Source organism: Nocardia sp. NPDC051756, from assembly GCF_040681495.1.
Taxonomy (GTDB): domain Bacteria; phylum Actinomycetota; class Actinomycetes; order Mycobacteriales; family Mycobacteriaceae; genus Nocardia.
On the sequence record NZ_JBFAYV010000015.1, the window covers coordinates 1 to 54,717 of the forward strand.

A 54,717-nucleotide genomic window follows, 5' to 3' on the forward strand; every position below is an offset into this window, starting at 1 on the left:
CATTTCCGGCCGGAGTTCCTCAACCGTATCGATGATGTGATCGTGTTCCATCAGCTCACGACCGATCAGATCGTGCAGATGGTCGATTTGATGATCGGCCGGGTCGGTGTCCAGTTGAAGAACAAGGACATGTCGATGGAGCTCTCCGAGCAGGGCAAGGCGTTGCTGGCCAAGCGTGGCTTCGATCCGGTGCTGGGTGCGCGTCCGTTGCGGCGCACGATCCAGCGTGAGATCGAGGACCAGCTCTCGGAGAAGATCCTCTTCGGCGAGATCGGGCCCGGGCAGACCGTGTTCGTCGATGTCGAAGGCTGGGACGGCGAAGGCACCGGCGAAGACGCCAAGTTCACCTTCACCGGCAAGACGAAGCTCACCAAGGCCGACGACAAGGGCGACGAAAAGCCCGAGGTCGTGCTGACCGGCGCTGCCGAAGGCACCGCCGCCGAAGCCTCCGGCGAGTAAAAAGCACCACCCGAAAGGCCCGCTTCCCTTGGGAGGCGGGCTTTTTCGCGTCAGCGCTTCCGAGATCGTTGGTTTCGCATGTCCACGGGAGTACCGGCGCAAAGGTGGAGCCTAAATCGACTGGCCTAGCGCACATGAAATATCTATCAGACGCGAAAAATATCGTATTGAGTGATGTTATCGCAGAACGTGATGATATTATTAGTGTATGACTGACGAGCATCTGCTCGATCTCGCCGACTTGGCGGAGGGGCAGTGGGGGCTGCTCACCACCAGCCAAGCCGCCACGGTCGGAGTCAGTCCAATGCAGCTCAAGCGCTATACCGACCGCGGGCTGCTTGTCCGGTTGCGTCATGGTGTCTACCGGCTCTCGGGCGTCCCCGAATCCCCCCTGGAGGCACTTCGCGCGGAATGGCTTGCGCTGGAACCCAAACGGAGCGCGGCCGACCGGCTGGGTGACCCGGTCCCGGTCGGTGTGATCAGTCATCGCTCGGCTGCGGTGCTACAGGATCTAGGCGACCTCGACGCCGACGTCCACACATTCACTGTTCCTCGACGACGCAACAGCAGTCGCAGTCCTGAGCTCGCCTTCCGGGTCGGCACGCTCGAGCGCGCCGACTGGCACCGCGTCGAAGGTCTGCCCGTCACCCGACCTCTGCGCACCGTCGTGGACCTCGCTGCCGCCTACACGGACGGCGGACACCTCGCCGCCGTCGTGCGAGACGCCATTTTGACCGGCGACACCACCTCGCGGCAGGTCGCCGACGCTCTGCGACCGTACGCTCACCACTACGGCCTGCGCCCTGGCGATGGTGCGGGACTGGTCCGCGACTTCATCATCGAAGCCGGCATTCCCGCCTCCGCTATCGAGATGGCAGCCGTCCACAGCGCGGTGCCCACGACTCAATCGGCAGAACTCGGCGACATCAATGCGGCAGTGATCAGCGCCCTGACCTCCACCCCGGAGTGGGCCGATCTACTCGCGGAGATCCGCGAGATGGTCGCCCGCAACCTCGGTCTGGCACCGAATCTCATCGCTGAGCCCGAACCCGTATACGACGCGGCGGACCGCTCGGTCGACGGCGCTACCTCGAACGACGGCGAGGATCCATGCTGAACCAGCCACGTAGATCGGCGTCTGCGTTCCGGATGTCACTCAACGCCAAGGTCAAACAGGTCGTGCGCGCAACTGGGCGACCACCTGCTCAGATCCACCGTGAGTTCTACCTGCTCAGATTTCTCGGCCGCGTCTTCTCCGACGCCGACAGTCCATGGGTACTCAAAGGTGGCAGTGGTCTGCTGGTGCGTATCACCGACAGCGCTCGCTACAGTCGCGATATCGACATCCTGCGGATCGACGTCGACGCAGACCAAGCTGTGACCGAACTCCAGCAGCTCTGTGCGACTCCCAGCGACCTCGACCCGTTGACCTTCCAGGTGCGCCGCGGAAAGAACGACCCTGCCACCTCACTCAGCGCGCAACTGGTGACCACGGTCTATTACGGTGCCACCGAGCTCCACCATTTCCCCATTGATCTCTCGATCAGATCTACCCTGGCTTCCGTCGTCGACCGGGTTGAACCGGTAACGGTCCTCGACCTCGACGACTTCGCCGACTTGCCGCCGTTTCGCTGCCTTTCTCTAGCCGATCAGATCGCGGACAAGATTGCCGCGATGTATGAAGTCCACGGTTCCAACGCCGCGCCGTCCACCCGCTGGCACGATCTGGTCGATCTGTTGCTCATCATCGATAGATTTCCCATCGATGCCGCCAAAACCCTGCGAGCACTTCGGATTCAGCAACAACGACGTGATCACCTGACCTTGCCCAGAGCTGTCATCCGGCCTGGATCCGGATGGGACACGGGATACCCGCGTGAAGCCGTCGGCACCTCACTGCCGCCTGACCTGCACGGCCTCGACGCCGCGCTGGTCGCGCTCGCCAGGTTTGCCGATCCTCTGCTGGATGGAACCATGCCGACCGGTACTTGGGACCCGCGCGCCAGCCGATGGGATACCCACGCGCCTGACTGAACGGACTGTCAGCGCATGGGGAGTTCGCGGGGGAGGGCGCCTAGTTCGAAGCGGAAGGCGGGCTTCAGGAGGGTGGCTACCCACTGGGCGGGGAGCCGGCCTAGGTAGCGGGGGCGGACCGCCAGGGTCCAGTTGAGGCGGGTGCGGCGGCCGGCGTCTAGGGACTCGATCGAATACTCCTCGCACCAGGAGCCGAAGAACGGGAGGGTGGCGTCGGTGGCGGTGTAGACGATGCGGCTGCCCTTGTCCCAGTGCAGGATCCGCTCGTGCTGGGCGTAGATCAGCCAGCGGTCCAGATACATCTGGAAGTCGCGCACGGTGCCGGGGCCGGGGGTTTCGCCGTCCGGGTAGCGGCAGCCCCAGACGGTCGGCAGCCAGGACCACATGCGCGGGCCGGAGATCACCGACCAGACGTCGTCGGGTGGTGCGTCGTAGTCGAATCGGAGGCGGCTGACGAACGGGGCGGTGGCGAAGAAGACCGGGTAGGTGTCGCCATCGATCGGGGATGCCTTGAAGCGCATGCTCTTTCGTCTCCTCAGACCGTGGCCGGTGCGGCGTGCTCGGATCGGGTCGCTGTCGCGGGCAGCGTCGCGTAGGTGTAGTCGTCGAGCGGGTAGGTGACGCCCTCGCGTCGGCTCTGCACCAGGCTGCTCGGCCGGACGTACGGCGAATCACCCTGGGAATTCACGAAATACGTGTTCGATCCGGCGCAGTGCACGGAGAAGTAGTACGCGAGATTGCGGCCACGGCGCATCAGCATGGCGTGATAGCGCTGCTGGGCTTCCCTGCGGACCTCGGTTCTGGTCGCGCCGCGGGTCCGGGCGGTATCGATGGCCCGGTTGATGTTGCGCATGGCGTTTTCCAGGATGTAGTGGAACGCGGTCCCGGTCCACGAATACGGTCCGACCATCATCCAGCGGTTCGGCAGGCCCGCCACCGCCGTGCTGTGATACGCCTGTAGCCCTTCGGCATTGAAGAAGGCGCCGAGGTCGAAGCCGTTCGCACCGACCACCGTTCCTTCGCGGTAGCTCTCCGGATCGGAGAACACCTCGTAGCCGGTCGCCAGCACCAGCGCGTCGATCGGGCGGCGCGTCCCGTCCGCCGACACGATCGCGTCCGAGCTGATCCGCGCGATCGGGTCGGTGATCAGATCGACGTTGGGGCGGTTGAAGATCGGCAGATAGTCGCCGCCGAGCGTGCCGCGGGTACAGCCCGGCCCATAGCCGGGCACCAGCTCGGCACGGACCCGCGGATCCCGGACCTTGTAGCGCAGCCAGCCCCGATACAACGCCCGCGCGCCCGCGTCCACTGGCCAGGACCCGGCGCGGAACAGCCGATTCGGCGCGTAGACCAGGCCGCGCAGGCCGACCTCCACCCCGGCCAGCGCGACGCCGTGTAGCAGCGCCGAGAGCCCCGGAATGCGCAGCGCCTGCTGCATCCACCGGGCCATCCGGAAGTCCGGCTTCGGGAAATACCACTGCGTGGTGCGCTGATACACGTCGAGGCTCGCCACCGCATCGGCGATGGCCGGGGCGATCTGCACGGTGCTGGAGCCGACGCCGACGATCGCGACCCGCTTACCGGTGAAGTCGTAGTCGTGATTCCACCGGGACGGAATCATCACCTCGCCGCGAAACTCGTCCAGGCCCGGTATGGCCGGCCGATCCTTGGGCCGCAGGTACGCCCCGACCGCGCTGATCACGAACCGGGCGGTGACCTGACCCCCGTCCGAGATGTGCAGGCGCCACAGATGATTCGCCTCGTCCCACTCCTCTTTGACGATGTCGGTGCCGAAGAGTGTCTTGCCCGCCAGCCCCGCCCGGTGCGCCAGCCCGACGTGGTAATCCTGAATCTCCTTGCCGCTGGCGAAGAATCGCTGCCAGTCGTGCTTGCGCGCGAAGGAGAACTGATAGGCCAGCGTCGGCAGATCCGCCCCGACCCCCGGATAGGTGTTGAACAGCCAGGTGCCGCCGAAGTCGGCGGCCCGGTCGACCAGCACGATATCGGTGACGCCGATCTCGGCGAGTTTGATCGCCGCGCAGATCCCGCCCGCTCCCGCGCCGATGATCGCCACCTCGAACTGTGGTTTTTCCTGCCCTGGCGCGGATGGTCCCGGCATAGCGGCTCCTGAAGTGTCTGAGACAGTACGTCTAGATTGAAGCCGTTGCCGAGGCGATACGTCAACTGTCCGGGCCTCCGGTGCCGAGGTGATCGGCACCGGAGCGCCGGTCAGCGGCCGCCGGTCGGCCCCGCGTATCGCGCGAGCACCGGGGCGAAGGCCTCGGACAACTCGCCGGGGATGATCACCTCGTCGATCCCGTACTTCGCCCTTCGATGCTCGAGCACCTCCGCGGCCGCGGCCGGGTCGGCGTCGAGCACCCCTGCCGCGCCTGCCGCCCGCAACTCATCGATGGTGCGACCGAGCCGGGTGCTGGTCCAATACGGCAGCCGGTCGCCGATGCCGATCAACTGATGACTGAACGGGATCTCCCGATCAGTGTTGTCCCGGACCACGCGAACCATGTCGGCCAGCTCCGCCTCGGTCGCCTGCGGACCGGCGGCGAGCAGGATGCGGTCGGCGAATCCCGCTGCGGCGGCGAGCATTCGCGGTCCGCTGGCGGCCACGACGACCGGCGGGGCCGGATCGACGCCCGCGCGCACCGCCGCGATCGTGTCGGCCAGCTGCGCGCGACGTTCGGCCGCGGAACCCCAAGGCATGCCCAGTCGTTCGGCCTCCGAACTGGCATCCGGGCGGCCGGAGCCGATACCGAGTTCGAACCGTCCATCCGAAAGCAGTTGCAGCGCAGCGGTTTCCCGGACGGTCGCGGCAGCGGTGCGCAGCGGTGCGGCGAGCACGTTGGGCCGCAACCGAACCGTGCTGGTGACCGCGGCCGCCGCGGCCAGCGCCGGGAACGGCGACGGGGTGTTCAACGTGTCCGGCAGCAGGATCGTCCGATAACCCCGCTGCTCGGCATCCCTTGCCGCGCTTGCCCATTCGGCCCCGGAACGCGGGGTGATGACAATGCCGAAGCGCATGCTCATTCGACCGGCCGCCTCGGTTCGCGCAGCACGGCGAGGCGGCTGCGGTACTGGTCCTCGGTGATCTCGCCGCGGGCGAAGGCGGTGCGCAGCGCGCCGACGCCGCTGTCCCGGCCGATGAACCGGCGCCGCGCGAAGAACGCCAGGGTGAGGAAGGTGATCCAGAACAGCAGCGGGAAGATCCAGAAGAACGGCCAGGGGTGCCAGCCGCCGTCGTAATGGTCGGCGAGGAAGGCGATCGCCTCGGGTTGCGTGGAAATGTTCATGCCGAAAGCCTGCGCCGTAGACCCACCCCGGGGCATCGGTCGCGCGGCGCTGCTCGACGTACGCCGCGGCGCGTATACCGGGGTACGTTGGATGGGGTTCATCGAACCGACCGGGGGTGCTCATGACCAATCCAGATCTGACCCTGATAGCCGTACTGCTCGACCGTTCCGGGTCGATGCAGTCGATCAAATCCGATACCGAGGGCGGATTCAGCGCCTTCATCGACGAGCAGCGCAAGGTGCCGAAGACGATCGAGGTGACGCTGGCGCGCTTCGACACCGAATACGAATGCGTCTACGCGAACCGTCCGCTCGCCCAGGTGCCGCCGCTCGACCTGCAACCGCGCGGCATGACCGCGCTCTACGACGCGGTGGGCCGGCTGGTCACCGACGTCGGTGCGGAACTCACGAAGCGACCGGAGGCCGAACGACCGGGCACGGTCATCGTCGTCGTGCTCACCGACGGACACGAGAATTCCAGCCGGGAGTGGTCGCACACCGCGGTGAAATCGCTGATCACCCAGCAGCAGGACGTCTACAACTGGAACTTCCTGTTCCTCGGCGCGAACATGGACGCGGTCGCGATCGGCGCCCAGATGGGCTTCGACCCGAACAACTCGATCACCTATGCCGCTGCGCCGCAGGGTGTTTCGGGAGTGTTCCGGGCGGCGTCGGCCAGCTCGGCGCGACTCCAGACCGCGCGACCAGGCGCGCCGCGCCGCGGATTCACCGACGCCGAGCGCGAACAGGCGAATCCGGGCAGCGCGTAGCTACTGCCAGCCCGGGCGCACCACGCCGGATTCGTAGGCCATGACGACCAATTGGGTGCGGTCGCGGGCGCCGAGCTTCATCAGGATCCGGCTGACGTGCGTGCGGGCGGTGGCCGGGCTCATGAACAGCCGCTCGCCGATCTCGGCGTTGGTGAGTCCCTCGGCGACCAGCACCAGCACCTCGCGCTCGCGGTCGGTGAGCTCGGAAAGCGTTGCGGGCGGCGGTGTCTTGGCGTGCGCGGAGAATTCGGCGATCAGGCGGCGGGTGACGCCGGGGGAGAGCAGCGCGTCGCCGGCCGCGACCACCCGCACGGCGCGCACCAGGTCGGCCGGTTCGGTGTGCTTGACCAGGAACCCGGTCGCGCCGGAGCGCATCGCCTCGAAGACGTACTCGTCGAGCTCGAAGGTGGTCAGCACGACCACCTTCACCTCGGCCAGCTCGGCGTCCTCGGCGATCATCCTGGTCGCGGCGAGGCCGTCGAGGATCGGCATCCGGATGTCCATCAGCACCACGTCCGGCGTGAGGCTGCGGGTCATCCGCACGGCCTGTTCGCCGTTGTCCGCCTCGCCGACCACCTCGATGCCGTCCTGGGCCTCCAGCAGCGCCACGAAGCCGCCGCGCACCAGCGCCTGATCGTCGGCCACCAGGACCCGGATATCCGTCACGATGCCTCCTACCTACTGCGCCCCCGGCGCGCTGGACTGCTGCGCCTTGTCGCCGGGCCGGATCTGCCGCACATTGTCGGGGCGGGCGGTGTCCTCGGCGCGGCTCGGCGCGGGCCTGCGCTCGCTCGGTTCCATCGGCCGCAACGGCAGTCGCGCGGCGACCCGGAAGCCGCCGCTCGGGCGCGGTCCCGCGGTGAGTGCGCCGCCGAGGGCGTGAGTGCGCTCGCGCATGCCGATGATGCCGTTGCCGCCGCTGGTGCCGGTCCGGGTGACCGGTGCGGTCGGGCGGGCGTTGTCGACGGTGATGTCGACCGATTGCGCCGCGTAACGCACGCTCACCGTGGCTTCCGCGCCCGGCGCGTGCCGGACCACGTTGGTCAGCGACTCCTGGATGATCCGCGCGGCCGCCACGTCGATCACGCTCGGCAACTGCTGCGGTTCACCGATGATCTTGGTGCTCACCGCCAATCCGGCCGCGCGGGCGCGCTGGAGCAGGGTGTCCAGGTCGCCGATGCTCGGTGCGGGGTTGCGCGGCGCCGCCGGTCGCGCCTCGGGTTCGGCGGATTCGCCGCCGGCCCTGCTCGATTCGTCGTCGGCCGAAACCCGTTCGGCGCCGGTGGAATTGCGTCCGCTCCAGCCGCGCGGGCGACGCCGGCTCGGCGCGGTCTGCTCGACATCGGTGAATTCGTCTTCGGCACTGGCGGATTCGCCCGCGACGTTGCCGCCGGTGCGGATCGAGTGCAGCAACGTGTGTACCTCGGCGAGCGCGTCCCGGCTGGCGGTCTTGATCGCGTCCAGCGCGCTGGCGGCCTGCTCCGGCTTCTTGTCGAACAGCTCCAGCGCCACCGAGGACTGCACGTTGATCAGCGAAAGGCTGTGCGCCAGTACGTCGTGCAGCTCGCGCGCGATGGCCAGGCGCTCCTCGCTGGCCCGCCGTTCCCGCTGCGCCTCCTCGTCGCGGCGCGCGGCCTCGGCGCGTTGCCTGCGCGCCTGCAACACGGCCTTGCGCTGCCGAATGCCCTCCACCACGCACAGCAGCACGGTGAGCCAGGCCATCAGCGCGAAGATCTGCCACACGTTGGCGCCGCGGCCGAACAGCTCGGGCACCGGCCAGACCAGCACGAGATAGCCGATCGGCACGAGCGGGTAAGTCCACCAGCGGGATCCGGAGCTCGCGGCGGTCAGGAAGGCGATCACCAAGGAGAAGAAGATCGGCCCGTATCCGTAGCCGAGCGCCAGGTAGGCGACGCACGCGGTGAGCGCGACCAGCAGCACCGGCACCGGCCGGGCTCGTCGCCAGATCAACGCCACCGGACCGGCGAGTAGTAGCAGGTAGCCGAGGACGTCGAGCGAATTGTCGCCCATCCTCTGATTCGCGAATGTGCCGCCGACGATCTGCAATGCGGCGACCACCAGCGCCACACCCCAGTCCCATCCGAGCGAGCCTCGACTCGATATCCCTGCACTCACCCACAGCAGCCTATTCGGCTTCGCCGCGGATCGGCGTCCGCCTCGCTACGTATTGCTCAGGTAAGGCCGGAGCGTAGTGCGCCTGACGTATGCCGAACGTCGCCGCGCGACGGATGTGGCGGACCGGGCAGGCAGCGGATTCTCGGTGCATGACAGATTCGATCGTGGTCACCCGAGGGTTGACCAAACGCTACGGCGCGCACACCGCCGTCGACGCCGTGAGCATGAGCGTCGCGGCCGGTGAGATCTACGGGTTCCTCGGTCCGAACGGCGCGGGCAAGACGACCACGCTGCGCATGCTGGTCGGGCTCATCCGCCCCAGCGACGGCAGCGCGACGGTGGCCGGGCACGCGCCGGGCGATCCGGCGGTGGTCCGCCGGATCGGCGTGCTCATCGAGGGACCTGGCTTCTATCCGTACCTGTCCGGCCGCGACAACCTGCGCGTGCTCGCGAAGTACCGCGGCATCGGCAACGCCGAGGTCGAGCAGGCACTGGACCGGGTCGGCCTGGCGAACCGGGCCGACGACAAATTCCGCACCTACTCGCTCGGCATGAAGCAGCGGCTCGGCGTCGGCGCCGCCCTGCTCGGCCGGCCGGACCTGCTCATCCTGGACGAGCCGACCAATGGCCTCGACCCGCAGGGCATGGCCGAAATGCGGGAACTGATCACCGCTCTCGCCGCCGACGGGCACACCGTGCTGCTGTCCAGCCACATGCTCAGCGAGGTGCAGGAGATCTGCGATCGGGTCGGCGTGATCTCGCAGGGCAAGCTGCTGGTCGAGTCGACCGTGGCCGAATTGCGCGGCGCCTCCTCGCTTTTGCTGCGGGCCGAACCCTTGGAGGTCGCGTTCCCCGCGGTGCGCGAGGTGGTCGGCGAGCGGGCCGCGATGCTGACCTCGAGCGGCATCCGGATCGAGGCGGGCAACGGCACCGCGCCCGCGGTGGCCCGGGCGGTCGTCGCGGCCGGCGCCGATCTGCTGGAACTGCGGATCGACGAAAAGTCCCTGGAAGAAGTGTTTTTCGAAATGACTCAGCTGGAAGTGGCGAAATGACCATCAAAGACCTGTTGGCGAGCACGAAGGCGGAGGCGCTGCGGCTGCGCAAGTGGCCGGCGTTCTGGATCATCCTCGGCACCTGGATCCTGCTGAACCTCACCTTCTCCTATCTGTTCAACTATCTCGCCTACACCTCGGGCGAGTCCGGCCGGATGTCGAACGGCCTGCCGAAAGACGCGCTGCTGCACCAGATGCTGCCCGCGGCGGTGCCGGAGGTGTTCACCCAGGGCATGGCGATGTTCGGCGGCGCGCTGATGCTGGTGCTCGGCGCGCTGACCACGGGCAGCGGATATGGCTGGGGCACTTGGAAAACCGTGTTCACCCAGGGGCCGTCGCGGATCAGCGCGGTGGGCGGCGTGCTGGTGAGCCTGGTGGTCGTGGTGGTCGGGCTGGTGCTCACCGCGTTCGTCGTCGACATCGGGGTGGCCTCGCTGATCGGCGCGACCCAGTCGCAGACGCTGGCGCTGCCGTCACTTCAGCAGTCGGCGCTCGGAATCCTCACGGGGATCGCGATTCTCGGCATGTGGACGTTGGCGGGCGCGTTGATCGGCACCATCGCGCGCGGTCCGGCGCTGGCCGTCGGGCTCGGCCTGGTGTGGGTGCTGGTGGTGGAGAACCTGCTGCGCGGGGTGGCGTCGATCTTCGCGCCGATCGCGGTGATCACCGACCACCTGCCCGGCACCGCCGCCGGTTCCATGGCGGGGGCGATGCGGACGGTCGGCGCAGGGACGCCCGGCGTGCTCGACATCCTGTCCCGCACCGAGTCGCTGATCATGCTCGGGAGCTATATCGCGCTCTTCGTGGCGGGCACCGTGTGGCTGATGCGCCGGCGCGATCTGGCGTGAGCGATCGGTGCTGAAAGCCGTTGGTGGACAACCACCGACGGCTTTCAGTGCGTCGTGCCCAGGACCGAATGGGCCAGGTCGCGTAGCGCCTCGGCGATCTGTGCCGAGGTCAGCCCGCGACCGCGCTGCTGCTGATAGACCTCGGCCCCCAGCGGCGCGAGCAACGGATCGACGAGGGCGTCCGGTTCCCGAATGCCGCCCGCCAGCAACAACGCTCGCACGTGAGCGAACCAGAACCCGTACGAACCCGTCGCGAACCGGGCCCCGCCGATCTCCGCGCCGAGCACCAAATCGGCGTGCGCGTCCAGCAATTCGACCATCGCGGCGTAGAACGCGGCCAGCCGTTGCGCGGGCGGCGCACCGGGGCCGAGCGGCGGGTCGCCGCCGATCAGCTGCGCCTGCAAGGCCCGTTCGTGTTCGTCGAGCAGGGCGACGGCGATCGAATTCGTGTCCGGGTAGCGGCGATAGAGCGTGCCGCGGCCGACGCCTGCCGCCTTGGCGATGTCGTCCATCGTCACGGTGCGCGGGTCGCGGCTCGCGAACAGTTCGGCGGCCGCGGCGAGCACCTTGGCCCGGTTGCGCGCCGCGTCCGCGCGCTCCGGCGGGGCGGCCGCTTGCCCGCTGAGCAGATCCGTGTGCCTGTTCATGCCGCTGACTGTACCCGAGTTCGGAGATAAGTGGACAACGTGTCCAGTTGTCGATACAGTCGATCCCGTCAGTAAGTGGACGCAATGTCCAGTTCATTCGAGAGGTTCGTCATGACAACGTTGCTGCACCTGGACGCGAGCGCCCGTACCCGTTCGATCAGCCGCGAGGTGAGCGCCGTCTTCGCCGACGCATGGCGCGCGGAGAACCCGGACGGCCGCTACCGCTACCGCGACCTGGCGGCCGAGCCGGTGCCGTTCATCGACGAGGCGTGGACCGAGCTGTGCGACGCGGTGCTCGCGCAGGCCACCACGGATCTGGACCGCCTCGGTGAGCTGGTGCGCACGCCGGAGCAGGCCGCGGCCTGGGCGATCGTCGAACCGCTGCTGGCCGAGGTGCTGGCCGCGGACGTCATCCTGATCGGCACCCCGATGTACAACTACTCGATTCCGGCCGCGCTCAAGGCCTGGCTGGATCAGGTGACGTTCCCGCGAATGTCGCTGGGGCACCGTCGTTTCGTCGTCGTGACCGCGCGCGGCGGCGCGTACGGACCGGGTGCGCCGAAGGCGGCGTTCGACTATCAGGAGCGGTTCCTGCGCGACTTCTTCGCGGGCCATTTCGCCGTCCACGACACGGTTTTCATCAATGCCGAGCTGGCCAACGCCCGGCAGGATCCCGCGCTGGCGCACCTGCGCGACAAGCACGACGAGTCCTACGCGCTCGCCCTCGAAACCGCGCGCGGTCTCGCGAAGGAGTACTGAGATGAACTGGGTCGTCCTCGGCATCGCCGGCTTGGTCGAGATCGTCTGGTCGCAGAGCATCAAACCGACGGAGAACTTCACCCGCCTGTGGCCGACCGTGCTCTGCTTCGTGCTCGGCGTCACCGCGGTGTATCTGCTGTCCAGGGCCATGCAGACGCTGCCGGTCGGTACCGCGTACGCGATCTTCACCGGCATCGGCGCGGTCGGCGCCATCGGCCTCGGCATCGTGTTCAACAAGGATCCGCTCAGCGCGGGGCGGGTGTTCGCGCTGTCGTTGATCATTGGTGGCATCGTGCTGGCCCGGCTCACCAATCCCGAGTGACCCGATGCGGCAACGCTTTTCGTGTGTGGCGGCGGGGTGTCGACCTCGCCCGCCATGCCGCCGACGTTGCTAATACAGCGCTCTAGTCTGACCCCGAGACGTGCGGAGGTCGGCTGGCTAAGCTCGGGCTGCATCCAATACTCAGCGAAAGGACCGTGATGCCTACACGTACCGCGCGTACTGCTTGGACCGGCACTCTGCAGGAGGGGTCGGGACAGGTCGAGCTGGCCAGCTCCGGCGTCGGCAAGTACGACGTGTCGTTCCCGAAGCGTTCGGCCGACGACGCCGACGGCACCACCAGCCCGGAGGAGCTCATCGCGGCGGCGCACTCGTCCTGCTACGCGATGGCGCTCTCCGCGCAGATCGGCAATGCCGGCGGCACCCCGGAGAGCCTGGATGTCAGCGCCGACGTGACCCTCGGCCCGGACCCGGCCGGCGGCTTCCGGATCAGCGGCATCAAGCTGACCGTGCGCGGCAAGGTCTCCGGCATCGACGCCGACGCGTTCGCCGCCGCGGCCGAGGCCGCCAAGGCCGGCTGCCCGGTCAGCAAGGCCCTGGCCGGCGTCGACCACATCCTGCTGGACGCGGCCCTCGCGTAGTTGCTTGGTTCCCCGCACATCCGCTCGGGTGTGCGGGGAGCCATGTGCTTGCGCGAAATGCTCAGGCCCGGCGGAAGAATCGGCGGGCGGCCGGGTGATACATCGCGGGGACGGCGATCAGCACCGCCACCACGTGGATGGTGCGGAACAGGCCGATCACCACGGACTCGACGGTGAGGTGGGCGAACAGGTCGCCGAACTTGTCCGCGGACAGCAGCGCCGCCAGCGGTTCGACGATCAGCGACAGCAGGCCGATCACGCCGATGCCGAAGGTCAGCAGGAGCCGAGCCCAGCGGGCGCCGTGCGTCATCCGGATCGCGACGACGAGTACGACCAGGTAGATCCCCAGTCGCACAGCGAGTCCGGTGACCAGCCCGGCCACGTCGACCTCGTCGCGTTCCAGCAGCAGCGCGGCCTGCTCGATGGCCTCGGCGACGCCGGCGAGCAGCGCGACGACCAGGCCGACGAAGGCGACGAGGACGGCGCGCGGTGGTTGCGTGGGAGCGCCCGTACGCAGCGGTGCGGGCCAAAGAGAAAGGGCAGTGCCGGTCATGACACCGACACTGCCCTTCGTCTCCTGGATGCGGATCAGCCCGCGGTAGCGATCGACTCTCGTACCGGAGTATCACTGCGCGTGGCGAATTCGCTGAGCGCGGCGAAGCCGAGGGCCAGGCAGGCCCACAGCGTCGCGGTCTCACCGAGCGAGGCCGCCCGGAACTGCCACAGCAACGCGGCCGGGAAGTCCGCCTTCACCTCGTTGACGCCGGGCAGCAGGACGTAGCCGACGATGGTGACCAGAACGAACGCGGCCACCCCGCCGATCAGCCGCAGGGTGCTCAGCTGACCGCGCAGCACCTTGTAGACGTACACGCCGATGCCGACGGCCGCCAGGCCGAGCAGCACCGCCGCCAGCCAGAGCAGGGTGCGCTGATTGATCGTCTCCGGATCACCGACCGCGGGTGGATTGGCCGGGTACTTGAAGAACGGCACCGCCACGATCGCGGCCCAGCCACCCAGCCCGAGGGCCAGCGCCAGCTTCGGCCCGGACAGCGTGCTGTAGCGGCGGGCGAAGTTCGCGACCGCGGCGAAGATCGCGCCGAGCGCGAGACCGGCCAGGCCGAGGGCGAGGAACTGTCCCGCCTGCTGCCCGGTGCGGCTCACCAATGGTTCTTCCTCGTCGCCGTGCGAATGTCCGCCGCTCGCCTCCGCTTCCGCGCCGGGCGCATGCGCCGCGGCGGCGGAATTGGCTTCCTCGATGGCGATGGCGGCATTGATCTTCGGTTCCCCGACGAAGAAGCCGACCGACGCGGCCAGCAGACCCGCGATGAGACCGGCCAGCAGACCCCGCAGCAGCAGAGTCTTCAGCGAACCGGTCAGAGGGACAGCAGGGGATGGATTCAATGGCACGGAAGCCCCAGCAGGTGGCGTCCGTCATGCATCAACTCGTGCAGGTACATCCCGCTGCGCGAGATGACGCCCTGATCGAAGCCGACCAGGTACAGCGTGAGCAGTGCGAGTAGAACGACACCGACTGTGACGAGCACAGTGGCCAGAGTTTCGTTTGCCCGGCTCGGCGAATGCGCGATAGCCATGTGTCCTCCTAGGGATGCGCGAGGTCGGACCTTCGTCCCTCCACAGCGCTTTCAGCGTCCCGTCGAATGAGTGCGAAGATGCCGGTGTCTGGCTTTCCGGCACCCAGGGACTCGGTGCATGGAACACAGTGGCGCGACCGCTCCGGAATGTCACCGGATTACCGCATCACCCTCGCGTTATGTCATTCGAACTGTGACACCCGGAGGCACCCGACGTCAACACGACCAGCACGGTCGCGCCCCGGCGTCGGGCGAGTCGCCGGGCAGGTCGGCCCGCCCGGCGATGGTCGAAAGGTCAGCCCGCGGGCTTGGCGGTCACGTCCAGCACGACCTCGAATTCCAGCAGCGACGCACCGGTGGACACCGGCTTCTGCCGCTCGCCCGCGTGCGCCTCGCGCGCCGGGCCGTCCCGCCACGCGGTGAACGACTCTTCCGAATCCCACTGGGTGACAACGAAGTACCGGTTGTCCCCGGCGACCGGCCGGAGCAGCTGGAAACCGAGGAAACCCGGCGAGCCCTCCACCGCGTGCGCCCGGTGGGCGAACCGCTTCTCCAGCTCGGGGCCCGCGCCCTCGGGAACCTCGATCGCGTTGATCTTCACAACAGCCATGCGCTCGACAATACGACCCGCGAGCGACTGCCCGGTATGGGCCGTATCGGGGGTTGTGCGCAGCTGTCGGCCCGGCCCGGCAGAATCAGCGGGGTGTTGCATGACGAAGGCGGAGCGGGCGTACCGATCCTGCTGTTGCACGGACTGATGGGCAGCGCCCGGACCTGGCACGACCAGCTGGACTGGCTGCGCGACTACGGCCACGTCTACACCTTCGACGCGGCCGGGCACGGCAGGCCGGCCCCGGACGAGCTGACCACCGAGGCGTTCGTCGCCGATCTGGCCGCCGCGACCGCGGGCATCACCGAACCGATGGTGGTGATCGGGCATTCGATGGGCGCACTGCACGGCTGGGTGTTCGCCGCGGCGCACCCCGATCGGGTGCGGGCGCTGGTGATCGAGGACATCGCCCCGGATTTCACCGGCCGGACGGCGACGGACTGGGCGGCGATGATCGAGGCGTGGCCGCAGCCGTTTCCGGACGCGAACGCGGTGCTGAAGTTCTTCGGGCCGGTCGCCGGGCGGTACTTCCTGAACTCGTTCGCGCACGGGCCGGACGGATACCGGCTGCACGGGTCGGTCGCGACGTTCCGCGACATCTCCGAGGAGTGGGGGAGTCGCGACTTCTGGCCGCAGTGGCACGCCATCCGGGTGCCCGCGCTGCTGCTCGAGGGCGAGCACACGATCACCCCGCCCGGCCAGATGCGGCAGATGGCCGAGACCCATCCCGATGCCGAGCACGTACTCGTCACGGGCGCAGCGCATCTCGTGCACGACGACCAACCGGACCAATACCGCGCCGCCGTCGAGCACTTCCTCCGTCGTGTCCTCGCCGAGCCGCACGCCTCTTGATTTCAGAAAGCGTGCGGTGTGGTCAGGGCGCGTTGCCGCCCTCGCCGGCCAGGGCGAAGAGGCCGTCCACGGTCTGCTCGATCAGGCCGTCGACCAGTAGCGAGTCCAGCGCGCGGGCTCGCTGGCCGGGGTCGCGGGGCCAGGCGAGGTCGAGACGCACTTGCTCGACCGGGCCCGTCGCGCCACGGAGCACGTCGAGCAGCCTGCCGCGCGCTTGCCGGTCGGTGCCCTCGTACTTCTGTGTGCGACGGACGATTTCGGAGACCGGGCGGCCCGCGGCGACCCATGCGCAGCTCGGCAGCGGGCAGCGCGAGCAGTCCGGCGTGCGCGCCGTGCACACCGTCGCGCCCAGTTCCATCAGCGCGGCCGAGAACACCGCCGCGCGGTCGATCTGTTGCGGCAGCAGCGCTTCGGTCTCCGGCAGATCCCGGGACGACGGATTCCCGGCCTCCGCCCGCCCGTGCACGGCCCGGGCGACCACCCGCCGAACATTGGTGTCCACCACCGGAACTCGTTGCCCGTAGGCGAAGCACGCGACCGCCCGCGCCGTGTACGCCCCGATTCCCGGCAGGCCGAGCAGCACGTCCACGTCGGCAGGCACCTCGTCGCCGTGTTCCGCGGCCAGCACCCGCGCGCATTCGTGCAGCCGCAGCGCCCGCCGCGGATAACCGAGCTTGCCCCACGCGCGCAGCACCTCGGCCTGTGAGGAGGCGGCCATCGCCGAGGGCACCGGCCAGCGCGCCACCCACTCCCGCCAGATCGGCTCGACCCGGACCACCGGGGTCTGCTGCAACATGATCTCGCTCATCAGGATCTGCCACGCGGTGACCTCGCGGCGACGCCACGGCAGGTCGCGCGCGGTCTCCGCGTACCAGTCGAGCAACACGTCGGCATCGATGCTGTTCGGTGCTTTCCTCACGGTTCCTGTCCTACTGCCGCCAGCTGGTATTTGCCGACCCGTAACCAAACGAACTCGCTGGTAACCCAAGCCTTGTGCACAATGGTCGGTATGCCTGATTCAAATCCGGTCAGTGCCTGGAAGTCTTTGCGCGAAGGCAACGACCGTTTCGTCTCCGGTGCGCTGCAGCATCCTAGCCAGGGCGCCTCCGACCGAGCCAAGCTCGTCAGCGGCCAGCATCCGTCCGCCATCCTCTTCGGCTGCGGTGACTCCCGGGTCGCCGCCGAGTTGATCTTCGACCAAGGCCTCGGCGACATGTTCGTGGTGCGCACCGCGGGCCACGTCGTGGACAGCTCGGTACTCGGCTCGATCGAGTACGGCGTGCAGGTGCTGAACGTGCCGCTGATCGTGGTGCTCGGGCACGACAGCTGCGGCGCGGTGAAGGCCACCATCGACGCGCTCGACGGCGGCGAGGTACCGGGAGGCTTCATCCGCAGCGTGGTCGAGCGGGTCACGCCGTCCATTCTGATCGGCCGCCGCGAGGGCCTGTCCACCGTCGACGAGATGGAGGCCAGGCACGTGGTCGAGACGAGCAGGCTGCTCATGCAGCGATCGATGATCATCTCGCAGCGCGTCGCCACCGGCGAATGCGCAATCGCCTGTGTCACATACAAGCTCGCCGAGGGACAGGTGAAGTTGCAGCGTGTCGTCGGCAACATCGGCGAGCTCGCCTGAGTTGTCCTAGTCGGTGTCAGCCCAGCGTGCGGGCCGGAATTGGATCGCCACGATCGCGTAATCCGGACCGACACGCCGGGCGTATGAGTCGTCGCGCCCGGTCGTGCCCTTACCGTTGAGGCGTGCTGGAACCGAATGGACCGCTGCCACCGGAGATCTATTGGCGTCGACGCGCATTGGCGATCGGCGCCCTGGTCGTCGCGCTGGCGTTGGTCATCTGGCTCGTGCTGACGGTGGCGCGCGGTGGCGACAAGCCCGATGACTCGAAGCCGGTCGCGGCCGGCTCGTCGTCCACGACGCCGAGCAAGCCCGCCGACGCCTCGACGACAAAGGCAGCGGGCCCGGCCGAATCCAGCGCCGCGGCCACGCCGAGCGTCGCCTCGACCGCCTCGAACGAACCCGCGGCGGGACCGGGGCAGTGTGCGGATCAGTCGCTGGCGATCAAGATCAGCGTGGACCAGCCGACCTACAAGGTCGGTGAGCAGCCGAACTTCCGCTTCGTCATCACCAACATCTCCAGCTCGGTCTGCCAGCGGGACATGAACCTGGCGCAGATCCAGGCGTCGGTGCTGTCGCTGGACGGGCAGCGCCGGTTCTGGACCAGTTCGGACTGCTCGCCGGTCGACGAGTCGAACCAGCGGAACCTGAAACCCGGTGAGCAGGCGCTGTTCACGGTGCGCTGGTCGGGCACCACCTCGCAGCAGGGCTGCGTCGGCGAGCGGGTGCCGGTGCCCGCGGGCGCCTATCAGGTGATCGCGCAGTTCGGTTCGCTGCACAGCTCGCCGGAGCCGTTCAACCTGACGCCTGCCTGAGCCGTTCCGGATTCGGTGGGGCCGGTCAGAAATCGGGTGCCACTTCCTTGTCCTCCTTCGGCGCGCGTCGTTTGCGCGTGCCGGTGATGCGGATGGCCGAGCGCACGTCGGCCACCTCGTGGATCTTCATGCCGCCGCGTTTGAGCGGGGTGTAGCCGGGCGGCACCAGCGCGGTGGTGAAGCCGAGCCGTTCGGCCTCGGCCAGCCTGCGTTCCAGCCCGGTCACCTTGCGCACCTCGCCGGCCAGGCCGACCTCGCCGAGGATCACCCAGCCCGCCGGAATCGCCACCTCGGAATTGGCGCTGGCGATGGCGAGCGTGATGGCCAGGTCGGCCGCGGGCTCCAGCAGCCGCATGCCGCCGACCGTCGCCGCGTAGACGTCGGACTTGCCGAGGAACACCTTGCCGCGGCTCTGTAGTACGGCCAGCACCATCGCGACCCGGTTGTAGTCCAGGCCGCTGACCGCGCGGCGCGGGTTCGGGATTTCGGTCTCCACGGTCAGCCCCTGCACCTCGGCCACCAGCGGCCGCTTGCCGTCCATCGCGACGGTGACCGCGGTGCCGGACACCGAATCGGTGCGGTGATGCAGGAACAGCCCGGACGGGTCGTCGACGCAGGCGATGCCGTCCTCGTGCAGCTCGAAGCAGCCGACCTCGTCCGCGCTGCCGAAACGGTTCTTCAGGCCGCGCACCATGCGCAGCGACGAGTTCTTGTCGCCCTCGAATTGCAGCACCACGTCGACGAGGTGTTCCAGGGTGCGCGGGCCGGCGACATTGCCGTCCTTGGTCACGTGCCCGACCAGCAGCACCGCGATGCCGCTCGCCTTGGCCAGCGAGGTCAGCGCGGAGGTCACCGCGCGCACCTGGGTGACGCCGCCGATCACGCCGTCCACCTCGGGCGCCAGCATGGTCTGCACCGAGTCGACCACCAGCAGCGTCGGCTGCACCTGCTCGACATGCCCGAGCAGGATCGAGAGATCGGATTCCGCGGCGAGATAGACCCGTTCGTGCACCGCGCCGGTCCGGTCGGCGCGCAGCCGCACCTGCCCGGCCGATTCCTCCGCGGTGACGTAGAGCGCCTTCGCGTCGTTCTGCCTGGCCCAGCGGTGCGCGACCTCGAGCAGCAGGGTCGACTTGCCGACGCCCGGCTCGCCGGAGAGCAGCACCACCGAACCGGGCACCACGCCGCCGCCGAGCACCCGGTCGAGCTCGCTGACCCCGGTCGGCTTGGCCCTGGTGATCTGCGAGTCGATGGTGGAGATCGGGGCGGCGGCGGTGCTCGGCAGCATCGCGCGCCGGGCCGGTGCGCCCGCACCCGTCGCCGCGACGGCTACCTCGTCGACCGTGCCCCACGCGCCGCAGTCCGGGCACTTACCCACCCACTTGGCGACCTCGTGCGTGCAGGCGGAGCACCGGAAGATCGACTTGGTCTTGGCCACACGCGCACCTTACGTACCGCGTCCGACAAAACCCGCCCGTTCCGGCCCGCTGACGGCCCGGTGGCCGGATAAACGAACGGCTGCCACACCGAACAGGTGTGGCAGCCGTCTCCGTAAGGGGGCTAGACGCTCAGTGTCCGCCCTTGTGCTCGGCCTCGGTCGCGCCGGACTTGTCCGACTCCTGCCGGGCGGTGGAAGCGCCCGCGTCGACCGGCACCTGGAGCTGCACGGTGCCGTTCTGCTTGAAGTTGAACGCCACGTTGTAGGTCAGGCCGGGGGTGATGTCCTTGGTCAGGCCGGTGATCTCGATCAGGATCGGGCGGGCCTCGGGGTCGACGGTGGCCTCGGCGACGTCGGCGTGCTCGGTGCCGTGCGCGTCCGGCTTGGCCGAGGTCGGCGCGGCCGGGGTGGTGGGCGTGGCGCCGTGCGCGTCGGCCGCGGGCGCCGCGGTCTTGACCGGCTTGGTGGCCGCGACCACGGTTTGCTGGGGGGCCAGCTCGACCGTCGACTTGCCGGCCGCCGGGGTGATCTTCACGGTGCCGAGGTCGGTGGTCAGGCTGGTCAGCTCGTCGGGCACGGACGGGCTGTTGTTGACGATGGACAGCGCGATGATCGCCTTGCCGCCCTTGGTGTTGTTGTATTCGGTGCCCTGGGCGGGGAAGACGATGTGCACGTTGCGCAGCGCGACCTTGCCGACGTCGGCGTGATTGCCGTTGATCGCGGCCACCTGGTCCGCGGTCTGCGAGATCTGGCCCGAGCTACAGCCGGTCAGCGCGATAGCCGCGCCGGCGGCGAGTGCGGCAACCGGCACCATGCGACGTCGCGCCTTCTTCAGGGCGGTCACAGCTTTCAGGGCAGTCACGGGTTGTCCCTCCATGTCGACCGGGCTCATCTCCGTAGGGGAGAGTAGTAACTAGGCAGCGTAGTAGTTCCCGCTCCGGACCGGGAGCCGGGGCTCGCGACGCGCGGGTCGGTTGGTAACAGATCGGTCGAGCATCGGCGGATCGCGGACGCACTGCCAGCTCAGGTCGGGGGGCCGGGACGGGGGCAGTGCGGGGAGGTAACCCGTTCTGGCACAACGTAATGCACACCGACCCCGTTCTGTCAAGCCCCACCGCTACCTCGTTGTGGCCCTGACCTGCACAGTTGATCGCGCCGTTACCGAGTCGCATGTTAAACTGTGAACATCGAAAGGGGCACGGGACACATGATTTTTAAGGTCGGAGACACCGTCGTTTACCCCCACCACGGAGCGGCGCTGATCGAAGCTATCGAGACTCGCACCATCAAGGGTGAGCAAAAAGAGTATCTGGTCCTGAAGGTCGCCCAAGGCGATCTGACTGTTCGGGTTCCCGCTGAGAATGCTGAATACGTCGGCGTACGTGATGTCGTCGGCCAGGAAGGTCTCGATCGAGTCTTCCAGGTGCTGCGCGCGCCGCACACGGAGGAGCCGACCAACTGGTCCCGCCGTTACAAGGCCAACCTGGAGAAGCTCGCCTCCGGCGATGTGAACAAGGTGGCCGAGGTCGTCCGCGACCTGTGGCGTCGTGAGCAGGACCGCGGCCTGTCCGCCGGTGAGAAGCGGATGCTCGCCAAGGCCCGTCAGATCCTCGTCGGTGAGCTCGCGCTCGCCGAGGGGACCGATGACGGCAAGGCCGAGACGCTGCTGGACGAGGTCCTCGCCGCGGCTTCCTGACCGTGAACAAACTCGACAACGGTGCTCGTCTCACCGACGGAACCGTCGTTGCTCTGGTGCCTGCCGCCGGTCGCGGCGTCCGCCTGGGTGAAGCCACACCCAAGGCGTTCGTCCCGGTCGGCGGCAGCCCTATGGTCCGGCTCGCCGTCGAAGGTTTGATCGCCTCCGGCGCGGTCGACCGGATCATCGTTATGGTTCCCGCCGAATTCGTCGAGAGCGCCGTTGCCCTGCTGCCGCCCTCGGATTCGGTACACGTGGTCGTCGGCGGCGCCGAACGCATCGACTCGGTGCGGGCAGGTCTCGCCGCCGCACCCGATGCCGCCTACTACCTCGTGCACGATGCCGCGCGCGCCCTCACCCCGCCCGAGCTCATCGCCCGGGTCGCGGCCGAGTTGCGCGCCGGCCATCTCGCCGTGGTCCCCGCGCTTCCGGTGTCCGACACGATCAAGTCCGTCGACGCGGCCGGCGCGGTCACCGGCACGCCGGACCGCGCCCAGTTGCGTGCCATCCAGACCCCGCAGGGCTTCGCGGCCGGATTGCTGCGCTCGGCCTACCTGTCCGAGGGCGTCCAGGCCACCGACGACGCCGGACTCGTCGAGCTGCTCGGCACCCAGGTGCACACCATCCCCGGCGACCCCTTGGCTTTCAAGATCACCACTCCGCTCGACCTGTTGCTCGCCCACGCGGTGCTCGACGGCGCGGACCTGCGCCGGGCGGTGGCCGGGTGACCGAGCGCAGCGCGGTCTCGAACATGCGCGTCGGCATCGGCAGCGACGTGCACCCCATCGAACCCGGCCGCCCCTGCTGGATGGCCGGGCTGCTCTTCGACGGTGACGACGGCTGCGCCGGCCACTCCGACGGCGACGTTGCCGCGCACGCGCTCTGCGACGCGCTCCTCTCCGCCGCCGGACTCGGTGACCTCGGCTCGGTCTTCGGCACCGATCGCCCGGAATGGGCGGGCGTCTCCGGCTCGGCCATGCTGAAGGAAGTGCGCAGGCTGCTCGACGAGGCCGGCTTCGCGATCGTCAATGCGGCGGTCCAGGTGATCGGCAATCGGCCCAAGATCGGCCCGCGCCGTGCCGAGGCCCAGCAACTGCTCGGCGAGCTGCTCGGCGCCCCGGTCTCGGTTTCCGGCACCACCACCGACGGCCTCGGACTGACCGGCCGCGGCGAGGGCATTGCCGCCATGGCAACCGCTCTGCTGCAATCCTGTCGCTGACCCCGCTCCGACGGACCTGAGCCGGTCCGGGTACAGGTCTATCTACCAGCTAGGATCGAACGCCGTGACGCTGCGCCTTTTTGACACCGACACGCGGACCATGCGGGATTTCGCGCCCCTGGTCCCCGGCCGTGCCTCGGTGTACCTATGTGGCGCCACCGTGCAGGGCGCGCCGCACATCGGTCACGTGCGCAGCGGCGTCGCCTTCGACGTGCTGCGCCGCTGGCTGCTCGCGCACGACTACGACGTGTGGTTCATCCGCAACGTCACCGACATCGAGGACAAGATCCTCACCAAGGCCGCCGAGGCGGGCCGGCCGTGGTGGGAGTGGGCCGCTACCTACGAGCGCGCCTTCGACAACGCCTACGAGACCCTCGGCGTGCTGCCGCCGTCCGTCGAGCCCCGCGCCACCGGCCACATCACCCAGATGGTCGACATGATGCAGCGGCTGATCGAGCGCGGGCACGCCTACGCGTCCGCGGGCAACGTCTACTTCGACGTGGTCAGCTACCCCGACTACGGCAGCCTGTCCGGCCACCGCCTCGACGACGTGCACCAGGGCGAGAGCGCGGGCGCGGGCAAGCGCGACCCGCGCGACTTCACCCTGTGGAAGGCGGCCAAGCCCGGTGAGCCCACCTGGCCCTCGCCCTGGGGCCCCGGCCGGCCCGGCTGGCACCTGGAATGCTCCGCGATGGCCGAGTTCTACCTCGGCCCCGAATTCGACATCCATTGCGGCGGTATGGATCTGGTGTTCCCGCACCACGAGAACGAGATCGCCCAGTCGAAGGCGGCCGGCGACGGCTTCGCCCAGTACTGGCTGCACAACGGCTGGGTGACCATGGGCGGGGAGAAGATGTCCAAGTCGCTGGGCAACGTGCTCTCCGTGCCGAACGTGCTCACCCACGTGCGCGCCGTGGAGCTGCGGTTCTACCTCGGCAGCGCGCACTACCGCTCGATGCTGGAGTACTCGGACAAGGCGCTCAACGACGCGGCCCAGTCCTATCAGCGCATCGAGGCGTTCATCCACCGCACGGCCGATCGCGCGGGCGATATCCCGGTCGGCAAGTGGACCGACGCGTTCGCCGCGGCCATCGACGACGACCTCGCCGTGCCGAAGGCCCTGGCCGAGATCCACCGCGTCGTGCACGAGGGCAACAAGGCGCTGGAATCGGGCGCGATCGACAGCGCGCGGGACCTGGCCGGACAGGTCCGCGCCATGCTCGGTATTCTTGGTGTCGACCCGCTGGATCCGCACTGGTTCACCCCACGCGACTCATCGGCGGCACTGGGCGCGCTCGACGTGCTGGTGCGCGCCGAGCTCGACCGCCGTCAACAGGCGCGAGCAGACAAGGATTGGGCGAGCGCCGATGCCGCCCGCGATCGATTGCAGGCAGCCGGAATCGAGGTCACCGACACGCAAAACGGTCCCGAATGGGCCCTTGGCGCTGCGCCGCTTACGGCGCCGGACGCGCTACAACCTGGAAAGGCCAAGTAATGGCAGGCAATTCGCAGCGTCGTGGTGCGATCCGCAAGGGCGGGACCAAGAAGGGCGCCGTCGTCGGCTCCGGCGGTAAGCGCAGGCGCGGGCTCGAGGGTCGCGGCGCGACCCCGCCCGCCGTCGAGCGCACCAAGCATCCCGCGGCCAAGCGCGCCGCCGCCGCGGCGAAGGCCGCCGCCAAGGGTGGCGGTGGTCCGCGCGGCAGTGCGGGTCGCGCGGCCGGCCGCAAGGACGACGACAGCCCGGAGATGGTGCTCGGCCGCAACCCGGTGGTCGAATGCCTGCGCGCGGGCGTGCCCGCCACGGCGCTCTACGTCGCGCTCGGCGCCGAGAACGACGAGCGGCTGACCGAGAGCGTGAAGATGGCCGCCGACGCGGGCATCTCCATTCTCGAGGTGCCGCGCGGCGACCTGGACCGGTTGAGCGCCAACGGCATGCACCAGGGCGTCGCCCTGCAGGTGCCGCCGTACCGCTACGCGCACCCGGACGACCTGCTCGCCGAGTTGCGCAATACGGCAGAGCCCGCGCTGCTGGTCGCCCTGGACAACATCACCGATCCGCGCAACCTCGGCGCGGTCATCCGCTCGGTCGCCGCGTTCGGTGGCCAGGGCGTGCTGATCCCGCAGCGGCGCAGCGCCAGCGTCAGCGCGGTCGCCTGGCGCACCAGCGCCGGCGCCGCGGCCCGGCTGCCCGTCGCCCGCGCGACGAATCTGACTCGCACGCTGAAGGATTGGGCGTCGCAGGGCATCCAGGTGGTCGGTCTCGACGCGGGTGGCGACACCACCCTGGACGACTTCGACGGCCGCGAACCCACCGTCATCGTGGTCGGCTCGGAGGGCAAGGGCCTGTCCCGGCTGGTCCGGGAGAACTGCGACTCGATCCTCAGCATCCCGATGGCCGGCCCGGTCGAATCGCTCAACGCCTCGGTCGCCGCCGGCGTGGTGCTCGCCGAGATCGCCCGCCAGCGCCGGTACTGAACCCTTCGCGAAACGCCCCCCGGCACACGGCAATAGACGCGGCGGGCGGCGTCGGCACCGTAGAATTCGCGTCGTGGTGATACCCAACCAGCCCATCGGGAATCCGGTCGAGCATCCGAACGCGACGGCGGTGCTGTGGCTCGGGGTGGCGAGCGTGCTCTGCTGCGGTGTGCTCGGGCCGGTGGCGTGGGCGATGGGCAAGCGCGCCCTCGATCAGATCGAGGAGTCGCACGGCGCCTACGGCGGGCGGGTTCAGGTGGTGGTCGGGTACATCCTCGGCATCATCGGCACCATCCTGATGATCATCTTCGCGGTGCTCTATCTGCTGATCCTGTTGGGCGGCAACGCTTAATCGAGGCTGGGCCGTTCCTGGTCGCCCTTGTCGTCCCAGGCCGGCCATTCCTCGCTGACGCTGCCGGTCCAGTTGGGTTGCCTGCGTTCCTTGAACGCGGCCATCGCCTCGCCGCCGTCGATGCTCTTGCTGACGTGCTCGTTCAGGTCGGTCTCCAGCTGCCCGACCATGGCCGGGCTCATCCCGAGCCCCTCCCACAGCAGCCGCTTGGACATGGCCACCGGCAGCGGCGCCGACCCGTTGGCGATGTCGTGCGCGATGGCCAGGGCCATCGGCAGCACCTCGCCGCCGGGCATGCAGCCGTTGGCCAGGCCCATCGCCTTGGCCTCGTCGCCGTCGAAGGTGCGACCGGTCAGCATGATGTCGGCGGCATTGGCCATGCCGACCAGGCGGGGCAGCGTCCAGTGCGAGTAGCCGTCGGCCACCACACCGCGGCGGACCTGGTTGAGCCCGTAGACCGCGTCGCGCGCCATGTACCGCAGGTCGCACTGCAACGCGAGGGCCAGCCCGATGCCGACCGCGTGCCCGTTCACCGCGGCGATCACCGGCTTGCGCACCCGCCACGGGGCCGGCTCGATGGTCGCGCTGACGTCGCCGACCCGGCTGGACAGATCCGCGCCCGCGCAGAACGCGGGCGGCGTCCCGGTGATCACCACGACCCGGATGTTGTCCTCGTCATCGCAGCGCTGCAACGCGGCGCTCAATTCGGCGGCCATCGCCGGGGTGAAGGCGTTCTGCTGAGCGGGCCGATTGAGCGTGAGCACGGCGATGCCCGCGGAGACATCGACGTGCAGTTCCGAACTCATGCCAGCATGTTAGTCGAGGTGACCCCGCCCTGACTCGGGCCCGAAAAACCTCGCTCAACCACGCAGTACTTTGCGCCCGATCGCGTACTTGTGCACCTCGGTCGGACCGTCGTAGAGCCGGAACGCGCGGATGTCGCGGAAGATCATCTCGACCACCGTCTCGTCGCTGATGCCGATGCCGCCGAGCACCTGCACACACCGGTCGGCCACCTTGAACAGCTCCTCGGAGACATACGACTTCGCGATCGAGCTCTCGTGCCGCGCCTTCTCGCCCTGGTCCATCAGCCAGCAGGCGTGCCAGATGGTCAGCCGGCACTGGTGCAGCGCGATCTCGTTGTCCGCCAACATGAACGACACGCCCTCGTGCTCGCCGATCGGCTTGCCGAACGCGGTCCGGGTGCGCGCGTGCGCGACCGCGATGCTCTGCGCCCGCTCGGCCGCGCCCAGCCAGCGCATGCAGTGGGTGAGCCGGGCCGGGGCCAGCCGCAACTGGGCGTAGCGCAGCGCCTGCCCCGCGTCGCCGAGCAGGGCCGACTGCGGCAGCGTCAGGTTGTCGAACCGGACGACCCCGTGCCCGGCCACATAGTTGCGGTCCATCGTGTTCATCGTGCGCTCGATGACGATGCCCGGCTGATCGCCGTCGGTGAGGAACAGCGTGGGGCCGGCGGGCAGGTGCGGGTTCTCCGCGAGCCGGGCCATGATGATCCAGGTCTTGGCGCCGTTCGCGCCGGTGATCAGCCACTTGCGGCCGTTGACGGTGAAGTTCTCGCCGTCGAAGGTAGCGGTGGTGGCCAGCTGGGCCGGGTCCGAGCCCGCGCCGTCCGGCTCGGTCATGGCGAACACCGAGCGGTGCTGCCCGGCGACCATCGGCGCGAGGTGGCGTTCGACCTGTTCCGGGTTCGCCACCTTGGACAGCAGGAACATATTGCCCTCGTCCGGCGCCGCGCAGTTCATCGCGATCGGGCCGAGGGTGGACCAGCCGGCCGCCTCGTAGATCACCGCCTGCTCGATGTGCGACAGGCCGCGCCCGCCCAGCGACTCCGGCGCCTGCACGGTGAGCAGCTTCTCCGCCCTGGCCAGCTCGACCAGTTCCTGGCGCAGCTCGTCGGTCGGCCCGTGCGCGGTCAGCCGCGGATCCCGTTCGAACGGAACGATCTTGTCGATGACGAACTGGCGCACTCGATCGCGTTCGGCGGCGAGCTCGGCGGGCATCGAGAAGTCGATCATCGTTGGTCACCAATCGTTCGGAGGGTGCTTGGGTCGAGCATACGAAACCCTGGCCGAGCGACTGAAGGCGCCCGCCATCAACACCCGTCGGGCCGCCACCAGAACGCTATGCACCGCCCACCAAAGACGCGTAGAGATCTGCGGCCAACCTCCCCACACCCCTTCTGCCAGCGGCCAGAAGAAGGGTCCACAGAGCGTGCATACCATTCACAGGGGCTGAGGGGTCTGTGGATGGTGTGGGGGCTCTGTGAGATCAGCGGGCTTTTTGGCGGCGGCGGGTGCTGACGGCTCGGCTGATCAGGTAGATCAGGAACGAGATCGTGGTGACGAATGTCGATACCGGGACGCCGGGGGCCAGTGACAGGAGAATGCCGCCTACCGCGGCGATTTCGGCGAAGAGCACCGCAAGGACGGTGGCCCGCACCGGATTCGCGGTCAGCTGCGCGGCCGCGGCGGCGGGCGTGATCAGCAACGCGAGCACCAGCAACGCGCCGACGATCTGCACCCCGAACGCCGCGGTGATGCCGAGCAGCACCGCGAACACGATCGACAGCGCCCGCACCGGAACCCCGCGCGCCACCGCGACTTCCGGATCGGAGCTGGCGAACAGCAGCGGCCGGTAGACGATCGCCAGCACCGCGAGCACGCCGACGGTGCAGGCCGCGAGCAGCGTGATCCCGCTGTTGCCGACGCTGACCACCTGCCCGGTCAGCAGCGAGAACTTCGACCCAGCCCGATCCGGACCGAGCCAGAGGAACAGCACGGACAGCCCGAGCCCGAAGGACAACACCACCGCGATCACCGAATCACGTTCCCGGGCCCGCGTTCCCAGCAATCCGAACAGCACCGCGGCGACCACCGACCCGGCGATCGCGCCGACGCCGACGCCGATCCCGGCGAGCAGCGCCGCGGCCGCGCCGGTCAGCGACAGCTCGCTGGTCCCGTGCACCGCGAACGACATCTGCCTGCTGATGATCAGCGGCCCGATCACCCCGGACAGCAGCCCGAGCAGCGCGGCGGCCAGCACCGCCTGCTGCACGAAGTCGTAGGACAGCAGATTCGCGGTGGTGCCGAAGTCGAACATCTTGCCGAGCACCCCAGACAGCTTGTCGATCACGAGCGCACCACGCTCGCCTCCGGTTCGACCGCCGGGTTGTCACCGTGGCAGTGCGCGCCGGCCGTGCCGAGCGCGTCCATGGTGTCCCCGGTCCCGACCACCACCAGCCGCCCGCGCACCCGCAGCACGTCGACCTCGGTCTGATAGAGCTCCGACAGCACCGCGGAGGTCATCACCGCTTCCGGCGGGCCGATCCGGAACTTGCCGTCCACCAGGTACAGCACCCGATCCACCAGCGGCAGAATCGGATTGATCTCGTGCGTCACGAACAGCACCGCGGTGTCGTGGCTGCGCCTGCGCTTGTCGATCAGCTCGGCCACCAGGCGCTGGTTGGCCAGGTCCAGGCTCAGCAGCGGTTCGTCGCAGAGCAGCACCTTCGGGTCGCCGACCAGCGCCTGCGCCACCCGCAGCCGCTGCTGCTCGCCGCCGGACATGGTCTCCAGCGGCGCGTTCGCGAACTTCTCCGCGCCGACATCGGCGATCGCGGCCGCGACCTTGCGCTTGCGTTCGGCCCGCGCCCGCAGCCCGAGTCCCCAGCGGTGGCCGTCGTAGCCGAGGCCGACAAGGTCGACGCCGCGCAACTGCACCCCGGCGTCGATCGTCTTCTGTTGCGGCACATAGCCGATATCGGGGTTACCGGTCCGTGCGGGCGCACCGGCGATCTGCGCGGTGCCCGCGCTGAGTCCGAGCTGGCCGAGCAGCACCTTCATCAACGACGTCTTGCCGGAACCGTTGGGCCCGAGCACGGCGACGAATTCGCCCGGCGCGACCTCGAGATCCAATTCCTGCCAGAGCGTCCGGTCACCGAAGGACAACCGGGCCCCGTCCAGCCGGACCGCCGAATGTGCTTGCCGCCGCACCGTTTCGGTGTGCTCGTTCAACGCGACCCCCTGCGTCGTCACGGTCTCGCTCAACTCAACTCAACGCCGCGCTGAGCGCCTGCGCGTTCTTGGTCTGCCACTGTAGGTAATCCACTCCGGCGGGCAGGGTTTCGGTCACCTCGACGACCGCCAGCCCGTTCGACTGCGCCACCGAGCGCAAGTCCTTGGTGATCTTGTCCTGGGTCTGCACGTTGTAGACGAGCGCGCGAACCTGCTTGCCGGTCAACAGTTCCCGGGTCGCGGCCACGGCGGCGGGCGCGGGATCGGTCTCCTGCTCGATCGCCTCCTGGAACTCGTGCGGCGTCTTGTCCTCGACGCCCGCGGCGAGCAGCAGGTAGTGCGCCAGCGGTTCGGTCTGCAACACCGGCGTTTTCGGGTGCTCGGCGGCGAGTTTGCTTGCGATCGAGGTGATTCCGGCCAGTCCGCGCTTGAACGTGGCGGCCCGCTCGGTGAAACCGCTTGCCGCGCCGGGCGCCAACTCGCCCAGGCTGCTCGCGATCCGGTCCGCGACCGCCGCGACGGTCTTCACGTCGTAGAAGACGTGCTCGTTCTCGTCACCCTTGTCCGGCCGCGCGTCGAACGCGTCGACGGTGCGCTTGTTCCGCCCCGCCACCGCCTTCTCGGCGAACTCGTCGTAGCCGCCGCCGTTGTAGACGACCAGGTCCGCGTCGCGCAGCTTGGCCGACTCGACCGCCGAGGTCTCGTGCGAGTGCGGGTCGGCGGACGGGTCGCTGATGATCGATTCGACCGCGGCGTCCGGTCCGGCGATCGTCGCGGCGATATCGCCCCAGACGTTGGTGGACGCGATCACGGTCGGCTTACCCGAATCCTTCGTGTCGCTGCCGCAGGCGGTGAGCGAGAGTGCGGCGACAACCCCCACAGCGACACCGGCGAACCGTATGGCAATGCTTGTCTTCACGCGGGGGCACTCCTGTGACGCTCAACAGCTGGTGACGCACTCGAGCGGGTGACACTACGCAGCTTAATGGAAATGGTTTCTGTTTCACTTTAGCAACTGCGCGCCGCCGAGACGAGTCCGGGCCCGCCGACCGGGACGCGCGGTGGCGCGGCGGTCGACGGGCCCGGAAAGAACTCCGGTAGATCGGTTAGACGAGCACCTCCACCGACTGACCGAGCAGCTGCGCGCACCGCAGCAGGCCGAGATGGCTGTAGGCCTGCGGGTGATTGCCGAGCGAGCGTTCGGCCACCGGGTCGTACTCCTCGCTGAGCAATCCGGTCGGCCCGGCCACGTCGACCAGCTGGGCGAACAGCGCCTCGGCGTCGGAACGCTTGCCGATCAGCAGGTACGCCTCGACCAGCCAGGCCGCGCAGAGGTGGAAGCCACCCTCGCCGCCGGGCAGGCCGTCGTCGTGGTGGTACCGGTACACCGTCGATCCGCTGCGCAGTTCGGCCTCGGTCGCGACGACGGTCGCGGCGAAGCGCGGATCGGACGGATCGATGAGTCCGCTCAGCCCGATGTGCAGGGTGGCCGCGTCCAGGTCGGTGCCGTCGTAGGCCGCGGTGAACGACTGGACCTCGTCGTTCCAGCCCTTCGACTTCACCTCGTCGGCGATGGTGTCGCGCAACACCGTCCAGGCCGGGTCGACCTCCCGCGCGAACTTCTGCGCCAGGGTCAGCGCCCGGTCCACGGTCAGCCAGCCCATCACCTTCGAGTACACGTGATGGCGCGGGTTGCCGCGGATCTCCCAGATGCCGTGGTCGGGTTCCTGCCAGCGCCGCTGCACCGCGGAAACCATGGCGCGCACCAGTTCCCAGTCCGCGTCCGGCAGGGCCTCGGCCGGATCGGTGATGCCCTGGAGCTCCCGCGCGTGCGACAGGCTCGCGATCAGGTCGACGATCGGACCGAACACGTCCAGCTGCACCTGCATGTTGGCCGCGTTGCCGACCCGGACCGGGCGCGAACCGGCGTAACCGGGCAGCTGATCGATCACGGCCTCGGGCGGCAGCGTCTCGCCGTACAGCGTGTACAGCGGGTGCAGGCGCTCCGGCCCGGGCAGCGTCTCCAGCACCTTGTGTACCCAGCCGAGGAACTGCTCGGCCTCGCCGAGCGAACCGAGCGACACCAGGGCCTGCGCGGTCAGCGAAGCGTCGCGCAGCCAGCAGTAGCGGTAGTCCCAGTTGCGCACGCCGCCGATGTCTTCCGGCAGCGACGTGGTGGCCGCGGCCAGGATGGACCCGGACGGCGCGTGCACCAGCCCGCGCAGCGTGAGCGCGGAGCGCTTCATCAGGTCCGGCTTCAGCGGCGGCAGCTGCAACGTGCCCGCCCACTGCGACCAGTAGCCCTCCGCGATGCGGCGGCGTTCCACCTCGTCGGTCTTGGCCGGCTTGAGATCGGAGGTGCCGCAACGCATTTCCAGCACGATCGGGCCCTTGGACGGGTCGACCACGGCGCGCGCGGAGTCGTGCGTGCCGTCGCTGATGATCTCCCAGGTGAGTCCGGGGGAGCGCAGCACCATCGGGTCGTTGGTGCCGAGCACCCGCAGCCCGTTCTCGGAGGCCTCGATGCTCACCGGCACCTGGCCGAATTCCGGGCGCGGCGCGAAGGTCACGACGGCCTTGGCGTCACCGGTGATCACCCGGGTCAGGTCGGTCCGGGTGGCGGCCACGTCGTGCGGCAGGTAGTCCACCACTTGCAGTTTGGCCCAACGGGTTTCGACGGTCATGGTGCTGTCGATGTAGCGCTGCGACAGCGGCAGGCCGGGCCGTTCCGGCTCGATGGTGAAGTGTCCGGCCTGCGGTCCGCCGAGCAGGTGCGCGAACACCGCGGCCGAGTCCGGTTCCGGATGACAGAACCAGGTGACCGTCGCGTCGGGGGTCAGCAGCGCCACCGAGCGCGGGCTGGCCAGCATGGTCAGTCGCTCGATCCGGGGCGCGCTCGCGCCGGCCAGCCAGGTGCGCCGCTCCTCCAGCAGGAAGGCCAGTGCGCAGGACACCGCCTCGGTGCTGTCGACCCGGTACTTGGCCTGGCTGTCGCCCTCGCCGACCTTGATGCCGAGGTCGGGGCCGGACAGCACGCGGAAGGCCTTCTCGTCGGTCACGTCGTCACCGAAGAACACCGCGGCCGACGCGGCGGCCTGATGCCGGATGGTGTCGAGGGCGGTGCCCTTGTCGGTCTGCACCACGGCCAGTTCGATGACGGCCTTGCCCTCGGTCACCTGCACGCCGAACCACAGCGCCGGACCCTGCCGGACGCTGGTGAGGGCGCGGTGTCCGATCTCCGGGCTGGCGTTGCGCACGTGCAGCGCGACGCTGGCCGGTTTGATCTCGACGGTGACGCCCGGGTTTTCCGCGGCGACCTGGGTCAGCGCGGTCTGCACCTCTTGGAGCAGTTGTTTGGCGTCGTTGTCGATGGCGTGCACGAAGCCGACGTCGAATTCCGAGCCGTGGCTACCGATCAGTTGTACCTCGACCGGAAGTCGCGACAAAGCGGCGAGGTCTCGCAGTGCGCGGCCGGAAATGACCGCGGCGGTGGTGCCGGTGAGTCCGGCGAGCGCGCGTAACGCACTCACCGATTCCCGGTGTGGAAAGGCCTTCGCCGGGTCGGAAACGATGGGCGCAAGCGTCCCGTCATAGTCCGAGGCAACCAACAGTCTCGGCACTCGCGCGACTGTCGACAGTGCACGACGAAGTTCCAGTGGCAGATCCTGTGCGCTCACGCATCCAACCTAGTGATCGGAGGAGTTTTTTCATGGGCGGGCAGAACAATACTGGGTTAGATTTGCCGCACCGACGCCCGCCGCTATGCGTGCGCTGTGTCTAATTTTCCGCCCGTTCGCGCCGGAGTGCGCGGCGAGGGCCGGAACTCGGGTCCGAGCGGCCACAACTGGTCACTTCTTCGCGTGCGCTGCGATCATGCCGATGTGCCATGGGTAGTGCGGGTGCCCCGCAAAACTCGCGCTACCTGGTAACGCCGAGCAGCGGGCCGCGGGCGCGAATTCTGTGCGCCCGGCCCGCTTTCGGCTCGAATGTGATCTTCCGCACGAACCCGGCGTCCGCTCAGGATTTGCCGGGTATGCGCTGGCTGTCCGAATACTAGGTGCGGTCGCCGAGCAACAGATCGACGGTCAATTCCAGTCGCTCGGTCACGTCGGTCGCCGACGCGCGCCGGGTCAGCCACGCGACCAGGTTGGACAGCCACACATCGCTGATCACCCTGGCGATGGCCAGTTGACGCTCGTCCGGCTCGCCGTCGTTCATGGCGCGGGCGAACACCCGATCCATCACCTTGCCGACCCGATCGACCTCGGCGGCCGCGGACGCGTCGGCGAACATGAACGCGCGCGTCATGGCCTCGGTGAGCAGCGGGTCGCGCTGCATCATCCGGGTGATCTGTTGCAGCAGCAGGTGCATGCGCTCCTGTGGCGACTGCCCGGCAAGCGGCTTGCGCTTGCCTTCGATCTGCTCGAATTCGCGGGACAGCGCGGACACCAGCAGGTGCACCTTCGAGGGGAAATACCGGTACAACGTCCCGACTGCGACATCGGCGCGTTCGGCCACGGCCCGCATCTGCACCGCGTCGTAGCCGCCCTTGGAGGCCAGCGCCAGCGTCGCGTCGAGAATTCGCTTACGCCGTTCCCGCTGCGCGGCCGAACTCAGCTCGTCTTCGCTGAGCGTCGTGACCGTCGCGGTAGCCGGTGCCGCGTTGGAGTCGGCCGGCTGCGATCGGGAGGGACTGGCCATCGGTGAGAGTCCTTTCCGGAGACGTCGTTCGTGGATCTGGCCCGAGTATCGGCTCGGCGGTCGTCTCTTGACTTCCGCACAGCTAGGATATTAGAACATGTTCTAGGTGTGGGAGTCACGCCGGGAAGGCGGTACGGAGTGTGACCATCGCCACCACTGACGAGCATAAAGCCGTCCAGGAGTCGATGCGTGGGTGGGCCGGATCGGTGCGTCCAATTGCAACAATGCGGACCGATCCGAGCGCCTTCTGGCGCGCGTACTGGCCCGGCCTCGCCGATCTCGGCATCTTCCGGGTCGCCGTGGCCGAGGACGCCGGCGGAGCGGGCGGCTCGGTCGCCGATCTCGCCGTGCTGATCGAGCAGGCCGCGCACGACCTGGTCGGCGGGCCGGTACTGGCCACGGCATTGGCCAATCTGATCACCACGGGACGGCTCGACGAGCAATTACCGTGCGGCGTCGCGCTGGACTTCATTGTCGGCGCGCAGGTCAGCGTACCGGCCGCGGCCGGCGAATTGTCGCTGACCGGTTCCTGGGATTCGGTCCTCGGCGCGGCGCCGGAAACCGCTGTGCTGCTTCCGGTTTCCACCCCGCAGGGGCAGCGCTGGATCCTGCTCGAGCCGGACGCCGAAGGGCTTCGGGTCGAACCGCTTTCGCCGCTGGACCTGAGCACCCCGCTCGCCCGGGTGCACTGCACCGACGTGCGGGTATCGGCCGAGCAGGTCTTCACCTCGCCACATGCGGTCGAGGATCTGGTCGTGGTGCTAGCCGCGGCCGAACTGGCCGGGCTGGCGGGCTGGTGCCTGACGACGGCGGTCGAATACGCAAAGGTCCGTGAGCAATTCGGGCGCAAGATCGGCTCGTTCCAGGCGGTCAAGCACATCTGCGCCTGGATGCTGTGCCGGGCCGAACTGATCCGGGCGGTCGCCGCCGACGCGGCGGCCGCGGTGGACGAGGGCGGCGCGGAGCTGCCCGTCGCGGCCGCGATCGCCGCCGCCATCTCGCTGGACGCGGCGGTCGACACCGCCAAGGACTGCATTCAGGTGCTCGGCGGCATCGGCTTCACCTGGGAGCACGACGCGCACCTGTACCTGCGCCGGGCGGTGGCCCTGCGCCAACTGCTCGGCGGATCGGCGCGCTGGCGGGCCAGGCTCACCGAACTGACCCGCGCGGGTCAGCGGCGCACCACCGGCGCCGATCGGGTCTTCGCCGCCGAAGGCGTTGCCGCCGTTGACGGCAGCAGCGCCGACGAACTGGCGGCGGAGGTGTCGCGGATCGCCGCGTTGCCCGCCGATCAACAGCGATCGGCCCTGGTCGACGCCGGCCTGGCCATGCCGCACTGGCCCGCGCCGTACGGTCGCGGCGCGGATCCGATGACCGGCCTGCTGATCTCGGAAGAACTGCGCCGGGCCGGCCTCACCGCGCCCGACCTGGCCATCGGCGGCTGGGCGGTGCCCACGCTGCTGCAGCACGGCACGCAGGAGCAGATCGATCGCTTCGCCTGGCCGACCCTGCGCGGCGACGTCGTCTGGTGCCAGCTGTTCAGCGAACCGGGCGCCGGATCCGACCTGGCCGCGCTGCGCACCACCGCGAAGAAGGTGGACGGCGGCTGGGTGCTGAACGGGCAGAAGGTGTGGACCTCGTTGGGCGACAAGGCGAACTGGGCGATCTGCCTGGCCCGCACCGATCCCGACGCGCCGAAACACCGTGGCATCAGCTACTTCCTGGTCGACATGCACAGTGCCGGCCTCGAGGTGCGTCCGCTGGTGCAGATCACCGGCGAGGCCCGGTTCAGCGAGGTGTTCCTCGACGACGTCTTCGTCCCGGACGACGGCGTGGTCGGCGCGTTGAGCAACGGCTGGAAAATCGCCAGATCGACGCTGTCCACCGAGCGGGTGGCGATGGGCGGCAACGGCATCGGGCCGGTGCTGGAAGAACTCATCGCGAAATCGCCCGCCACCGGGCCCGGTACGGAATTGGTGAACGACCGCCTTGGCGGATTTGTCGCCGACGCGATTGCAGGTTTACTGCTCGAACAGCGCGCCGCCGTAAAAATGTTGGCTGGCGCCGATCCCGGCGCGCAGAGCAGCGTGCGCAAACTCGTCGGCGTCCGGCATCGCCAGGCGGTTGCGGAATTCGCCGCCGAGTCGGCAGGTCCCGCCGGTGCGCAGGACTCGGAAGTGGTAAAAGAATTCCTGCTCACACGCTGTTTATCGATTGCAGGCGGCACCGAACAAATCCTGCTGACCGTCGCCGGTGAGCGGATTCTCGGGCTACCTCGCGACACAGACAGCTAGCGACGAGCCCACCCGTCGCCCGACCACCACCCCTCATCGAATCGCGGAGCGATACTGAATCAACTGGAGATATAAGCATGGATTTCACCAGGGACGAGGGCCAGGACGCGGTGGCCGAGGTCGTCGTGAGTTTATTGGAACGGGAACCGGCCCGTGATTTCGCGTTGTGGCCGAGCCTGGCCGAGACCGGGCTGCTCTCGGTCGCGCTGCCGGAGCGGTTCGGCGGCGACGGCATGGGGCTGTCCGAGGTATCGGTGCTGCTGACCGAGCTGGCCACCGACGCGGTCGCGGTGCCCGCACTGCCGACGCTGGGCTTCGGCCTGCTGCCGCTGCTCGCGCTGCTGCCGGACAGCCTGGCCGAACGGGTGTATCCCGAGGTGGCCGAGGGCGCGGTGCTCACCGCGGCGCTCAGCGAACCGGCCGCGCCGTTCGCGGTCAAGCCGGAGACGGCGGCGGTCGCCGACGGCGATTCGGTGCGGATCACCGGGCACAAGATCGCCGTGCCGTACGCGGAGGAGGCGCGCTGGCTGCTGATTCCGACCAATTCCGGTATCGCGCTTATCGATTCGGACGCGAAGGGATTGATCCGGGTGCCGTCGCCGGTCTCCGGCGGCATCCCCGAGTGCACCGTCCGGCTCGACCGGGTGCGCATTCCGGCCGAGCAACTACTACCCGGTGGCCTGGCCGAGCTGCACCGACTAGCGATCGCGTCGATCGGCTCGGTGGCGGACGGGCTGCTCAAGGGCGCGCTCGTGCTCACCGCCGAACACCTGCGGACCCGCCGCCAATTCGGCAGGCCACTGGCCGAATTCCAGGCCGTCGCCCAGCAGATCGCCGATCTCTACGTCGTCTCGCGCACCCTGCACGTGGCCGCGGTCTCGGCGAATTGGGCACTGGCGCAGGACGATTCCAGTCAGCAACACCAGGCGCGGATCGACGACGATCTCGACGTCCTGGCCTACAGCGTGGCCGCCGACCTGCCTGCCGCCATGCAGAAGTGCCATCACCTGCACGGCGGGCTCGGCGTGGACATCACCCACCCGATGCACCGCTACTACTCACAAGCCAAGGACATCGCTCGCTGGCTCGGCGGCGCATCGTTCCGACTAGATCGTTTGGGGGCCAGATGTTCATCGACCTGACCACCGAGCAGCGTCAGCTGCGCGGCGAATTGCGTTCGTACTTCGCCGATCTCGTCACCCCGGACGAGGAAGCCGCGATGGCGGTGAACCGGCACGGCGACGCCTACCGCGAGGTGGTGCGCCGGATGGGCCGCGACGGCTGGCTCGGCGTCGGCTGGCCAAAGCAATACGGCGGGCAGGGTTTCGGTCCCGTCGAGCAGCAGATCTTCTTCAATGAGGCGGTGCGCGCGGATGTTCCGCTGCCGCTGGTCACGCTGCTGACCGTCGGCCCGACCCTGCAACAGTTCGGCACCGACGCGCAGAAGAAGCAGTTCCTGCCCGGAATCCTCTCCGGTGACGTGCATTTCGCCATCGGCTACTCCGAACCGGAGGCGGGCACCGACCTCGCCTCGCTGCGCACCTCCGCGGTGCGCGACGACTCCGGCGACTGGGTGGTCAACGGCCAGAAGATCTTCACCACCGGCGCGCACGAGGCCGACTACGTCTGGCTGGCGTGTCGCACCGGATCGGTCGAGTCCCGGCACCGCGGCATCACCATCCTGATCGTGGACACCAAGGACCCGGGCTACTCCTGGACGCCGATCATCACCTGCGACGGCGCGCACCACACCAACGCGACCTACTTCGACGACGTCCGGGTGCCGGCCGACATGCTGGTCGGCGAGGAGAACGCGGGCTGGCGGCTGATCACCACCCAGCTCAACCACGAGCGGGTCAGCCTCGGTCCGTCCGGCAAGATCGAGCAGCTCTACGACCGGGTGCGCGACTGGGCGCAGCCGCGCGGCGTGCTCGGCGAGACCGATGTGCGCCGCTCGCTCGGGCGCATCCACGCCATGGTCCGGTTGAACGAACTGTTGAACTGGCAGGTCGCCGCGACCGTCGACGGCGACCCGGCGAGCGTGATCGCCGACGCGTCGGCCACCAAGGTCTTCTCCACCGAGGCGCTGCAAGAAGCGGGCCGGCTCGCCGAGGAGATCGTCGGCCGCTACGGCGATCCCGCCGAACCGGCCACCGCCGAGCTGCTCACCTGGCTGGACCGGCGGACCAAACAGAACCTGGTGGTGACCTTCGGCGGCGGCGTCAACGAGGTGATGCGCGAACTCGTCGCGACCGCCGGGCTGAAACTGCCGCGCGTACCCAGATAGCCACCAGACCGTGCTAGTCGAGAAGGAGCCGCTGTGCCGGAAACCATCAGTCCGGAAGCGATAGTCGCGCAAGCCGAGCGGATCAAGGCGGCCGGTGATTGCACGCCCCGGCTCGGGCGTGATCCGGTGAACCAGCCGATGATCAACAACTGGGTCGAGGCGCTCGGCGACACCAATCCGATCTACGTCGACGAGGCGGCCGCGCGGGCAGCCGGGCATCCCGGCATCGTCGCCCCGCCGGCGATGGCTCAGGTGTGGACCATGTTCGGGCTCAACGGAACCCGGCCGCTGGACGACCCGATGGGCGAGGCCACCGAACTGCTGGACGCGGCCGGGTTCACCTCGGTCGTCGCCACCGACTGCCAGCAGACCTATCACCGGTACCTGAACGTCGGCGACCAGGTGACGGCGACCAGCAAGCTGTCCGATATTCGCGGTCCGAAGCGGACGGCGCTGGGTGAGGGCTGGTTCGTCACCTTCCTGACCAGCTGGCACGTCGGCGACGAGCTGGTCGCCGAAATGCTGTTCCGGTTGCTGAAATTCGCGCCCGGTACCGGTGCGTCGGCGAGCGCGCCGGCCGGCGAACGGGTCAAGCCGCTGGTGTCCTGGGACACCGAATTCTTCTGGGACGGAACGAAAGCGGGGGAGCTGCGCATTCAGCAGCTGCCCGACGGATCGCTGCGGCATCCGCCGATTCCCGCGCTGTGGAAGGACAAGTCGGAACAGACCGACTACGTCGTCGCCTCCGGGCGCGGCACCGTATTCAGCTACGTCGTGCACCACGCGCCGAAAGTGCCGGGGCGGCAACTGCCGTTCGTGGTCGCGCTGGTCGAATTGGAGGAAGGGGTGCGCATGCTCGGGGAACTGCGCGGGATCGATCCCGCCGAGGTTCAGGTGGGGCTGCCCGTCCAGGTGGAGTTCGAGAAGCTCGACGACGACGCGACGCTGCCGGTCTGGCAGGTGATCGCATGAGCGAGCGTAGCGAGCGGACAATGAGCACAGCCGCCCACGCGGGCATGGCGGAGCCGAGCGTCAGCGAGGTGCAGCCATGACCGCGACCGTTGTGCCTGCCACTGTGCAGGTGGGCACCGTGCTGCCCGAGCTGGCGATCCTGGCCGATCCGACCTTTGTGGTCAGTACCGCGTTGGCCACCAGGGACTTTCAGGATGTGCACCACGACAGGGACAAGGCGGTCGCCCGCGGTTCCAAGGACATCTTCGTCAACATCCTCACCGACACCGGCATCGTGCAGCGGTTCGTCACCGACTGGGCCGGGCCGCGCGCGATGGTGAAGTCGATCTCGCTGCGGCTCGGCGTGCCGCTCTACGCGGGCGACACGCTCACCCTGAGCGGCACCGTAACCGCCATCGACGGCGGCGACATCCATCTCGACATCGTCGGCAAGGACAGCCTCGGCGACCACATCACGGCGAAAGCCGTTATCGCTTACCGGAGTTCGCATGAGTGAGCAGGCCCACCCGTCACCCGACCGCCACCCCTCAGCGAATCGCTCCGCGATGCCGAGTATTTCGGGCCGCGCGGCCATCGTCGGCATCGGCGCCACCGACTTCTCCAAGGACTCCGGCCGCAGCGAATTGCGTTTGGCCGCAGAGGCGGTCACCGCGGCGCTGGCCGACGCGGGCCTGACGCCCGACGACGTCGACGGCCTGACCACCTTCACCATGGACACCAACACCCAGGCCGCGGTGGCCAGGGCGGTCGGCATCCCGCAGCTGAAGTTCTTCAGCCACATCGGTTATGGCGGTGGCGCGGCCTGCGCCACCATCCAGCAGGCGGCCATGGCGGTGGCCACCGGCGTCGCCGATGTGGTGGTCGCCTACCGCGCCTTCAACGAGCGTTCGGTGTCGCGGTTCGGGCAGTTCTCCACCGCGCTCGCCTCGGCGCCGACCTCGTCGGGCATCGATGCCGGCTGGTCCTACCCGCAAGGTTTGGGCACCCCCGCCGCGCAGGTCGCCATGGTCGCCCGCCGCTACATGCACGTATACGGCGCTACCAGTGCGGATTTCGGCCGCGTCGCGGTCGCCGACCGCAAGCACGCCGCGGTGAACCCGGAGGCCTTCTTCTACGGCAAGCCGATCACCCTGGAGGACCACCAGAATTCGCGCTGGATCGCCGAGCCGCTGCACCTGCTCGACTGCTGCCAGGAATCCGACGGCGGCGTCGCCATCGTGGTCACCAGCGTCGAACGGGCTCGCGACCTGCCGCAGCGGCCGGCCGTGATCACCGCCGCCGCACAGGGTTCCGGCGCCGACCAGTACGTCATGACCAGCTACTACCGCGACGCCATGTCCGGCCTGCCGGAGATGGGTCTGGTCGGCGATCAACTCTGGGCCCAAAGTGGTTTGCGCCCAGACGATATGCAGGCCGCCATCCTCTACGACCACTTCACCCCGTTCGTCCTCATGCAGCTGGAGGAGCTCGGGTTCTGCGGTCGCGGCGAGGCCAAGGACTTCATCGCCGACGGGGCGATCGAGGTCGGCGGCAGGCTGCCGCTGAACACGCACGGCGGTCAGCTCGGCGAGGCCTACATCCACGGCATGAACGGCATCGCCGAGGCGGTCCGCCAGATTCGCGGCATATCGGTGAACCCGGTGGACAACGTGACGAACATCGTGGTCACCGCGGGCACCGGCGTACCGACCTCGGGTCTGGTGCTCAGCGCCAACTGAGCCGGCTCGCTAGTGGATCGGCGCGCCCGGCTGGTCGTGCGTCGAGCAGTGGATGCCGCCGCCGCCCGCGGCGATCTCATCGATCGGGACCGGGACGACGTCGCGACCGGGCAGGTGATCGCGCAGGATGCCCTGCGCCCGGTCGTCGGCCCGCCGGTCGCCGAATTCGGGCACGAACACCGCGTCGTTGGCGATGTAGAAGTTCGCGTAGCTGGACACGAATTCGTCGCCCTCGCCGGTGATCTCGTTGGGATCGGGCTGCGGCAGATCGATCACCTGCAACGTGCGTCCGCGCGCGTCGGTGGCCCCGGCGAGCACCTGCCTGGCCTGCTCGCTCGACCGTGACCACGAGTCGGCGGGCGAGCCGGGAAACGCGGTGTCCAGCAACACGACTCCGGGCGCCACGTAGCGGACCAGGCAGTCGATGTGGGCATCGGTGATGTCCTCGCCGCGCACGCCCGCGCACCAGATCACCTTCTCGATGCCGAGGGTCTGCTTCAACTCGGCCTCGAGCTGGTCGCGGCTCTTGCCCGGATTGCGGTTATCGTTGACGATCGAGCTCTCGGTGACCAGTAGGGTGCCCTCGCCGTCGGTCTCCAGCGCGCCGCCCTCGGCGACGAACGGGGCCCGGTAGCGCGGAATCTGGTAGCGCGACAGCAGTTTCTGGCCGAGCGGGCCGTCGTTGTCGTGGCGCTGCTTGTTGCCCCAGCCGTTGAAGCCGAGGTCGACGCCGACCACCCGGCCCGCCTGCTCGACGAAGACCGGGATGGTGTCGCGGGCCCAGAGATCGTCCACCGCGAGCGGGATCACCTCGACGCCGCTGCCGCACGCCCGCTGAGCCGCGTCGCGCTGATCCTCCCTGGCCAGCATGACGACGTACTCGTACTCGGCGATCTCGCGGGCCAGCCCGGCGATGTCCTTGCGCACATCGCCGAGGTACTGCCCCCAGATCGCCGCCTGCGCGGGCCAGGACATGAAGGTGCGCGCGTGGCTCTCCCACTCGGCGCCGAACCGGCCACCCGGCCCGGCCGCCTGCGGCATGCCGGTATTGCCGTGGTCGCCGGAGTCGGACGGCTCGGACGAGCCGCATGCCGAGACGCCTGCGGCGAGCAGGCCGGCGAGGACGCTGAAGGCAGATCGGCGGGACATGTGGTTCTCCATCACGGGCTCCGATAGTCGATGATCCTGGTTCAAGATCCTGACTGAAATTTCAGTCAGGAACACACGGTACCATTGTCCGCATGTCTCGTCGTGATTCGATCCTGGAGTCGGCCGCCCGCGTGGTCGCCCAACGCGGTATCCGTGGCCTGCGGGTGGAGGAGCTGGCCGAAGCGGCCGGCGTCTCCACCTCGCTGATCTACTACCACTTCAAGGACCGGGCCGGCCTGCTCGCGCAGACCTTGGACTTCATCAGCACCCGGGCCGAGCGCTACACCGAATCCGACGTCGACGCCGCCGCCGACCCGCTCGGCCATCTCCAGGAACTGCTGCTGCTCGAACTCCAGGACACGCCGCTGGTCGTCGAGAACAGCACCGCGTGGGGCGAATCCCGGGCCACCGCGGTCTTCCAGCCCGAACTGCGTGCGCAGCTACGCGACGCCACCGCGCACTGGACCGATTACCTGAGCGGACTGATCCGCAGCGCGCAGGAGCAGGGCACGGTCGCCGCCGAGATCGCCCCCGCGGATGTCGCCGAACGCCTCACCGCGCTGATCGAAGGCGTGAGCATGCGCTGGCTCAGCGGCACCCTCGAACTCGACCGGGCCCGCGAATTGGTGCGCGGCGCAATCGCTCTCGAATTGGGCGTGCGGTCCTGAGCCCCGCGTAAGTTGGAATCGGCAAGATCGCCGCACGGGAGGAACCCTATGACCGCTCGGCACCTGGTCGACGTCCATGTCCTGCTCATCCGCGACGGCCGCCTGCTGCTCAGCAAGCGCCGCAGCGCCGACGAATTCGACGGCCTCTGGCACCTGCCCGCGGGCAAGCTCGAGGCCGGCGAATCCGCCACCGCCGCCGCGGTCCGCGAGGCCGCCGAGGAAACCGGCGTCCGCCTCGACCCGGCCGACCTGCGCCACATCCACACCGCCCACGTGGTCGGCTCCGGCCGCGACCCCCGCCTCGGCCTGTTCTTCGAAGCCCGCCACTGGACCGGCAACCCCACCAACCGCGAACCCGACCGCTGCCACGAACTGCGCTGGTTCCCCCTCGACGCCCTCCCTGACGCCATGATCGCCTACCCCGCCGCCGGCATCCGCGCCCACTTCACCGGCGCCACCTACAGCGAACGCGGCTGGTACGCCGATCCGCGGAAGTAGATCGTCAGCAGGGTGCTGAGCTGACGCACGCTTTCCGAGGTGCCTGGCCGGAGGTCGGCGCGGTTGCCGGCGAATCGGTCGAAGACCGCGCCCTCGAGCAGGGCGACGAAGTCGGCCGCGGCGGTCGCCGGGTCGGGACTGCCCAGGGCGGCGAACAGGTCTCGCGCGCGGGTGGCGGAGAACAGGCTGCCTGCCAGGCGGGCGTGTAGCTCGGAGTCGGACAGTAGGTCGAGGATGAGGGCATGCCGGGCGATCAGGTGATCGCGGCGTTCGGCCAGTAGGCGATCGAGCCAGGCGGCGATTCCGGCCGCGACGGCGTCCGGATCCAGCGGCCCGGTCGAGGCGAGGTGCGCGGCCGTGAAGTCCGCCCGGGAGCGAGTGGTGATTCGGTCCACGATCGCCTCGATCAGCGCGCGTTTGGTGCGGAAGTAGTAGGAGGCCGAGCCTGCCGGGAGCTCGAGCGCGGTGTCGAGGGCGCGGTGGGTCAGTGCCCGCAGGCCTTGGGCCGCAATCAGATCGATCGCGGCATCGACGATCAGCGTGCGCCGGTCGGTTGTGGACACGGTCACCTTCCCTGGCTTCGTCTCGACTTGTCCTCTACAAATGTAGAGGACAAGGAGGTGTCATGGAAATCGACGGTGAAACCGATGTGACCTCGACGGTTGTCCTGGACGCGGATCAGGTGCGGGCGGGGGCTCGGTTGGGGGAGTTGGTGGATCGGCGGGGGCGGCCGGTGCGGGGGTCTCGGGGGGTTTATCTGTATGGCGGGCCGGGGCGGGGGAAGACGATGGTGATGGATCGGTTCTTTGCCGGGGTGGCTTCGGATCGTAAGCGGCGCTTTCACTTTCATCAGTTCTTTGTTCGGCTGCATGCGGCGGCGCACGCGTCCGGTTCCATCGATAAGGCGGTCGCCGGGTTGCTCGGAGATGCGCGGCTGGTGTGCTTCGACGAATTCCATGTGCACGACATCGGTGACGCGATGCTCATCGCGCGAATGCTCGATGCTTTGTTCAAGCGTCGAGCGACGCTGGTGGTTACGTCGAATTACGCGCCCGCCGAGTTGCTGCCGAATCCGCTGTTTCACGAGCGATTTCTGCCGACGATCGCGCGGATCACCGCGCACCTCGACGTGATTCCGCTCGACGGGCCGGTGGACTATCGCACCCGGACGGACCGAACACGCGAACGCCGAACCGGTTTCGCGGCCGGTCGATATCGAGTCGAACCCGCCGATCGGCACAAGCCCGCAACACCCGGCGACGAAGCGAATCCCGCCTCGGTCCAGATCCAGATCGGCACCCGCCACTTGCGCGCCCGATCCGCCACCCGCACCGCGCTCACCATCGAATTCGCCGCACTCTGCGGCACTCCCACGGCCGCCGCCGACTATGTCGAACTGTCCCAGCGCTTTCCACAGTGGACCATCACCGACGTACCCCCGCTGCGCGAAGCGCCACCCGACTGGGCGATGCGTTTCGTCAATGTGGTCGACGTGCTCTACGACGCGGACCGCGAACTCACCGTGCGGGCGCGAGTGCCTTTGGCGGACTTGGCCGACGGCGTCCGCGGCGTCCCGGATATCGCGCGACTCGCCAGCCGACTTTGTGAGCTGTCACAATTAGCGCCCGCTCCCGTCGGATAGTTGTGTAAGCCACGGACGACCTGGCCCTGAGCGGCACCATGCACGGTTTTAGCGGATGTATTCCGAAGTATTCGATTCCCGCTCGAGCGGACCGCTCGGCATGTAACTATGTGGCTGTTTTGTGCAGTACTCAGATTTGGTGGTAATCAGTGGCCCGGGCGCGAGCGCCGATAATGCGCGTGATCGTGCTGATCACGCTGCTGGCCCTTGCCGCGATCGCGCTGCGCGGATACATCCCAGGAGTGACCGAATCCCGCGATAATCCGTCCGCGCCGTCCGCACTGTCGGTGGCATTGATGCCGGTGCTGCTCACCGTCTCGATGGTGATCCTGCTCGCCGGCGTGATCGCCAGCCAGCACCGCCTGCCGCTGGCCATGCCCGAACCCGATCGCGACACCGACCGCCAGCAGTGGCGCCTCGGCCGCGTCGGCCTGCTGGTACTGGCCGGCCTCGCGGTTCTCGCCCTCATCCTCGCGGCCGCCGCCGCGGTGTTCTTCGTCGGCGCCGGAGGCGAAAGCGCGCCCCCGCCACCGGCATCGGCGCCGACCACCGGGCTGCCGCCGGCCGAGTTCGCCACCAGCGCACCGGATCCCGGCAGCGCCCCCGCCGAGCTCACCGGCACCGCGCTGCTGCTCACCGCCATCGCCGCCGCCGCACTGGTCGGCGTGGCTATCGCCGGACTCGTCGTGGTCACGGTGGCCGCGCGACGCAGGCCCGCGCCGGCCCCGCTGCCACTGGTCCCGGTTGCCCCCACCGCGGTGGACTCGCTGGCCAGAGCCGCCGAAATGGGCTTGGCCGCAATGAATGTGCCCGGCCAGGAGCCGCGCGCCGCGATCATCGCCTGCTACGTCGCGATGGAACGCGGCCTCACCTTCGATCGCGCGGCCGCGCCGCTGGCGTCGGACACCCCGATGGAGGTGCTGGCCCGCGCCTTCGAACGCGGCGCGCTGCACGACGCGTCGGCGCGGGAACTGGTCGCGCTGTTCGAGGAGGCCAGGTTCAGTCCGCATGCGATGCTCGAGTGGCAGCGGATGCGGGCTGAGCAGCTTTTGCGAATCGTCCTCGCGGACTTGCAAGGAGAGGCGGCAGCTTGAATCGAACGGCCATCGTCATCAGTGCCGCGATCGTCATCGCGCTGATCGAGATCGTCACCCTGGACCGTGCGCGCGGGGTGCTGTTGTTCATCGCCGCGGTACCGGTCCTGGTGGCCTTCGCCTGGCTGGTGTGGTCGCTGCTGGAGCGGGCGGAGCCGCGCGGCTACCAGGACATCGACGAGATCGAGAACGGTCCGGCCGAGATGCTGCGCCGCTGGCACGCCAGGGCGCAGATGCTCGCCGACCGCGCCGACGGCACCCGCGCCGACTGGGACCGGCACCTGCGCCCGTTGCTGGCCAAGGAGTTCGAGCTGTCCAGCGGGCAGCGGGTGACGAAGAACCGCAGGGCGACCGAGGCCGCCGGGATCCATCTGTTCGGGCCGGAACTGTGGCGCTGGGTGGACCCGGCGAACTCGGCATTGCGTGATCAAACCAGTAGGGCACCGGGACGGGCGGCACTGGACGAGATCCTGAGCCGCCTGCAGAGAATGTGAAATGGGTTGAGGCAAGTGCGGGTACACACATGACGATGCCGATGGATGTCACGGTCCAGCGCAGCGATGCCGTGCTCCGGGAGCTATCCCGGGTCATCGTGGGCAAGCAGGAAGAAATGCGGTTGATCATGATCGCGGTGCTGGCCGGCGGTCACGTCCTGATCGAGGACCTGCCCGGTCTCGGCAAGACGCTGATCGCCAGATCGTTCGCCGCGGCGCTCGGGCTGCAATTCACCCGCGTGCAGTTCACCCCCGACCTGCTACCCGCCGATCTGCTCGGCTCGACCATCTACGACATGACCTCCGGTCGCTTCACCTTTCGTCGCGGACCGGTGTTCACCAACGTGCTGCTCGCCGACGAGATCAACCGGACCCCGCCGAAAACCCAAGCCGCGCTGCTGGAGTCGATGGCCGAGGGACAGGTCAGCATCGACGGCGAAACCTTCCAGCTGCCCCAGCCGTTCATCGTGCTGGCCACCGACAACCCGATCGAGTACGAGGGCACCTACCCGCTGCCGGAGGCCCAGCTGGACCGGTTCGCGATCCAGCTCCGGCTCGGCTACCTGTCCGAACCGGACGAGAAGCAGATGATCCGCCGCCGGCTGGAGCGCGGCGCGACGACGCCGCAGGTCACCCAGGTGGTGGACGCGAACGGGCTGATGGAGATGCGCCAATCGGTCGAGTACGTCACCGTGCATCCGGATGTGGTGAGCTACGTGGTCGCGCTCGCCTCGGCCACCCGGGCGCACCCGCAGGTGGAGGTCGGCGCGAGTCCGCGCGCGGAGCTGGACCTGGTGCAGATGGCGCGCGCCCGTGCCTTGCTGCTCGGCCGCGACTACGTGATCCCGGAAGACGTGAAAGCCCTGGCGATTCCGGCCATGGCACACCGGATCACCCTGCGCCCGGAAATGTGGGTGCGCCGAATCCGCGGCGAAGACGTGATCAGCGAACTGCTGCGCCGCCTGCCTGTTCCGCGCGCCACCGTGACATGAGGCATCGCGACGCCAGCACCGCGGTCGAGGCCGAATTGCGGTGGCGCCCGGCACCGTTGGTCTTCATGCTGGCGATCTGCGCCGCGGCGGCGCTGGTGCTCGCGGTGGTGCTCGGGCGGTGGCAGCTGGTCGTGTTCGCCGCGCCGCTGCTCGGCGTGCTCGCCACCGCGCCGTGGCAGCAGTCCTCGACCAGGATCCAGGTGGACGGCGGCGGAACGCTGCGGTGCTTCGAATCCGAAGAGGTGGTGCTGACCGTCGCCGCGTTCGTCGAGCAGGGGCACGCGCTGCTGCGATTGAAGCCGGAAAAGGTTGCGGCGCTGGGCATCGAGGTCGAGGAGGCCAGCGATTCCGGGGCCGCGCCCGCCGGTCTGCGACTCGCGCTGTCGGCGGATCGGTGGGGGCGTTATCCGGCGTCGGTGCGGGTGTCCGCGCTGAGCCCGGCGGGGCTCGCGGTGGCGAACGTCGTGCTGCCCGCGGGGCAACTGTTCGTCTATCCGATCACCGATCCGCAGCGAATGCGCCTGCCGCGCACCGAACTTCCCGAGCGGCTCGGCACGCACCTCACCCGGCGGCATGGCCCCGGCGTGGAGTACGCCGATATCCGGGCCTACGCGCCGGGTGACCAGCTGCGCATCGTGAACTGGCCGGTGAGTGCGCGGCGCGGCCGGTTGTACGTCACCGAGCGGCTGACCAACCGTTCCGCGGATGTCGTTGTGCTGGTGGATACTTCGCAACAGGCACCGGGACCGGCGACGGATTCCCTCGAACTGTCGGTGCGCGGTGCGGCGCAGGTCGTCCAATCGACCTTGCAGGCCGGCGACCGGACCGCCGTGGTGTGCCTCGGTCAGGCGCCACGCTGGCTGCGCCCCGATATCGGGCGACGGCAGTTCTATCGGGTCGTGGACACCGTGCTCGGCGTCGGCGACGAGCACATCCCGACCACCGGCACGCTGGCGCCACACTCGGCGGTGCCGCTCGGCGCGATCGTGGTCGCGTTCTCCACGCTGCTCGACACCCAGTTCGCGCTCGCGTTGATCGATCTGCGCAAGCGCGGGCACGTCGTCGTGGTGGTGGATGTCTTGCGCGGCACGCCGTTCCGGGGTGCGCTCGACCCGACCCTGGCCAAGATGTGGCAGCTCGAACGCGCCTCCATGTACCGCGACATGGGCACCGTCGGCGTCGACATCGTGGCCTGGCCCGCGGACACCCGGCTGGATCAGATCATGCGCGTGCTGCCCGAGCACCGCCGTACCGTGCGGGTGCGCCGATGACCCGATTCCTCGCCGTCCTGTCGGGCGTACTGCTGGTGACGTCGGTGGCGCTGCTGGAACCGTGGGCCGCCCTCCCCGCCTTCGTCCTGGTCGCACTCGGCTGGTGGTTCCGCCCGGTCGCGGTCGCCGCCGTCCTGCTCGCGGTCGGCGTACTCGCCGTCGCGAACCCCGGTGTACTCGCCGCCGCCGCAATGGGATTGGTCGCCACCACCTACCTGCTCAACGCCGCCACCGTCACCGCCCCACACGGTGTGGTGCCGACCACGGTCCCGTCGGTGACCGGCGCGGTAGGCTTCGCCGCCGTCGGCGTCTGCGCCGCCCTGCTCCCAGTGCGCCTGGCCTGGGCCCCGCTGGCCGCCCCCATCCTGGTCATCGTGCTGTACGCCTTGGTAGTCCACGGCGCAGCGATCCGCCGCGCCCGACCCACCAGCACCCAACCAGAGCCGCACACCCCCTGACCTGACGCACACCGAATCGCATGCGATTCGGTGTGCGTCAGATCAAGAGATGTGCGGGAACGTCAGCGGAACCGCAGGGTCACGTCGCCGAGGACGGGCGCGTCGTCGCGCTCGACCGCCGTCGCGGCGATGGTCAGTTCGCCGTCCTGCTGCCAGATTCGGGTGCGGATCGTTTCACCGGGGTAGAGCACGCCCGCGAATCGGGCGCGAAATCCGTTGACCCGGCTCGCATCTGAGCCGAGCACGGTGTCCGTGGCCGTCTTGCAGACGATGCCGTAGGTGCACAACCCGTGCAGAATCGGCGCGGGAAACCCGGCGGCGCGGGCGAATTCGGGGTCCGAGTGCAGTGGATTGCGATCGCCGCACATCCGATACAGCAGCGCCTGCTGCGGCAGCGTCGCCGTGGTCACGTCGAAATCCGGTGCGCGGTCCGGCAGTTCGGACTTGGTGCTCGGTCCACGCTCGCCGCCGAAACCGCCCTCGCCACGAGCGAAGATCGACGAACGCGCGGTCCACAGCGGCGCACCGTCGGACCCGGTGACCGTCTGTTCCTGCACGACCACCGCCGCGGAACCCTTGTCCCACAGCTCGGTGATCCGCCCGGTGCTGGTCGCCTTGCCCGCGGCCGGGATCGGGCGGTGCACCTCTACTTCCTGATGACCGTGCACCACCTTCGCCAGGTCGATGTCGATGCCGGGGAAGCTGACCCGCGGCGGCTCGGTCTCGTGCAGGGTCTGCGCGACGGTCGCGAACGTCGGCAGCACCTGCGGTCCGCGATCGTCGAGATACCGCAGTTCGGCCGGATCGGTCCAGCGCGTGCCTGCCCCCAGCCCGAGCTGATACAGCTGCACGTCGGACGCCGTCCAGGCGAATTCGCGGCCCGGAAGTTCCGCCCCGAGCGCGACTTTCGGATCGATCGACATCAGGACTCCTTGCTGGACGGCAGCGGACGGGTGGGCTGGGCCGCCTTCTGCTCGACGATATCGAGCACGGCCAGGTAGCCGAAGGTGAGCGCGGGACCGATGGTCGCGCCGGGACCGGCGTAGGTGTGGCCCATCACCGGGGTCGAGCTGTTGCCCGCGGCGTAGAGCCCCTGGATCGGGCTGCCGTCCTCGCGCAGCACCCGGCCCGCGGTGTCGGCGACCAGGCCGCCCTTGGTGCCGAGATCGCCGGGCACGATCTTCGCGGCATAGAACGGACCTTGGATCAGCGCCGCGAGGCACGGGTTCGGCTTCACCGTCGGATCGCCGTAGTAGCGGTCGTAGTGGCTGTCACCGCGGCCGAAGTCCTCGTCCTTGCCGGTCTCGGCGAAGGTGTTGAAGCGGGCGACGGTGGCCGCGAGATCGGCCGCGGGAACGCCGATCTTGGTGGCCAGCTCCTCGAGCGAGTCCGCCTTGACGATGTTGTCGTTCTCCAGCCAGCGCGACGGAAAGCGTTGGCCCGGCTGCAATCCGGCGAAGATGTAGCGGTTGCGGTAGCGCTGATCGAAGACCAGCCAGGCCGGGATGTTCTCGCCCGGACCCTCACCCTGCCCGTACTCGCCGCCGTACATCGTGTGCACGGCCTCGACGTAGGGCGCGGACTCGTTGCCGAACCGCTTGCCGGTGGCGTTGACCATGATGGTGCCCGGCAGATTGCGTTCGGCCAGCGCGAACCACGGCCGCCCACCCTTGAAAATGGTCGGACCCCACCAGGCGTCCTCCATGAAGCCGACATCGCCGCCCGCCGCCATGCCCGCGACGATGCCGTCGCCGGTATTGGCCGCCGCACCGGTGGTCCACTCGGTGGTGATGGGCTGGCGCTGGTACTTGGTGCGCAGTTCCGCGCTGTGCTCGAAACCGCCGCTGCCCAGGACCACGCCGTAGCGCGCGGTGATGGTGACCGGCTGGCCCTCGTGCTCGGCCTCGACCCCGGTGACCACGCCGTTCTCCACCACGAGCCCGGTCAGCGGGGTGTTCAGCAGCACCGGCACGTTCGCGTCGAGCAGCCCCTTGCGCATGGCGGCGATGATCGCCTGGCCCATGCCGAGGATGTGCTTGCCGGTGAACTTGGCCCAGTAGGTGCGCGCGCCGACCCGCAGCGCGCGGGCCATGCCCTTCGGATGCCTGCGGATCAGGTTGAGCCGGACGAAGTCGGCCTGCATGACCACCACGTTCAGCGGCGCCTTGGCGTACGGCGGCTCCAGGTTGGCCAGCTCCGCGCCGAGCACCTTGGCGTTGAACGGGGCCGGTTCGCAGGACCGGCCCTCGCCCAGCCCGCCCGGCGCCTCCGGGTAGTAGTCGGAGTAGCCCGGCACCCACTTCATCTTCAGCGGGGTGTGGTCGAGCACGAAGTCGAACGCCTCCGGACCCCGGTCGATGTAGGTGTCGATCCGCTCCTTGGGCACCACGTCGCCGATGATGCTGTGCAGGTAGGTGCGGGCCACCTCGCGGTCGTCCGGTCGGCCGGACGCGCGCAGCGCCTTGTTGCCGGGGATCCAGACGCCACCGCCGGAGCGTGCGGTGGACCCGCCGTAGTGCGCGGCCTTCTCGATGAGCACCACGCTGAGCCCGTGGTGGGCGGCGGTGAGGGCGGCGGTCATGCCCGCAGCGCCGCTGCCGACGACCACCACATCGTATTCCCGATCAATCATGTAGAACACGTTATAGAATGAGGCGGCCGTTGGTCTATGTTGTGTGGCAGAAGACTTACTCGGCTTTCCGTTTGCTGAGAAACTCGTTTCAGTTTCAGACCGGAGTGAAGTACATGGGGTTCGATTGGGACCTGGTTGCCGACGTGGTCGTCGTGGGTTTCGGCGCGGCCGGGGCCGCCGCGGCGCTGGAGGCGGCGGCCGACGGTGCGCAGGTGCTCGCGCTGGAGCGATTCGCCGGCGGCGGGGCGTCGGCGCTGTCCGGCGGGATCATCTACGCGGGCGGCGGGACGTCGGTGCAGCAGGCGGCCGGTGTCGCGGATACGCCCGAGGCGATGTTCGCGTACCTGGAGCGCGAGGTCGGCGACGCGGTGTCGCCGGCGACGCTGCGCCGGTTCGTGGACGGCAGCCCGGCGATGATCGAGTGGCTGAAGGGCCATGGCGTTCCGTTCGAGGCGTCGCTGTGCCCGTACAAGACGTCGTATCCGAACGACAGCTACTACCTCTACTACTCCGGCAGCGAGATCTCCGGCGCGTTCCGGGACATCCCCGCCGCGCAGCGCGGGCATCGGGTCAAGGGCAAGGGTACCTCCGGTAAGCAGCTCACGGGTCCGCTCACCGCCGCCGCCTCCCGGCTCGGCGTCCGGGTCGAAACCCTCACGCAGGCAACCCAACTGATCGTCGACGACGCGGGCTCGGTGATCGGGATCGAATGCCGGTCGCTGCGCGACGCGCCGGGTCGCGTTCGTGATCGGTACACCCGCATGGCGAAGGTCGCGGCCAAGCCGGGCATCTACTACCCGCCGCTGCGCGCCGCGCTGGAGAAGCGCCTCGGCCGGTTGGATCGCCAGTACGGCAAGACGATTCGGGTGCTGGCTCGCCGTGGCGTGGTGCTCAGCGCCGGCGGGTTCATCGCCAACCGCGCGATGGTGCGCGAACACGCCCCGGCCTATCGCGGCGGACTCGCGCTCGGCACCACCGGCGACGACGGCAGCGGCATCCAGCTCGCGCAGCGGGTCGGCGCGGCCACCGATCGGATGAGCAATGTCTCCGCGTGGCGATTCCTCTTGCCGCCCAGCGCTTTCACCGGCGCGATACTGGTCGATGCCGCGGGTCGCCGGGTCATCGACGAGACCAGATACGGCGCCGCGGTCGGCCACGCGCTCATCACCGGACACGACGGCAAGGGCTGGTTGCTCGCCGACGACGAGTTGATGCGGACCGCGATCGGCCAGATCGGCAAGCAGGGCGCGTGGTTCCAGCGCGGGCAGTTCGAGACGATGCGCCGCACCGCCGTTCGCGGCGCGACGCTCGAAGCCGTCGCGGCGAAGGCCGGAATCGACGTGACCGGGCTGCTGGCCACGGTGGACGCGCACAACGCGGCGATCGCGAACGGTTCGCCGGACCCGGTCGGCAAGCCCGCCGAATTCACCAAAACGCTTCGCACCGGGCCGTTCTGGCTGCTGGACGTCGGCATCAAGCCGAGCCTGGCCAATCCGTGCCCGATGCTCACCCTCGGCGGCGTCGTCGTGGACGAACACACCGGCGCGGTGAAATCGACTGCCGGAAACGATATTCCGGGACTCTTCGCGGCCGGGCGGACCGCCGTAGGCATCTGCTCGGAGTCCTATGTCAGCGGGCTTTCGCTGTCGGACTGCATCTTCTCCGGTCGCCGGGCCGGCCGGTCCGCCGCAGGGGAACAGGTGCCCTCCGAGCAACTCGGGGCGCTCGATCGAATGGAAGGAAACTAGGTGCTGTCCGACACGGTACGAACCGCATTGGCCGATGAGCTCGAGCTCGCCGAACGCGACCGGGTGGCGATCGATCCGCTGGTCGCCCGGCATCCGGACATCGATGTGGTCGATGCCTACGAGATCCAGCTGATCAATATCCGGCGCAGGCTCGACACCGGCGCCCGGATCGTCGGGCACAAGGTCGGCCTGTCGTCCAAGGCCATGCAGCAGATGATGGGTGTGGACGAACCCGACTACGGTCATCTGCTCGCGGAAATGGAAGTCTACGAAGACGTTCCGGTCGAGGCCGGTCGCTACCTGTTCCCCCGGGTCGAGGTCGAGGTCGGCTTCGTGCTCGGCGCCGACCTGCCCGGCGCGGACTGCACCGAGGCCGATGTGCTCGCCGCGACCGTCGCGTTCGCGCCGGCCATCGAGCTGATCGACTCGCGGATCAAGGACTGGAAGATCGGCCTGAC

The 54,717-nt window shown here is 68.8% G+C and carries 58 protein-coding genes, 1 pseudogene and 1 riboswitch (1 of these 60 only partly in view); of the genes and pseudogenes, 34 read left to right on the forward strand and 25 right to left on the reverse strand.

Going from position 1 to position 54,717, the window contains the following annotated elements; genetic code table 11:
* The 3 genes and pseudogenes from AB0M22_RS41280 to AB0M22_RS41290 form a co-directional block, all read left to right on the forward strand.
* Positions 1 to 459 (forward strand): annotated as a pseudogene (locus tag AB0M22_RS41280) (NDP-hexose 4-ketoreductase); the annotation flags it as partial.
* 208 nt (positions 460 to 667) lie between these two features.
* Complete coding sequence (locus tag AB0M22_RS41285; protein ID WP_364738573.1) at positions 668 to 1,576, forward strand: type IV toxin-antitoxin system AbiEi family antitoxin domain-containing protein; 909 nt, start codon at positions 668 to 670, stop codon at positions 1,574 to 1,576.
* Positions 1,570 to 2,493 (forward strand): nucleotidyl transferase AbiEii/AbiGii toxin family protein, encoded by a 924-nt coding sequence (locus tag AB0M22_RS41290; RefSeq protein WP_364738575.1) that lies wholly within the window; start codon positions 1,570 to 1,572, stop codon positions 2,491 to 2,493. The genes AB0M22_RS41285 and AB0M22_RS41290 overlap by 7 nt, the downstream gene beginning before the upstream one ends.
* A gap of 8 nt (positions 2,494 to 2,501) precedes the next feature.
* On the opposite strand, the gene AB0M22_RS41295 is transcribed toward AB0M22_RS41290, so the two are convergent.
* The 4 genes from AB0M22_RS41295 to AB0M22_RS41310 form a co-directional block, all read right to left on the reverse strand.
* Positions 2,502 to 3,014: an SRPBCC family protein gene (locus AB0M22_RS41295; RefSeq protein WP_364738577.1), complete on the reverse strand. Its 513-nt coding sequence runs from the start codon at positions 3,012 to 3,014 to the stop codon at positions 2,502 to 2,504.
* A 14-nt stretch (positions 3,015 to 3,028) separates the two neighbouring features.
* The gene (locus AB0M22_RS41300) at positions 3,029 to 4,612 is read right to left on the reverse strand and encodes an NAD(P)/FAD-dependent oxidoreductase (protein ID WP_364738579.1); all 1,584 of its coding nucleotides are present in this window, start codon (positions 4,610 to 4,612) and stop codon (positions 3,029 to 3,031) included.
* Between the two features lie 110 nt (positions 4,613 to 4,722).
* On the reverse strand, positions 4,723 to 5,535 hold the full coding sequence (locus tag AB0M22_RS41305) for an LLM class flavin-dependent oxidoreductase (RefSeq protein WP_364738581.1): 813 nt from the start codon (positions 5,533 to 5,535) through the stop codon (positions 4,723 to 4,725).
* Complete coding sequence (locus tag AB0M22_RS41310) at positions 5,532 to 5,798, reverse strand: hypothetical protein (RefSeq protein WP_364738583.1); 267 nt, start codon at positions 5,796 to 5,798, stop codon at positions 5,532 to 5,534. Before AB0M22_RS41310 ends, AB0M22_RS41305 begins: the two co-directional genes overlap by 4 nt.
* A gap of 122 nt (positions 5,799 to 5,920) precedes the next feature.
* Between AB0M22_RS41310 and AB0M22_RS41315 the strand changes: the two genes are divergently transcribed.
* On the forward strand, positions 5,921 to 6,568 hold the full coding sequence (locus tag AB0M22_RS41315; RefSeq protein WP_364738585.1) for a vWA domain-containing protein: 648 nt from the start codon (positions 5,921 to 5,923) through the stop codon (positions 6,566 to 6,568).
* On the opposite strand, the gene AB0M22_RS41320 is transcribed toward AB0M22_RS41315, so the two are convergent.
* Together AB0M22_RS41320 and AB0M22_RS41325 are read right to left on the reverse strand one after the other, a co-directional pair.
* A complete protein-coding gene (locus AB0M22_RS41320) occupies positions 6,569 to 7,237 on the reverse strand; it encodes a response regulator transcription factor (protein ID WP_364738834.1) in 669 nt (222 codons plus the stop codon).
* Between the two features lie 9 nt (positions 7,238 to 7,246).
* A complete protein-coding gene (locus AB0M22_RS41325) occupies positions 7,247 to 8,599 on the reverse strand; it encodes a histidine kinase (RefSeq protein WP_364738836.1) in 1,353 nt (450 codons plus the stop codon).
* A 254-nt stretch (positions 8,600 to 8,853) separates the two neighbouring features.
* On the opposite strand from AB0M22_RS41325, the gene AB0M22_RS41330 reads away from it, so the two are divergent.
* Positions 8,854 to 9,756, forward strand: coding sequence for an ABC transporter ATP-binding protein (locus tag AB0M22_RS41330; protein ID WP_364738587.1), 903 nt, complete (start codon positions 8,854 to 8,856; stop codon positions 9,754 to 9,756).
* A complete protein-coding gene (locus AB0M22_RS41335; RefSeq protein WP_364738589.1) occupies positions 9,753 to 10,604 on the forward strand; it encodes an ABC transporter permease in 852 nt (283 codons plus the stop codon). Before AB0M22_RS41330 ends, AB0M22_RS41335 begins: the two co-directional genes overlap by 4 nt.
* Before the next feature lie 44 nt (positions 10,605 to 10,648).
* Here AB0M22_RS41335 and AB0M22_RS41340 read toward each other — a convergent pair whose 3' ends face one another.
* Positions 10,649 to 11,251, reverse strand: coding sequence for a helix-turn-helix domain-containing protein (locus AB0M22_RS41340; RefSeq protein ID WP_364738591.1), 603 nt, complete (start codon positions 11,249 to 11,251; stop codon positions 10,649 to 10,651).
* Positions 11,252 to 11,362: 111 nt separating this feature from the next.
* Here AB0M22_RS41340 and AB0M22_RS41345 point away from each other — a divergent pair, with 111 nt between their 5' ends.
* From AB0M22_RS41345 to AB0M22_RS41355, 3 genes are all read left to right on the forward strand, one after another.
* Positions 11,363 to 12,010, forward strand: a complete 648-nt coding sequence (locus tag AB0M22_RS41345) for an NAD(P)H-dependent oxidoreductase (protein ID WP_364738593.1) — start codon at positions 11,363 to 11,365, stop codon at positions 12,008 to 12,010.
* Between the two features lies 1 nt (position 12,011).
* The gene (locus tag AB0M22_RS41350; protein ID WP_364738595.1) at positions 12,012 to 12,332 is read left to right on the forward strand and encodes a multidrug efflux SMR transporter; all 321 of its coding nucleotides are present in this window, start codon (positions 12,012 to 12,014) and stop codon (positions 12,330 to 12,332) included.
* Positions 12,333 to 12,490: 158 nt separating this feature from the next.
* A complete protein-coding gene (locus AB0M22_RS41355) occupies positions 12,491 to 12,931 on the forward strand; it encodes an OsmC family peroxiredoxin (RefSeq protein WP_364738597.1) in 441 nt (146 codons plus the stop codon).
* Between the two features lie 61 nt (positions 12,932 to 12,992).
* Here the strand turns inward: AB0M22_RS41355 and AB0M22_RS41360 are convergent, their stop codons facing one another.
* From AB0M22_RS41360 to mhuD, 4 genes are all read right to left on the reverse strand, one after another.
* Complete coding sequence (locus AB0M22_RS41360) at positions 12,993 to 13,484, reverse strand: hypothetical protein (protein WP_364738599.1); 492 nt, start codon at positions 13,482 to 13,484, stop codon at positions 12,993 to 12,995.
* 35 nt (positions 13,485 to 13,519) lie between these two features.
* Complete coding sequence (locus AB0M22_RS41365; RefSeq protein WP_364738601.1) at positions 13,520 to 14,338, reverse strand: CbtA family protein; 819 nt, start codon at positions 14,336 to 14,338, stop codon at positions 13,520 to 13,522.
* The gene (locus tag AB0M22_RS41370; RefSeq protein WP_364738603.1) at positions 14,329 to 14,523 is read right to left on the reverse strand and encodes a CbtB-domain containing protein; all 195 of its coding nucleotides are present in this window, start codon (positions 14,521 to 14,523) and stop codon (positions 14,329 to 14,331) included. The genes AB0M22_RS41365 and AB0M22_RS41370 overlap by 10 nt, the downstream gene beginning before the upstream one ends.
* Before the next feature lie 61 nt (positions 14,524 to 14,584).
* Positions 14,585 to 14,740: riboswitch (cobalamin riboswitch) on the reverse strand.
* A 78-nt stretch (positions 14,741 to 14,818) separates the two neighbouring features.
* On the reverse strand, positions 14,819 to 15,133 hold the full coding sequence (gene mhuD / locus AB0M22_RS41375; protein ID WP_364738605.1) for a mycobilin-forming heme oxygenase MhuD: 315 nt from the start codon (positions 15,131 to 15,133) through the stop codon (positions 14,819 to 14,821).
* Positions 15,134 to 15,226: 93 nt separating this feature from the next.
* Between mhuD and AB0M22_RS41380 the strand changes: the two genes are divergently transcribed.
* Positions 15,227 to 15,985: an alpha/beta hydrolase gene (locus tag AB0M22_RS41380; RefSeq protein WP_364738607.1), complete on the forward strand. Its 759-nt coding sequence runs from the start codon at positions 15,227 to 15,229 to the stop codon at positions 15,983 to 15,985.
* A 22-nt stretch (positions 15,986 to 16,007) separates the two neighbouring features.
* On the opposite strand, the gene AB0M22_RS41385 is transcribed toward AB0M22_RS41380, so the two are convergent.
* A complete protein-coding gene (locus AB0M22_RS41385) occupies positions 16,008 to 16,904 on the reverse strand; it encodes an A/G-specific adenine glycosylase (protein ID WP_364738609.1) in 897 nt (298 codons plus the stop codon).
* A 90-nt stretch (positions 16,905 to 16,994) separates the two neighbouring features.
* Here AB0M22_RS41385 and AB0M22_RS41390 point away from each other — a divergent pair, with 90 nt between their 5' ends.
* Together AB0M22_RS41390 and AB0M22_RS41395 are read left to right on the forward strand one after the other, a co-directional pair.
* Positions 16,995 to 17,618, forward strand: a complete 624-nt coding sequence (locus AB0M22_RS41390) for a carbonic anhydrase (protein ID WP_357379732.1) — start codon at positions 16,995 to 16,997, stop codon at positions 17,616 to 17,618.
* Between the two features lie 122 nt (positions 17,619 to 17,740).
* A complete protein-coding gene (locus AB0M22_RS41395) occupies positions 17,741 to 18,430 on the forward strand; it encodes a hypothetical protein (protein ID WP_364738611.1) in 690 nt (229 codons plus the stop codon).
* Between the two features lie 25 nt (positions 18,431 to 18,455).
* Here the strand turns inward: AB0M22_RS41395 and radA are convergent, their stop codons facing one another.
* Both radA and AB0M22_RS41405 read right to left on the reverse strand, forming a co-directional pair.
* Entirely contained in the window at positions 18,456 to 19,868 is a 1,413-nt protein-coding gene (gene radA, locus AB0M22_RS41400; RefSeq protein ID WP_364738613.1) for a DNA repair protein RadA, read from the reverse strand.
* Between the two features lie 130 nt (positions 19,869 to 19,998).
* Entirely contained in the window at positions 19,999 to 20,730 is a 732-nt protein-coding gene (locus tag AB0M22_RS41405) for a hypothetical protein (RefSeq protein ID WP_364738615.1), read from the reverse strand.
* A 345-nt stretch (positions 20,731 to 21,075) separates the two neighbouring features.
* Here AB0M22_RS41405 and carD point away from each other — a divergent pair, with 345 nt between their 5' ends.
* The 6 genes from carD (at position 21,076) to AB0M22_RS41435 (ending at position 25,610) form a co-directional block, all read left to right on the forward strand.
* The gene (gene carD / locus AB0M22_RS41410; RefSeq protein ID WP_011206964.1) at positions 21,076 to 21,564 is read left to right on the forward strand and encodes an RNA polymerase-binding transcription factor CarD; all 489 of its coding nucleotides are present in this window, start codon (positions 21,076 to 21,078) and stop codon (positions 21,562 to 21,564) included.
* A 2-nt stretch (positions 21,565 to 21,566) separates the two neighbouring features.
* The gene (gene ispD / locus AB0M22_RS41415) at positions 21,567 to 22,292 is read left to right on the forward strand and encodes a 2-C-methyl-D-erythritol 4-phosphate cytidylyltransferase (RefSeq protein ID WP_364738616.1); all 726 of its coding nucleotides are present in this window, start codon (positions 21,567 to 21,569) and stop codon (positions 22,290 to 22,292) included.
* 23 nt (positions 22,293 to 22,315) lie between these two features.
* A complete protein-coding gene (gene ispF / locus AB0M22_RS41420; protein WP_364738839.1) occupies positions 22,316 to 22,783 on the forward strand; it encodes a 2-C-methyl-D-erythritol 2,4-cyclodiphosphate synthase in 468 nt (155 codons plus the stop codon).
* Between the two features lie 64 nt (positions 22,784 to 22,847).
* Complete coding sequence (cysS, locus tag AB0M22_RS41425; RefSeq protein WP_364738618.1) at positions 22,848 to 24,278, forward strand: cysteine--tRNA ligase; 1,431 nt, start codon at positions 22,848 to 22,850, stop codon at positions 24,276 to 24,278.
* A complete protein-coding gene (rlmB, locus tag AB0M22_RS41430) occupies positions 24,278 to 25,258 on the forward strand; it encodes a 23S rRNA (guanosine(2251)-2'-O)-methyltransferase RlmB (RefSeq protein WP_364738620.1) in 981 nt (326 codons plus the stop codon). Before cysS ends, rlmB begins: the two co-directional genes overlap by 1 nt.
* Positions 25,259 to 25,331: 73 nt before the next feature.
* Positions 25,332 to 25,610, forward strand: coding sequence for a DUF4190 domain-containing protein (locus AB0M22_RS41435; protein WP_364738621.1), 279 nt, complete (start codon positions 25,332 to 25,334; stop codon positions 25,608 to 25,610).
* Here AB0M22_RS41435 and AB0M22_RS41440 read toward each other — a convergent pair.
* The 7 genes from AB0M22_RS41440 to kstR form a co-directional block, all read right to left on the reverse strand.
* Positions 25,607 to 26,416 carry an enoyl-CoA hydratase-related protein gene (locus AB0M22_RS41440; RefSeq protein WP_364738623.1) on the reverse strand — a complete coding sequence of 270 codons (810 nt, stop codon included), beginning with the start codon at positions 26,414 to 26,416 and terminating at the stop codon, positions 25,607 to 25,609. The two genes, AB0M22_RS41435 and AB0M22_RS41440, sit on opposite strands and share 4 nt — an antisense overlap.
* Positions 26,417 to 26,470: 54 nt before the next feature.
* Positions 26,471 to 27,643, reverse strand: a complete 1,173-nt coding sequence (locus AB0M22_RS41445; protein WP_150403731.1) for an acyl-CoA dehydrogenase family protein — start codon at positions 27,641 to 27,643, stop codon at positions 26,471 to 26,473.
* Positions 27,644 to 27,896: 253 nt separating this feature from the next.
* The gene (locus AB0M22_RS41450) at positions 27,897 to 28,760 is read right to left on the reverse strand and encodes a metal ABC transporter permease (RefSeq protein ID WP_364738626.1); all 864 of its coding nucleotides are present in this window, start codon (positions 28,758 to 28,760) and stop codon (positions 27,897 to 27,899) included.
* Positions 28,757 to 29,641 (reverse strand): ATP-binding cassette domain-containing protein, encoded by an 885-nt coding sequence (locus tag AB0M22_RS41455; RefSeq protein ID WP_364738841.1) that lies wholly within the window; start codon positions 29,639 to 29,641, stop codon positions 28,757 to 28,759. Before AB0M22_RS41455 ends, AB0M22_RS41450 begins: the two co-directional genes overlap by 4 nt.
* 34 nt (positions 29,642 to 29,675) lie before the next feature.
* Positions 29,676 to 30,560, reverse strand: coding sequence for a zinc ABC transporter substrate-binding protein (locus tag AB0M22_RS41460; RefSeq protein WP_364738628.1), 885 nt, complete (start codon positions 30,558 to 30,560; stop codon positions 29,676 to 29,678).
* Positions 30,561 to 30,747: 187 nt separating this feature from the next.
* Positions 30,748 to 33,318 (reverse strand): trehalose-phosphatase, encoded by a 2,571-nt coding sequence (gene otsB / locus AB0M22_RS41465; protein ID WP_364738630.1) that lies wholly within the window; start codon positions 33,316 to 33,318, stop codon positions 30,748 to 30,750.
* A gap of 376 nt (positions 33,319 to 33,694) precedes the next feature.
* A complete protein-coding gene (gene kstR, locus AB0M22_RS41470) occupies positions 33,695 to 34,342 on the reverse strand; it encodes a cholesterol catabolism transcriptional regulator KstR (protein ID WP_364738632.1) in 648 nt (215 codons plus the stop codon).
* A 140-nt stretch (positions 34,343 to 34,482) separates the two neighbouring features.
* Here kstR and AB0M22_RS41475 point away from each other — a divergent pair, with 140 nt between their 5' ends.
* The 6 genes from AB0M22_RS41475 to AB0M22_RS41500 all read left to right on the forward strand — a co-directional run bounded on the left by AB0M22_RS41475 (position 34,483) and on the right by AB0M22_RS41500 (position 41,613).
* Positions 34,483 to 36,636, forward strand: coding sequence for an acyl-CoA dehydrogenase (locus AB0M22_RS41475; protein ID WP_364738634.1), 2,154 nt, complete (start codon positions 34,483 to 34,485; stop codon positions 36,634 to 36,636).
* A 77-nt stretch (positions 36,637 to 36,713) separates the two neighbouring features.
* A complete protein-coding gene (locus AB0M22_RS41480) occupies positions 36,714 to 37,778 on the forward strand; it encodes an acyl-CoA dehydrogenase family protein (RefSeq protein ID WP_364738636.1) in 1,065 nt (354 codons plus the stop codon).
* Positions 37,763 to 38,923 (forward strand): acyl-CoA dehydrogenase family protein, encoded by a 1,161-nt coding sequence (locus AB0M22_RS41485; RefSeq protein ID WP_364738638.1) that lies wholly within the window; start codon positions 37,763 to 37,765, stop codon positions 38,921 to 38,923. Before AB0M22_RS41480 ends, AB0M22_RS41485 begins: the two co-directional genes overlap by 16 nt.
* A 45-nt stretch (positions 38,924 to 38,968) precedes the next feature.
* Complete coding sequence (locus AB0M22_RS41490) at positions 38,969 to 39,895, forward strand: MaoC family dehydratase N-terminal domain-containing protein (RefSeq protein ID WP_364738842.1); 927 nt, start codon at positions 38,969 to 38,971, stop codon at positions 39,893 to 39,895.
* 76 nt (positions 39,896 to 39,971) lie between these two features.
* A complete protein-coding gene (locus AB0M22_RS41495; protein ID WP_364738640.1) occupies positions 39,972 to 40,391 on the forward strand; it encodes a MaoC family dehydratase in 420 nt (139 codons plus the stop codon).
* A gap of 49 nt (positions 40,392 to 40,440) precedes the next feature.
* A complete protein-coding gene (locus AB0M22_RS41500; RefSeq protein ID WP_364738844.1) occupies positions 40,441 to 41,613 on the forward strand; it encodes a lipid-transfer protein in 1,173 nt (390 codons plus the stop codon).
* Positions 41,614 to 41,622: 9 nt separating this feature from the next.
* Here AB0M22_RS41500 and AB0M22_RS41505 read toward each other — a convergent pair whose 3' ends face one another.
* Positions 41,623 to 42,762: an agmatine deiminase family protein gene (locus AB0M22_RS41505; RefSeq protein WP_364738642.1), complete on the reverse strand. Its 1,140-nt coding sequence runs from the start codon at positions 42,760 to 42,762 to the stop codon at positions 41,623 to 41,625.
* A gap of 92 nt (positions 42,763 to 42,854) precedes the next feature.
* Between AB0M22_RS41505 and AB0M22_RS41510 the strand changes: the two genes are divergently transcribed.
* Positions 42,855 to 43,430, forward strand: coding sequence for a TetR/AcrR family transcriptional regulator (locus tag AB0M22_RS41510; protein WP_364738644.1), 576 nt, complete (start codon positions 42,855 to 42,857; stop codon positions 43,428 to 43,430).
* A 48-nt stretch (positions 43,431 to 43,478) separates the two neighbouring features.
* Positions 43,479 to 43,928 (forward strand): NUDIX domain-containing protein, encoded by a 450-nt coding sequence (locus tag AB0M22_RS41515; RefSeq protein ID WP_364738646.1) that lies wholly within the window; start codon positions 43,479 to 43,481, stop codon positions 43,926 to 43,928.
* On the opposite strand, the gene AB0M22_RS41520 is transcribed toward AB0M22_RS41515, so the two are convergent.
* On the reverse strand, positions 43,889 to 44,491 hold the full coding sequence (locus AB0M22_RS41520) for a TetR family transcriptional regulator (protein WP_364738648.1): 603 nt from the start codon (positions 44,489 to 44,491) through the stop codon (positions 43,889 to 43,891). The genes AB0M22_RS41515 and AB0M22_RS41520 overlap by 40 nt on opposite strands.
* A gap of 62 nt (positions 44,492 to 44,553) precedes the next feature.
* On the opposite strand from AB0M22_RS41520, the gene zapE reads away from it, so the two are divergent.
* From zapE to AB0M22_RS41550, 6 genes are all read left to right on the forward strand, one after another.
* The gene (gene zapE / locus AB0M22_RS41525) at positions 44,554 to 45,570 is read left to right on the forward strand and encodes a cell division protein ZapE (protein ID WP_364738650.1); all 1,017 of its coding nucleotides are present in this window, start codon (positions 44,554 to 44,556) and stop codon (positions 45,568 to 45,570) included.
* Positions 45,571 to 45,743: 173 nt separating this feature from the next.
* Positions 45,744 to 46,664 carry a DUF4129 domain-containing protein gene (locus AB0M22_RS41530; RefSeq protein WP_364738846.1) on the forward strand — a complete coding sequence of 307 codons (921 nt, stop codon included), beginning with the start codon at positions 45,744 to 45,746 and terminating at the stop codon, positions 46,662 to 46,664.
* Positions 46,661 to 47,158, forward strand: coding sequence for a hypothetical protein (locus AB0M22_RS41535; RefSeq protein ID WP_364738652.1), 498 nt, complete (start codon positions 46,661 to 46,663; stop codon positions 47,156 to 47,158). Before AB0M22_RS41530 ends, AB0M22_RS41535 begins: the two co-directional genes overlap by 4 nt.
* A gap of 29 nt (positions 47,159 to 47,187) precedes the next feature.
* A complete protein-coding gene (locus AB0M22_RS41540; protein ID WP_364738654.1) occupies positions 47,188 to 48,150 on the forward strand; it encodes a MoxR family ATPase in 963 nt (320 codons plus the stop codon).
* Positions 48,147 to 49,421 (forward strand): DUF58 domain-containing protein, encoded by a 1,275-nt coding sequence (locus AB0M22_RS41545; RefSeq protein WP_364738656.1) that lies wholly within the window; start codon positions 48,147 to 48,149, stop codon positions 49,419 to 49,421. Before AB0M22_RS41540 ends, AB0M22_RS41545 begins: the two co-directional genes overlap by 4 nt.
* The gene (locus AB0M22_RS41550) at positions 49,418 to 49,879 is read left to right on the forward strand and encodes a hypothetical protein (RefSeq protein WP_364738658.1); all 462 of its coding nucleotides are present in this window, start codon (positions 49,418 to 49,420) and stop codon (positions 49,877 to 49,879) included. Before AB0M22_RS41545 ends, AB0M22_RS41550 begins: the two co-directional genes overlap by 4 nt.
* A 62-nt stretch (positions 49,880 to 49,941) precedes the next feature.
* Here the strand turns inward: AB0M22_RS41550 and AB0M22_RS41555 are convergent, their stop codons facing one another.
* Both AB0M22_RS41555 and kstD read right to left on the reverse strand, forming a co-directional pair.
* Positions 49,942 to 50,802 (reverse strand): MaoC/PaaZ C-terminal domain-containing protein, encoded by an 861-nt coding sequence (locus tag AB0M22_RS41555; protein WP_364738660.1) that lies wholly within the window; start codon positions 50,800 to 50,802, stop codon positions 49,942 to 49,944.
* Complete coding sequence (gene kstD, locus AB0M22_RS41560) at positions 50,802 to 52,520, reverse strand: 3-oxosteroid 1-dehydrogenase (protein ID WP_364738662.1); 1,719 nt, start codon at positions 52,518 to 52,520, stop codon at positions 50,802 to 50,804. Before kstD ends, AB0M22_RS41555 begins: the two co-directional genes overlap by 1 nt.
* Positions 52,521 to 52,624: 104 nt before the next feature.
* Between kstD and AB0M22_RS41565 the strand changes: the two genes are divergently transcribed.
* Together AB0M22_RS41565 and AB0M22_RS41570 are read left to right on the forward strand one after the other, a co-directional pair.
* Positions 52,625 to 54,259, forward strand: a complete 1,635-nt coding sequence (locus AB0M22_RS41565; RefSeq protein ID WP_364738664.1) for an FAD-binding protein — start codon at positions 52,625 to 52,627, stop codon at positions 54,257 to 54,259.
* On the forward strand, positions 54,260 to 54,717 hold the 5' portion of the coding sequence (locus AB0M22_RS41570; RefSeq protein ID WP_364738666.1) for a 2-keto-4-pentenoate hydratase. The gene runs 328 nt beyond the window's last position; 458 of the gene's 786 nt are visible here — the first part of the coding sequence; its start codon is at positions 54,260 to 54,262; its stop codon lies beyond the right edge, outside the window. It begins immediately after the preceding gene.

What these genes read in the sequence shown, in the direction of transcription:
- AB0M22_RS41285 (WP_364738573.1), top strand. Translation starts at nt 668, where the DNA reads ATGACTGACGAGCATCTGCTCGATCTCGCCGACTTGGCGGAGGGGCAG.
- AB0M22_RS41290 (WP_364738575.1), top strand. Translation starts at nt 1,570, where the DNA reads ATGCTGAACCAGCCACGTAGATCGGCGTCTGCGTTCCGGATGTCACTC.
- AB0M22_RS41295 (WP_364738577.1), bottom strand. Translation starts at nt 3,014, where the DNA reads ATGCGCTTCAAGGCATCCCCGATCGATGGCGACACCTACCCGGTCTTC.
- AB0M22_RS41300 (WP_364738579.1), bottom strand. Translation starts at nt 4,612, where the DNA reads ATGCCGGGACCATCCGCGCCAGGGCAGGAAAAACCACAGTTCGAGGTG.
- AB0M22_RS41305 (WP_364738581.1), bottom strand. Translation starts at nt 5,535, where the DNA reads ATGAGCATGCGCTTCGGCATTGTCATCACCCCGCGTTCCGGGGCCGAA.
- AB0M22_RS41310 (WP_364738583.1), bottom strand. Translation starts at nt 5,798, where the DNA reads ATGAACATTTCCACGCAACCCGAGGCGATCGCCTTCCTCGCCGACCAT.
- AB0M22_RS41315 (WP_364738585.1), top strand. Translation starts at nt 5,921, where the DNA reads ATGACCAATCCAGATCTGACCCTGATAGCCGTACTGCTCGACCGTTCC.
- AB0M22_RS41325 (WP_364738836.1), bottom strand. Translation starts at nt 8,599, where the DNA reads ATGGGCGACAATTCGCTCGACGTCCTCGGCTACCTGCTACTACTCGCC.
- AB0M22_RS41330 (WP_364738587.1), top strand. Translation starts at nt 8,854, where the DNA reads ATGACAGATTCGATCGTGGTCACCCGAGGGTTGACCAAACGCTACGGC.
- AB0M22_RS41335 (WP_364738589.1), top strand. Translation starts at nt 9,753, where the DNA reads ATGACCATCAAAGACCTGTTGGCGAGCACGAAGGCGGAGGCGCTGCGG.
- AB0M22_RS41340 (WP_364738591.1), bottom strand. Translation starts at nt 11,251, where the DNA reads ATGAACAGGCACACGGATCTGCTCAGCGGGCAAGCGGCCGCCCCGCCG.
- AB0M22_RS41345 (WP_364738593.1), top strand. Translation starts at nt 11,363, where the DNA reads ATGACAACGTTGCTGCACCTGGACGCGAGCGCCCGTACCCGTTCGATC.
- AB0M22_RS41350 (WP_364738595.1), top strand. Translation starts at nt 12,012, where the DNA reads ATGAACTGGGTCGTCCTCGGCATCGCCGGCTTGGTCGAGATCGTCTGG.
- AB0M22_RS41355 (WP_364738597.1), top strand. Translation starts at nt 12,491, where the DNA reads ATGCCTACACGTACCGCGCGTACTGCTTGGACCGGCACTCTGCAGGAG.
- AB0M22_RS41360 (WP_364738599.1), bottom strand. Translation starts at nt 13,484, where the DNA reads ATGACCGGCACTGCCCTTTCTCTTTGGCCCGCACCGCTGCGTACGGGC.
- AB0M22_RS41370 (WP_364738603.1), bottom strand. Translation starts at nt 14,523, where the DNA reads ATGGCTATCGCGCATTCGCCGAGCCGGGCAAACGAAACTCTGGCCACT.
- mhuD (WP_364738605.1), bottom strand. Translation starts at nt 15,133, where the DNA reads ATGGCTGTTGTGAAGATCAACGCGATCGAGGTTCCCGAGGGCGCGGGC.
- AB0M22_RS41390 (WP_357379732.1), top strand. Translation starts at nt 16,995, where the DNA reads ATGCCTGATTCAAATCCGGTCAGTGCCTGGAAGTCTTTGCGCGAAGGC.
- carD (WP_011206964.1), top strand. Translation starts at nt 21,076, where the DNA reads ATGATTTTTAAGGTCGGAGACACCGTCGTTTACCCCCACCACGGAGCG.
- ispF (WP_364738839.1), top strand. Translation starts at nt 22,316, where the DNA reads ATGCGCGTCGGCATCGGCAGCGACGTGCACCCCATCGAACCCGGCCGC.
- rlmB (WP_364738620.1), top strand. Translation starts at nt 24,278, where the DNA reads ATGGCAGGCAATTCGCAGCGTCGTGGTGCGATCCGCAAGGGCGGGACC.
- AB0M22_RS41440 (WP_364738623.1), bottom strand. Translation starts at nt 26,416, where the DNA reads ATGAGTTCGGAACTGCACGTCGATGTCTCCGCGGGCATCGCCGTGCTC.
- AB0M22_RS41445 (WP_150403731.1), bottom strand. Translation starts at nt 27,643, where the DNA reads ATGATCGACTTCTCGATGCCCGCCGAGCTCGCCGCCGAACGCGATCGA.
- kstR (WP_364738632.1), bottom strand. Translation starts at nt 34,342, where the DNA reads ATGGCCAGTCCCTCCCGATCGCAGCCGGCCGACTCCAACGCGGCACCG.
- AB0M22_RS41480 (WP_364738636.1), top strand. Translation starts at nt 36,714, where the DNA reads ATGGATTTCACCAGGGACGAGGGCCAGGACGCGGTGGCCGAGGTCGTC.
- AB0M22_RS41485 (WP_364738638.1), top strand. Translation starts at nt 37,763, where the DNA reads ATGTTCATCGACCTGACCACCGAGCAGCGTCAGCTGCGCGGCGAATTG.
- AB0M22_RS41495 (WP_364738640.1), top strand. Translation starts at nt 39,972, where the DNA reads ATGACCGCGACCGTTGTGCCTGCCACTGTGCAGGTGGGCACCGTGCTG.
- AB0M22_RS41500 (WP_364738844.1), top strand. Translation starts at nt 40,441, where the DNA reads ATGCCGAGTATTTCGGGCCGCGCGGCCATCGTCGGCATCGGCGCCACC.
- AB0M22_RS41505 (WP_364738642.1), bottom strand. Translation starts at nt 42,762, where the DNA reads ATGTCCCGCCGATCTGCCTTCAGCGTCCTCGCCGGCCTGCTCGCCGCA.
- AB0M22_RS41510 (WP_364738644.1), top strand. Translation starts at nt 42,855, where the DNA reads ATGTCTCGTCGTGATTCGATCCTGGAGTCGGCCGCCCGCGTGGTCGCC.
- AB0M22_RS41515 (WP_364738646.1), top strand. Translation starts at nt 43,479, where the DNA reads ATGACCGCTCGGCACCTGGTCGACGTCCATGTCCTGCTCATCCGCGAC.
- zapE (WP_364738650.1), top strand. Translation starts at nt 44,554, where the DNA reads ATGGAAATCGACGGTGAAACCGATGTGACCTCGACGGTTGTCCTGGAC.
- AB0M22_RS41530 (WP_364738846.1), top strand. Translation starts at nt 45,744, where the DNA reads ATGCGCGTGATCGTGCTGATCACGCTGCTGGCCCTTGCCGCGATCGCG.
- AB0M22_RS41540 (WP_364738654.1), top strand. Translation starts at nt 47,188, where the DNA reads ATGACGATGCCGATGGATGTCACGGTCCAGCGCAGCGATGCCGTGCTC.
- AB0M22_RS41545 (WP_364738656.1), top strand. Translation starts at nt 48,147, where the DNA reads ATGAGGCATCGCGACGCCAGCACCGCGGTCGAGGCCGAATTGCGGTGG.
- AB0M22_RS41550 (WP_364738658.1), top strand. Translation starts at nt 49,418, where the DNA reads ATGACCCGATTCCTCGCCGTCCTGTCGGGCGTACTGCTGGTGACGTCG.
- AB0M22_RS41555 (WP_364738660.1), bottom strand. Translation starts at nt 50,802, where the DNA reads ATGTCGATCGATCCGAAAGTCGCGCTCGGGGCGGAACTTCCGGGCCGC.
- AB0M22_RS41565 (WP_364738664.1), top strand. Translation starts at nt 52,625, where the DNA reads ATGGGGTTCGATTGGGACCTGGTTGCCGACGTGGTCGTCGTGGGTTTC.